Here is a 47,549-nt window from a genome sequence, read left to right on the forward strand (position 1 = left end):
TCAGCTATAACCTGTCTGAATCCCCCAATTTCGAACAGGTAGCCCACATGATAAAAGATGCGTTCAAAAAGATCAACGACGACACTGAGCTGATCCTGCATTCCGATCAGGGATGGCAATACCAGATGAAAGCATATCAGCAGATGCTGAAAAAGAAAGGCATCAGGCAAAGTATGTCCAGAAAGGGCAACTGCCTAGATAATGCCATTATTGAGAACTTCTTCGGTATTATAAAATCTGAACTATTCTATCTTAAAAAGTACCATGACATCGATGAACTTAAACGGGATATAAAGAACTACATTGAATACTATAACAACGATCGAATAAAACTCAATCTAAAAGGAATGAGCCCGATAAAATATCGAGCTCATCACATAGACAATTAATTTTTAACTTTGTCCAACTTTTAGGGTGCACTTCATAAGGAAAGCTCTTTTTTTACTTAGTGGATTTTATAGGGTATTCTTTCATGATGCCGTGAATAAGGTTTGGCAAAGCGTTTATAGCTTTTTCTGGTGCATCGACTTCGGATGTTCCGCGTGCCTGCCAGATTACGGTTTTATTGTTACGGTCTATGGCTTCTAGGATGATATGTCCGTAGCGCACCTTCTGTTTGCCAATGGGAACGGAAGGTCCGTAGTAGGCATAGCCTGCCCAAGGATACCATCCCCACCAAGGTCCTCCCCATCCGAAATAAGTAGGATGACTATAGACTAACCTGCTTTTGTTGTTAACAATGGCTATATATCTAAAAAGTATGTCTGGATTTTCTTTGCTATATGTAAGTCCGCGAGCTTCAATCTCTTTATTTGCCGCAGACATGATGTTGGCTTTTGCAATGTCGTTGTTATAGTAATCTTTAGACAATGAATCGACAGGAGGAAGCCAGCCGTAAGTTTTAAACTTACTGAAGTCTATCTCATACACACGTGTAGTATGAAAACGGTTGGTCGTACATGACGATAATATCCATATCGCCAGACCTATGAATATATATCCAAGATTTTTCATGACCAGGCTATTCTTGTTGTATAGCTTTGGACAGTCATAAATCCCTTTGGTTTAATGCACTAAAAAATATTTTTAGCGACCAAAGGCATTGCCCTTCCGGCGCCAAACGCTTTAGGACTCACTCGTAGAATAGGAGGGGCCTGGAAACGCTTGAATTCGGCTCCGGCTAGCATCTTGGAAATGCGCTGTACTAGTGTTTCTTCAAAACCTAAATTTACGACCTCACTGCCCGATTTTTCTTTCTCTTATAAGCTGATACAAGATAGCATCTAAGATTTCGTATGGAGGTAAGGAGTCAGAGTCTTTCTGGTCAGGACGCAGCTCTGCAGAAGGTGCTTTGGTTATTGTGTTAAGCGGTATAATTTCTTCATTGCGATTAATGTAGTGGGCGAGCTCGTAGGCTTGGGTCTTATAAATATCGCCTATAACACTTAATGCTCCAGCCATATCGCCGTACAGTGTGCCATATCCCACCGCGGCTTCACTCTTGTTGGAGGTGTTAAGCAGGATGTATCCAAACTTATTGGATACGGCCATAAGCAGCGTTCCACGTGTACGTGCCTGTATGTTTTCTTCCGTAGTGTCCGGCTTTAGGCCAGCAAAAGCTTCTGAGAGGGTATTTTCAAAAGCTTGGGCAATATCTTTAATTGGTAAGATCAGATGCTTACAGCCTGTGTTTTCTACCAAAGCTAAGGCATCACTGATGGAGTGATCCGAGGAATAGATGGAAGGCATGAGTACGGCAAGTACATTCTCTCTGCCTAAGGCTTCGACGGCTAAGGCCGCCACTACGGCAGAGTCCAGTCCTCCTGAAAGTCCTAACACTGCTTTTTGGAATCCTGACTTGCTGAAGAAGTCTCTCAAGCCTAGAATTAGGGCATCATGAATCAGTGCTATTTCCGATTTTTCTTCCGTCACGGGTGGCTGTTCTGCTTTTAGTTCTTTACCCTGAAGTTCCACAAACTGCATATCTTCTTCGAAAGCTTTCAGCTCAGCAAGGACCTGTCCTTTGGAGTCGAGAGCCAAAGAGCGTCCGTCGAAGATGAGGTCTGTATGTGCTCCCACCTGGTTTACATACAAGAGGGGGGTCTGTGCCTTTTCAATATTGGAACGCAAGACTTCCAGACGTTTGTGGTAATGAACGTAAGAAAATGGCGATGCAGCGAGGTTAATGATGATATCCGGATTCTGCTTGCTGAGTTCCAGCATCAGATCTCCCTTGTACGAGTTGTCGAAATCGTTGTCCCAGAGGTCTTCACAAATGGTTAAAGCAATCTTGGTGTCCTTCAGCGTGATACATTCGTACACGTCGTTGGGCTCAAAATAGCGGTATTCGTCGAAGACGTCATAGTCAGGCAAGAGGGATTTGTGTACTGTGCAGGCTATTTCTCCTTTCGAAAGGACGACAGCAGCATTTACTAGGCTTTGCCCTCGCCTTTAGGGTTTTTTAGTGGTACCCCGATGATACAGTCAATATCTGTACAGTGAGTGGCAATGTTTTCAAGAGATTTTCTACATCTTTCAATGAAAACAGCATTGCGAAGTAGGTCTTTGGCCGGATATCCTCCGACGGCCAGCTCGGCAAAGAGAATCAGATCTGCCTGCTGTTCTTTAGCTCGTTGGATGGCTTGAATAATTTTCTCTTCATTCGATTCAAAATTGCCGATATGATAGTTCAGTTGCGCTAATGCTATTTTCATTGTAGATGTATAAGAATATTATGTTAGAAGAATAAAGCCAAGTTAAGAGCTACGTATGATGTTTTTGGTTTTCCAGAATTGTTGATGGCACGTGTAAAGCCGTTGTTGAACGACAAGCCGGTCATGAAATTCATGTTGTCAGACAATTTCCATTCTTTTCCCCCACCGAGTTGCAAGCCTAGACGGAAAAGGTCATCTTTAGGGATGCTTGTCTTTTTGGTCTCTCCTTCAAGCCTTTGTCTTCCTGATACTTTAAATCCCGCAGTAAAACCGAATTGTCCGTAGAATCTGCCTGTTTCATTTTCTTCTGATTTCAATTTGATAGTCAACGGGATATCAACATATTGAAGACGTTGCAAATCGTATTTTACATCTGCATATTCTGCCTTCGAGGAAATAGTATTAATCAAAAGACCTGTAGAGAAATAATTAATTTTTTGCAAAGCCTAAATCCGCGATTAGACCGTACGAGAATCCCACCTTAGCACCAGCATTGTTTTCGTCATCCGCAAATCTGAACCAGCCGATGTTAGGGTTTACAGAAAGTGCCAAACGAATATTCTTCTCGTCGTCGAAGCCTTTTGCTCTCGACTTAGTATAATAATCCTGAGCTTTTGCTGTGAATGCCATACATAATAAGGCGATGGCTCCTAGGGTCTTAACAGCAGTTTTGGTAAATTTTGACATACTTTTAATTTTAATGTTAAATTTGAGGTTTTAAAAATCGTGTTTTACATGAGAATTGTATCACTACAAAAGTATTTCTTTTTTTTAATACTTGCCATAACTTCCTGTCGCGAATCCTCTACAATTCAGAGACCTGATGTGTCGGACATCGCCGTTGAGGTAAAAATAGAACGTTTTGATCAAGAATTGGGAAATTTACAGCCAGGGGACATTCTAAACAAAAATAGGAAATGGCAGCAGCAGTACGACGAGTTTTATACAGACTTCATGGTACAGATGCTCAAGATTGGCAGCCCCAAAGATTCTGTCAATGTGCAGAAACAGTTGCAATATATTCTGCAGCAGAAAGAGTTTAACGACCTGAGTGCTGCTGTACAAAAGAAATATCCTTCTATGAGCCAGTATGAAAAGGAAATATCTCAGGCCTTACGCTATATCAAGTATTATTTCCCCGAGTATAAGATTCCGCGTTTTATCACGTATTTCAGTGGTTTTGAATATCAAACACCGATTGGTGAAGACTATGTCGGAATAGGATTGGATATGTTTTTGGGTGCCGATTCATGAGTTTTATCCGGCACTTATACATTCCATACCTTTATATATTTCCCGTCGTTTTGCTCCTGAATATATTACGCCAAGGGTGATAGAAGTCATACTGCGGGAGGACCTTTGTCCTATGGGAGAAGAGGTACAAAACACATTGCAACACATGATATATAATGGGAAAATTCTATATGCGATGGATGTCTTGTTAGAGGATGTCAGCGATGAGATTAAAATAGGATATACATCGGATCAGATGGCTTGGGTCCGCAAATACCAGTCCGATATCTGGTCGTGGTTTATTCAGGAAAATCTGCTTTATAGCACAGATTGGAATCGAATACAGAAATATTTTTCGGAAGCGCCTTTTACGCCGGAGCTGGGAGAGAGGAACGAATCCGCCCCTAAGTTGGGGTCCTATATGGGTTGGATGATTGTCCGCCGCTATATGGAAAAACATCCGCAAGAGACCTTGAAAACGCTGTTTGCCAAAACTGATGCACAGCAGATCATGGAAGCCTCCAAGTTTAAGGGCAAATAAAAAAGCAAACCTGAAAGGTTTGCTTTTTTATTATTGGTTTCTACATTCGGATAAGTCAGTTCTTTATTGGATGTCCAATACCTCAAATTCATATACCAAAGGTGAATTTGCCGGTACTTTGCCAGAAAGACCTGTGCTTCCATACGCATAAATCGATGGCACCACTAGCTTGATTTTGCTTCCCTTTTTCAAACCTTTCTCGGTAAGCCCCACGTAAGGGATGAACGAACCGTTAAGGGAGTAACGCGCAGGGAAGAAAGCTACAAGCCAAGCATAAGTGAAAATGTTATTGTTGTCATTGGATGTCAATGAATATGTGGATCCTTCTGTATCCGAAAAGACAGGAGTATCACTGGTCAGTAGTTTTACCGAGTATTTTAACTTCCAAGTTGGATACACTACGTTTGTCTGAGTAGCGTTCAATTTATATTCGTATGAGTCGTCTGTAGGTTGGGATAATATTTCATACCAGATACCTCTTTTTACTTTGTTTGTTTAAAACTTCGAAAGGATATTTTGTGGTATCTTCAACAGCATTAATCAAATTAGCTTGAACGTACGCTTCGATTTTAGGTTTTTCAACACTTAAAATAGAATCCGCATACTGATCGTTTCTCAATCTTATTTCATTGATGTCCGGGCCATCGGTGTCGTTGCAGGATGTAAATGCTGCAGTGGATAAGGATACGACAAAAAGAAAGCGAATTAGTTTTTTCATAAATGGTATTTGGTGTTAATTAATGATGAAAAATATAGTTTTAAGTTTATAACGTTAAGATTTATACTTTTGCTACAGGGTGGCTGTCATTTTTTATTTTGTTGGACAAATGTTTTCTCCATGGCTGTCAACAGCTCGTCCAACTGTAAAACATTTAACAGTCCCTTTTGTTTGAAAACTTGTTGGTAACCGGGAGATAACAGAATCCAAGTGGGATAAGCCGCCTTGTCATTGTCGTTTAAGTGCTGCGTCAGTTCGTGGCTACCTACATTCACTCCTGATGGTCGGTAGAAATATTCTTTGCCTTGATAGATGACCCTTTCTCTGCTTTCACCGTTGAATTCCACGAAGTAAAAATGGGGGGATAGCTGATGAAACCTTTTATGTTTGCGGAGGATGTCTTTCTGGGATGCACAAATGGAACACCAGTCTGTAGAAAGCAAAATAAGCACCGGTTTTGGGGCATGGAGCATAAGGCTGTCCAGTTGATTAATATGTACTGAAAAAGCCTGTGCATGACTGTATTGCCATGCACAGAGGCTTATAATGAAAGCTATTAAGGTTGTTCTGCTCATAATTTTTAGAGTAGATTGTATCGTAAACCTAAAAATCCACGAGCTCCTTGATTAGGACCGTATACGTAGCTAGTGTCGAAAGGCAAGAGATTAGGATCGTCAATCTTTTCGAAAGGATCATGTGAACGGGAAATGATCTCGATACCTCCTTTTGTCGGTGTCCAGTTGAGGAAGTTCTTTACCCCACCGAAAATTTCCCATCCGTTATTGAATTGCTTAGTCACCTGAATGTTTTGGATGCTCCATGCTTTCGATTTGTCAGGACGAGGATCGTTTTCTCCTAGTGTCGGCAGTTTCATTGGTCCTATCAGGTTTCCCGTGTAGTCGAACGAGATTTTATGGCGTCTTAGGTTGTATCCTATAGTCCAGGTGCCCATCACTTTTTCTGTCAGCATCTGCTGCTGTCTGATTCCTTCTTCTACGCTATACACATCCATCAGTGTGGACCCTATCATTGCTTTAAGGCCACTGCTATGTGCCCAGTCAATATTTAGGGATACTCCTTTGGAGACAGCATGTCCTTCCAAGTTGCCATATATGATTTGATTTACATTGGTTTCGTAGTCCGGAATAATTTTGTTATCGAAATAGGTGTAAAAGGCGCTGGCATCCACAGAGAATACCGAACCGCCCGGCATGTAGAATTTTTTGATATAGTTTATATTTCCATTCCAAGAAGTTTCAGGTTTCAGGTTGTCGACAAACACCACCTGGCGGGCACCTGTAAGGGCTGCATGGTCTTCGGTGAAGATATTAGCCACACGGTAGCCGTTTCCTACGCCTATGCGTAGTACCTGAGTTCTGTCCTCCGAATTCCATTTATAGTTGATACGTGGAGAGAGGATACTTCCATGGATGGAGTTATAGTCATATCGTGCTCCCAATAGCAACTTGTGTTGAGGATGTATTGTGATCTCATCCTGAACAAAAAATCCCGGCAAATGTGTCTTGGAAGCTTCTGTGGTGGCTACGGTATTATCGTCATAATAGGTATAACGATAGGCTGCTCCCATCAATAGGTCATGCTTGCCGAATTCTTTACGCCAGGTCAGCTGTCCATAGGCAATTTTCTGATTGGCAATGTAGAAAGTGTTGCCGTAGGCACTGTTTTGGTCATGGCCGTTTAAGCTGAAGGTGAAAGTAAAATTTTCCGTAGTAGGCAAATCATAAGCCCCCATCAGTTCCCATCGTTTGGTATAGATACTTTCACCATACACTTCATCTCCACCGCGGAATTTGCGGGACCAGTTCATCTCACCTCCCCATCGGTCTTCATAAACATACCGAGCAGCGACGCTGAACAGTTTGTTATCTGCACGATCGATATTCCATTTGTTGAAGATGGATATTCTATTTTGGAGGGTTACGTCCGTAAAGTTATCTCCATTTTTATCTTCAGGGTTCCCGTATTTGAAGTAGTTGGCCCCCAGAAGAGATTGCGCTTTGCCGAGTTTAAATTTTCCTCCCACGTCAAGGTTGTATTCCTGCCATGAGGTACCGAAGCTTTCTACATTAAATCTTGGTGCCGAGGTTGGTGTTTTAGTGATGATATTGATAAGTCCTCCCACCGCTTCACTACCATATAGGGTAGAGGCGGGCCCTTTTACCACTTCTACACGTTCCACCAATGCCTGAGGGATTCCGTTCAGACCGTATACGGTAGATAGTCCCGAAACAATAGGCATGCCATCAATCATGACCATGGTGTAGGGCCCCTCTAGTCCATTGATGTGGATGTCACCGGTGTTGCAGATGCTGCAGTTTATCTGTGGGCGTATTCCATTAATATTTTGTAGGGATTCGAAAATTGTAGGAGCAGGGTTAGTTTGAAAGAACTTAGCGGTAAATACCTCCACGGGTATGGGGCTGTCCAGCTTAGAAACTTGCTTAAGGGAGCCAGACACCACGACCTCTTCGAGTTTATAGTCGTCTTTTTCTAAGATTATCTCTATCTCGTTCTTAAAGTCGGAGCTGATGGTTTTTTGTGTCAAGGCGTAGCCTAATGCTCTTACGGTAATTTTGGTTTTGCCTGCCGGAATTTGTAGGGTAAATTTTCCGTTAGCGTCTGTAGAGGTGGCAGTTTTTGTGCCATCTACGGTTACAGTACCTTTTCGATAGGCGTGTTATCTGTGGTTTTTACGATACCTTGTAAGATCTGTTGTGCCTGAGCAAAGAAAGTAAATCCTACGAAAGCGAGCATTAATATAATGTACTTGCAATATTGTTTCATATTGGTTTATAGCTTGTTTTACGATTAATATGGGTTATAGCATAAGCTGTATACAGCATTACAGTCAAGTTTCGGTCCTGGTCCTTGACTACGCATACAGGTACAGCACTGCCTAAAAGATTAGACAATAATCTTGCAAGGCATGATTATCATACCTTGAAAATTTTTATGTCAATCAAACAAGCGTCGGTGGGCCTCGTAGGTACGAATGGAAAATCGTTACAGCAGGGATAAAGCAGCTGTAAACGACATTTTTCTCAATAGGGAATTCAGGAAAGAAAGGAACTTCAAAGACCTGAATGTCTGTTTGTATGAAAGTTCCCTGATAGAGGACGTCCAAGAAGCGTATTTCGGCGTCGCTCTTGTGTTTGTGTTTCTTGGTAAAATCATAAGGGTGGACGTGAATGACGATTTCACCCTTAGATGTTACCTCCTTGTGCATAAAGACTATTCCGCTAATCACAATCACACTCATCCACGCTGCTAACAGCGAGGCTATGAGTCGGCGATATGTCGAAATAGTGTGTACCATCTGATGATACAAATTTATTTAATCAGTCTATTATTTTCATCCGGGAAAACTACTTTCGGTTTATAGGATTTCGCTTCTTCCTTGTCCATGAGAGCGTAAGAGATAATAATGACGATATCTCCTACCTGCACCAGACGGGCTGCAGCACCGTTGAGACAGATTGTGCCGGAACCTCTTTCGCCCGGGATGACGTAAGTTTCTAATCTTGCGCCATTATTGTTGTTTACAATTTGTACCTTTTCGTTAGCAATTATATCTGCTTCGTCCATCAAATCCTCGTCGATGGTAATACTCCCCACATAATTCAACTCGGCTTGTGTAACACGAGCACGGTGAATTTTGGACTTCATTACTTCAATCATCATAATACAAAGTTACGCTTTTTTAAAATAACGCGTTTTAGTCGTTTAACAGCATATTGTCAATTAATCTTACACCTTCAATCCAGGCTACTATATGTGCTACATACTGTTTTCCTGGCTCTATGCTGTCCGCTCTTTCGAGTGTTCGAGTCTCACTTATGGCAAAATATTCCAGATCTACGTCTCTTTCTGCAGCAATCATATTTTCTGCCAGCTGCTGAATTTTGTCCAGCGCTATATTTTCTTGGAAAGCTTGCTTTACGGCTGACAGCGTCCTGTAAAGGATGAGGGCTTTCTTTTTACCTTGTTCAGAAAGGCGCGTGTTTCGGGAGCTGAGTGCCAGTCCTTCCTCGCTACGTATAATGGGACAGATGACCAATTGTATGTTGAGGTTTTTAATCTCTATGAGACGCTGAATTACCATTACCTGCTGGAAATCTTTCTGTCCGAAGCACGCTATATCCGGGTTTACGAGCGTGAAGAGCTTGTAGACAATCTGCGTGACACCCTGAAAATGTCCAGGTCTTTGAGCTCCTTCCCATATTTGGTCAAGACGTCCTAGGTCAATATGCCATTGTTCCTCCGGGTCGGGATACATCTCTTCGACAGTGGGCAGAAAAAGGACGTCACATCCTTGCTTTTGTAACAAATCTATATCTTGTTCTATAGGTCTGGGATACTTTTCCAGATCTTTCGGATCGTTGAATTGCGTAGGGTTTACAAAGATGCTGCAAACAACAATATCTGCGCGTTGCTGGGCTTGTTGGATGAGGGACAGATGTCCTTCGTGCAAAGCGCCCATAGTAGGCACTAACGCTATTTTTTTGTGCTCCGCACGTGGCTTTTCAAGGTAGTTGCGAAGCTCTTTTTGGGTTTTGAAAATTTCCATATCTATATGGGTAAAATAGGGGTCAAAATTGCATAATAAATTTGTAATTAGAAAGGTATAAATCCCAAAGAATTGTAAAAATTGTTTATTATTCGTATCTTTGTGGACCGATTTTACTGTTCATATAAAAAAACACAATTGGAGATGGCAAAAACGAAAATATTGTTTATTACCCACGAAATGTCGCCTTTCCTTGAAATAAGTAAAATTTCTGAAATCACACGCCAGTTACCTCAAGCGATGCAAGAAAAAGGATTTGAAATCCGTATTCTTATGCCTCGTTTCGGTAATATCAATGAGCGCAGAAATCGTCTTCACGAGGTAATAAGGTTGTCGGGAATGAATATTGTGGTGGATAATAACGATAATCCATTGATTATTAAAGTAGCCTCATTGCCAGCAGCACGCATGCAGGTGTATTTCTTGGATAATGAGGAGTACTTCCAAAGAAAGAAAGTATTCAGAGATGAAAACGGATCATTCTTTGAAGATAATAACGAGCGTTCTTTATTTTTCTGTAAAGGAGCGTTAGAAACAGTTAAGAAGTTAGGCTGGTCGCCGGATGTGGTACATTGCCATGGATGGTTTTCTGCTATGGTACCTATGTACTTGAAGAGGGTTTTCCATGACGACCCTACCTTCAAAGATGTGAAAGTGATATATTCTTTGTTCAACGAAGATGCTGACTTTGGTCAAGATACGTTGACTTCTAAATATGCCGAGATGGCTGCTCAGGAAGATGTAAGTGCGGATGATGCTGCGGTGTACGGCTCAGGAAGTTATGTAGATATTTACAAGGGAGCTTTAAGCTATACGGATGTTGTGGTGAAAGCTGATGACAACCTTAATGCGGAAGTGTTGAAGTTCGTGGATGACAATAATATTCGTGTCGTTACTCCTGAGTCTTCTGATGATTATGAGAGCTATGCTGCACTTTACGAAGAGTTCTCTTCGGTAGAGGTGGAAGCATAAATTAACATACAACATACATTAAAAGGCTTTCCTGTCAAGGAAAGCCTTTTTGTTTTATAGCATAATTACCTTCTCAATGAGGGAGACTTTCTTATAATAGTCTATTACTTCGTCTGCTGTGGTGACGTACGTTTTTACGGTCAGTGAGTTGTATTTTCCTGTTTTAGAGTCTTTGGAAGAAATCTGTGTGCTAGGATGAGCAAATATTTGTGCTATGTCCTCTGCTTTTGTTTTCTCCCGCCGGTACGATAAATTTAAACGTATAGATGGAAGGAAACTGTTCTATATCCATCAGCTTTCTTCTGAAGCCTTCGTAAAAATCAGCGCCAATTGTTATCGTTGATATCGTTGACGCTGATGTTGTTGAACTTAGTCATTAAAAATCCTTTCTTATAAATATTTTCTTTGATAGGCAATTTATGTGCCGATGAAATATTGTCAGCTTTTAGGGACGAAATGTCTTGTCGGCGGCAAACTTTTTATTGGGTTTTGCCGACATCTCAAATTCCAGTTCTCCTCCCTGCATGATCAGTTGGTGTGTTATATAGCTATAAGGATAGTTTTTGCCGTTGAGTTTTACTTTGTTGATGTATATGTTTTTTGGTCCGTTATTTTTTGTTTTTATGCTAAATGTTTTTCCGTTAGGGAGATTGAAGGTGGCTTGCTGCATAAGCGGGCTACCAAAGACATATTTACCATCCATAGGATTAGCAGGATAAATTCCAACGGCTGAGAATACATACCATGCACTCATCTGTCCCACATCGTCATTGCCACAGAGTCCTGCAGGGTCGTTTGTGAAATATTTGGTCATGGTTTTATGCACTAGCTCAGCACCTTTCCATGGTGCTCCTGCATAGGCGTAAAGGTATGGTACGTGGTGGTTAGGCTCATTACCTTGAGCATACTGGCCTATCATCCCCGAGATGTCGGGAGAGGCGTTGTCGAGTTGTTCGGGTAGGTTAATAAACTCGTCGAGCTTTTCGACAAATTTTCTATCTCCTCCCATTAGGTCAATCAATCCTTGTACGTCCTGTGGCACCAGCCAAGTATATTGCCAAGCATTGCCTTCGCAGTAATCATTGTTTCTATGTTCGGCGTAAAAAGGGTCGAAAGGTCTTCTGAATGTTCCATTGGCATGTCTTCCGACGAAATGACCTACTTCAGCGTCGTAATAATGCTTGTATAGTTTGTATCGTTTTTCGAAGTATGCGGCGTCCTCCTGTTTGTTTAGGAATTTGGCGGCTTGGTAAGCTCCGAAATCGGCGATAGCATATTCCAATGCCCACGCTACAGATTCATTCGACATATTTTCAATAGGAATATACGTAAGTTTAGTCACGAAATCCAGGCCGTGCTCATACCCCATGGCGGTCGTTTTTATGGCTTCGTAGGCCAGTTCAAGGTCTTGTTTATCTATTAAGCCCTTAAGCATGGCGTCCGCTACTACTGGGATAGCTGGTAGTCCTACCATAGTGTTCGTTTCATTGGCCCACAGATGCCATACTGGCAGTTTGCCCTGTTGTTGATAGATATTCAACATAGACTTTACGAAGTCTTTGCTCTTTTGCTCTTCCAAGATTGTCATGAGGGGATGCAACGCACGATAGGTGTCCCAAAGTGAAAACACCGTATACTGTTGATGTGTTTTGTCGTTGTACACCTGTTTGTCCGTGCCCATATAGTCTCCGTTGACATCACTGAAAAGGGTAGGAGCGAAATAGCTGTGATATAAGGCTGTATAGAAGATAGTTTTAGTGTTATCGTCTGCCTGAAAGTCTATTTTTTTGAGCACATCATTCCATTTTTTCTGGGCCTTCTGTGTTGCTTTGGCGAAATCCCAATCCGGAATTTCAGCTTCTATGTTTTGCAAAGCATTCGTAGTACTTACAGGCGAAAGACCTACCTTCAGCTCCACAGGTTTAGCAGGGTTGAGGGTAACAATGGCTTTGATACTTTTACCTTGGGCTACGCGGTAACCTTTTACTGCTGTAGAGTCGTTGTAGAAATCGATATTGTCGAATTTAGTGTTCGATTTGATAGCGAAATAGACTTTCTGGTCGTTTGCCCATCCTTTAGAGAAGCGGTAGCCGATGATGGTATGATCATCTACCCATTTGAGGTAGGTGTCTGTGGGGGTATCCCAGTTCATACGAAAGCCTAAGTCTATAAGCAAGTGGGGGTTGTCTTTCTTGTTGAAAGTGTATTTGTGGTAGCCTACCCTTTCTGAAGCCGTTAATTCGGCAAGGATGTCGTAATCTTCCAGAAGCACTTTGTAGTATCCGGCTTCCACCTTTTCATTGGCTTTGCTGATTTTCGAACCATATCCCTTATCCATTTGGTTGAAAGGAGCTGGATGAAGGTGTGGAGAGCCATTAGCCGGTAAGATCAAGATGTCATTCAGGTCACCGATACCTGTTCCGCTGAGATGTGTATGGGTAAAGCCTAATATTTCTTCGCTGATGTAGTTGTATCCGCTACACCAATCCCAACCGTTAAAGCGGTCCCAGGTCTGGGCAATCTGGCTAGGTCCCAGCTGTACCAATCCGTTAGGGACGTTAGCGCCGACGAAGACATGGCCATGGTCTGCCGAACCTATATAAGGATTGACATATTGAATATAACTGGGTTCCTGAGCTTTAGCAGCAGAAGAAGCGATAATACTGAAAGCGATAGTTATCGTAGTCCTGAATATCCATTTCATGGTGAACTATAATTTAATGTTTATAATTTTCTGTTAAATTAAAACCTTTTAGCAAAATACCCTAATTTTATATTGCAAAATTTTCCTTTTTTGTTGTTATAGGGCTGTTTTAAAGAGAAATTTGTCTTTTTTTGTGGTTATTGGCTTTATTTATTAAATTTTATCTACTTTTATTAGAAATTAAAAAGATATATTGAATTTGTCCTAAATCATATTCAATAGGTTCCTTCAAAAGCATTTGCGTATATGAAAAAACGGCTTTCAATTAGTGATATAGCTAATGATTTGGGTATTTCGGTGACGACGGTATCTTTTATTTTGAATGGAAAGGCAAGAGAGAAAAGGATAAGCGAATCCTTGACTAAACGGGTGCAGGAGTATGTCAAAAAGGTAGGATACAAACCTAATCAGCTGGCTAAGAGCTTACGTACTGGCAAGACTAAAAGCATTGTTTTGCTGGTAGAAGATATTTCCAATCCTTTTTTTGCGAATATTGCCGACCATATCGAGCAGCAGGCTTACGAGCATGGTTATCACATTATATATTGTAGTGTGAAGAATGATGAGCAACGGGCTAAAGAGTTGATTAATCTATTTTATGACAGGCAGATTGACGGCTTTATCATAGCACCTACAGAAGGTCTTAGCGATGTGATAAACGTGTTGTTGAAGCGGGGTGTGCCTGTGGTGCTGTTTGACCGTCCTTTGGTAGATGTGGATGCCCATACAGTAATTACGGAAAACGAAAAAGGAGCTTTTGATGGAACGATGTTTCTCCTACAGGAGAAGAAAGCCAAGCGTATAGGTTTCGTCACTATTACGAGCAGCCAGTCGCAGATGAAGGGAAGGCTTGAGGGATATATGAAAGCCGTGGATAGCGTAGGGATGGACTTGCTCGTAAAGAAAATCAATCCTTCGCAGAAAGATGAGGAGGTGGTAGATCAGTTGCGGGATTTTATTCAGGATAACAAGTTGGATGCTATATTTTTTGCCACCAACTATTTAGCAATAAATGGGCTACGCGCTATAAAAAAATACAAATTAGATATAGAGAAGCTGGTTTCCTTTGATGAGAATGCCGCTTTCGAGTTGGTAGTACCACCAGTGTCGGCTATTTCACAGAATATTCCGGAAATAGCCAAACAGGTAGTTCGTATTTTACTGAGTCAAATCAACGGTAAGCTGGAAAGCGTGGAGAAGGTAGTCGTTCCTTGCAAGTTGATAGCCCGTTAGGCTATTTTTCTGCAGGAACAAACTTCATGGAGATAGAGTTGACGCAATGTCTCACGTTTTTCGGGGTGAATCCTTCACCTTCGAATACATGGCCTAGGTGTGCACCGCATTTGTTACAAAGGATTTCTATTCTACGTCCATCAGCATCCATCTCTCTGCGGATGGCTCCCGGAATTTCGTCATCAAAGCTAGGCCATCCACAATGGGACTCAAATTTGTCTTCCGAACGATAGAGAGGAGCATCACATCTTTTACAGATATAGGTTCCCTTTTCTTTATTGTTTAACAATTCACCCGTAAAAGGCATTTCTGTGCCTTTATGAATAATAACATACTCTTCTTCTGGCGTAAGTTTATTATATTTATTGCTGTCCATAGTCGTTAAGGTTTTATGTCTATTGTTGTATTGACAACTTATTAATGATATGACAATTATTATACCTATAATATAGTGATATTTTTTTGTGCGCATCATACAAAGTTAACATATATAAAGCAATAAAGTTTGATCCGGATAGAGAAGTATTTTATTTGAGTTAAATTGGCTTAAATGGCTAATTGAATAATATTTATAGAATAAAACAGGAGGGGTGGAGTCGAAATTGTTGACGCGTTAATTTTGCTTATTTAGAATGATTTTAAATTGATAATTTGAGTCATTAAATTGTCAGGGATTGCTTATAAAGTTATACTTTTGTGCATTGTTTGGTGGGTGAAGACCATTCAGGCAGTGCAAAGTAATTTTTATATTCATAAATAAATAGTATAAAGTGCTAAATATGAGAAATATCTCATCCGTTTTGGGAAGATTTGCGAAGTCAATATCAGTTAGCTTGGTATTGTTATTTGCTGTTACGATGTCGTCGAATGCGCAGGATGCTAAGGAAGGAGCAGCGTTGTTTAAGGCGAACTGTACCGCTTGTCACAAGGTGGACAGAAAATTGACAGGTCCTGCTTTGGCGGGGATGACTGAGCGTCACTCTGAAGAATGGTTGATTAAATGGATCAGAAACTCACAAGCGTTGATCGCTTCAGGAGATCCTGTAGCTAACCAGATTTTTGAAGAGTACAACAAGGTTGCGATGCCTGCGTTCTCGCAATTTAGTGATGACCAAATCAAAAGTATCATTGCTTATGTAAAGGAAGAGGAAGCAAAAGCAAATGATCCTAACAAGGGAGGTGCTGCTGGTGCAGCTGCAGCTAGTTCGGATGTAAACAACTTGATGATCGTAGGTATTGCTGCGATTTTGTTGTTGGCTATCGGTGTGATTGTGATCTTAAGTCGTGTTATCAAGACTTTAGAGAAAGTTATTGCCAACAATGCTGCTGCTATTGAAGCTGCTAAAGCACGCAACGAGGCTTACGAAGAATCTCGTAAAGTAAAATTTGCTCAAAAATTCCTAAAAAACAAAAAGCTTGTCGGCTTCACTGCTTTGATGGTTGTGGCTTTACTAGCTGTGTTGGGCTGGAAAACAATGTGGAACGTAGGTGTTCATACGGGTTACAAGCCTGTGCAACCTATTAAGTTCTCTCACCAAATCCATGCTGGTGTAAACCAAATCGAGTGTCAATACTGTCACGGCGGAGCTTACAAGTCTAAGAATGCCTCTATTCCATCGGCTAATATCTGTATGAACTGTCACAACACCATTACTGCGGCAGATCACTATGATGGAGAAATTTCACCAGAAATCTTGAAACTATACCGCGCCGTGGATTGGGATCCTGATACACGTACTTACGGTAACAATCCTCGTCCTATCGAGTGGGTTAGAATCCATAATCTTCCAGATTTTGCGTATTTTAATCACTCTCAGCACGTTAGTGTAGCTGGTGTGGCTTGTCAAACTTGTCACGGTCCTATAGAAACAATGGAGGAAGTTTATCAATACTCTCCATTAACAATGAAATGGTGTGTGGATTGTCACAGAAATACAGAAGTTAATGCTGACAATAAATACTACGATCAGTTGATCGAAGCACACGAGAAGTTGAAAAAGGAAGAGAAGATGACTGCCGCAATGATTGGTGGATTAGAGTGTGGTAAGTGTCACTATTAATAATTTAATTAGGGAAACGCAATCTTATATACAGCTTAAATGGATAGCAATAAAAAATATTGGAAAGGTTTAGAAGAGTTAAATCAAACTCCTGCTTTCGTAGAAAAAAGCAAGGGTGAATTTGCTGAGCCTATTCCTGTAGAAGATGTATTAAACGAAGCAGGCTTAAGTACAAGAACACCTCGTCGTGATTTCTTGAAGGCTTTAGGTTTTGGTTTGGGAGCTGTTACGTTGGCGGCTTGTAACCGTACTCCGGTGCACAAGGCTGTTCCTTACGTTATCAAGCCAGAAGAGGTAACTCCTGGTATTCCAAACTATTACGCTTCATCATTCAGAGGACAAAGTATTTTAGTAAAAACGCGTGAGGGTCGTCCTATCTTCATCGAGCCTAACCCTAACGCTGTCGGATTGAACCAAGGTACTGATGCTACAACTACTGCGTCGGTATTGGATCTTTACGACATGTCTAAACTACAGAATCCTCAGTTGGACGGAAAAGATGTAGAATGGTCGAAATTGGATAGCACCGTAGTCGCAGCGTTAAATAAAGCTGCACAGGCGGGCAAACAGATTGCTATCGTTTCTACGACAATCAATTCGCCATCTACGTTGGCTTCAATCGCTAAGTTGACCGCCAAATATCCTACTACCACTTTGGTACAAGTAGATCCTGTATCGTATAGCGGTATCATTGAGGCTAACAAAAATTCATTTGGCAAAGCTGTAATTCCGTCATACAATTTTGGTAAAGCACAAGTGGTGGTTTCTGTTGCTGCTGACTTCTTAGGCACATGGTTGGCAGGAGAGGAACACACACAAGACTATATCAAAAATCGTGACTACAAATCATTGAAGAATGGTAAGATGTCACGTCATATCCAGTTCGAGTCGGGCTTATCTATGACAGGTTCGAATGCGGATGTGCGTATCGCTATCAAGCCATCCGAGGAGGGTGCCGTGTTGATTTCGTTATACAACGAGATTACAGGTCAATCTTTAGCAGGTGGTACTACAAATAAAAAAGCACAGACAGCGATCAAGTTGGTGGCTAAAGAGTTGGTAAATGCTAAAGGTGCTGCTGTTGTAGTGGCAGGTGCTAACGATGTGAACATCCAATCATTGGTAAATGCTATCAACACTCAGTTAGGCGCTTACGGTACTATCATCGATTTAGACAACTACTCTAAGCAATATCAAGGTTCGGACGCTGCATTCCAACAATTCTTGGCTGCTGCTAAAGCAGGACAAGTAGGGGTAGCAATGTTCTTGAATAGCAACCCAGTGTACAATTACTTCAATGCTGAAGAGGTTAAGGAAGCTCTATCAAAAGTCGACTTTACCTTGTCTTTCTCTGACCGTAAAGACGAAACAGCTTCATTGACTAAAGCTATTGCTCCTGTTCCTACATTCTTGGAATCATGGGGTGATGAGTCAGCCAAAGAAGGTTTATACACTATCGTTCAGCCTACTATAAATCCAATTTTCAATACACGTCAAGCAGAGCAAAGTTTCTTAGTATGGTCTGGTGACAATACCAGCATCTATGACTTTGTAAGACAAAATTGGGAAGCTAACATTTTAGCCGGAACAGGCAAATCGTGGAAGGAGATTTTACAGGCAGGTTACTTATACAAAGGTTCTGCTTCCGGATCCGCTTACTCGGCAAATGTAGATGTGGCTGCTGTTGCTGCCGCTATTGTTGCTGATGCGAAGAAGATTGCCGGTGATGTAGAATTGAAATTATACGAATCTCCGGTAATGCGCGATGGTCGCTATGCGAACAACGCATATCTGCAAGAGTTGCCTGATCCAGTATCGAAAGTTACTTGGGACAACTTCGCTGCTATCAACCCTAAATTTGCTGAGCAGTTAGGTTTGAAAGAAAATGGTAAAGTGAAGGTAGAAGCTAACGGTAAATCTATCGAATTACCGGTATTGTTTCAGCCAGGTCAAGCTATCGGTACCGTATCTATCGCTGTAGGTTACGGACGTACAGCCGTAGGTAAAGCTGGTGACAATGTAGGTAAAAACGCCTATCCTTTGGCTTCTCTAATCAACGGTACAGTTCAGTTTGTTGCTAAAGCTACTGTTTCTAAGGCTTCTGGCACTTACGAATTGGCACAAACACAAACACACCACACAATCGAAGGTCGTAACATCATCCGTGAAACTACTTTCGCTAAATATCTGAAAGATCCTAACTCAGAAGCAGGTCGTTTCACAGATACACACAAAACATATGACTTGTGGAACAAGTATGAAGCGCCAGGTCACAAATGGGTAATGGCTATAGACTTGAACGCTTGTACAGGTTGTGGTGCATGTATTGTAGCATGTAATGTAGAGAACAACATTCCTGTGGTAGGTCGTGACGAGGTACGTCGCCGTCGTGAAATGCATTGGTTACGTATCGACCGTTACTATACTATCTCTGACGAGGAATCAAATAAATACACTAAAGAAAAAGAAATCAACAAAGCTGATGCTTTAGATTTCGAAAATGTGTCAGTAGTTTACCAACCGATGTTGTGTCAGCACTGTGACCATGCACCTTGTGAAACAGTATGTCCTGTGTTAGCGACAGTTCACTCTTCAGAAGGTCTTAACCACATGGCTTACAACAGATGTTTCGGTACACGTTACTGTGCTAACAACTGTCCATACAAAGTACGTCGTTTCAACTGGTTCAACTACTGGAATGATTCACGCTTTGATAACTATTTGAATAACGAGTTTACACAATTAGTATTGAACCCAGATGTGACAACACGTTCGCGTGGGGTTATGGAAAAATGTTCAATGTGTATTCAACGTATTCAAGCTGGTAAGTTGAAAGCCAAAATGGAGAACCGCAAGTTGGTAGACGGAGATGTTAAGATGGCTTGTCAGGCTGCATGTTCGGCAAACGCTATCATCTTCGGTGATGCTAACGATCCTAATTCGGAAGTATCGAAAGCATTACGCAACGAGCGTGTTTACTATGTGTTAGAAGAGATCAATGTTCAACCGAATATCGGTTACATGACTAAAGTTAGAAACACATTTGAAGCATAATTTTATTCTTTATTTGAAATAAAACAACTATGTCATCGCATAACGAATCAATATTAAGAGAACCATTGGTGACCGGTAAGGACATCACGTATGCACAAATTACGGATGATATCTTGCTACCGGTTGAGAATAAGCCCAACAAAGCTTGGTGGATAGGTTTTATCGTAGCCGCATGTGGAGCTATGTTATGGGTTATAAGCGTTGGATACACGTTCTGGACAGGTATCGGTGCTTGGGGACTAAACAAAACAGTAGGTTGGGCGTGGGATATTACCGACTTCGTATGGTGGGTAGGTATCGGTCACGCGGGTACGCTGATTTCTGCCGTGCTCTTGTTGTTCCGTCAAAACTGGCGTAACTCGATCAACCGTTCAGCGGAAGCGATGACGATTTTCGCCGTTATCTGTGCCGCAACATACGTAGTAGCGCACATGGGTCGTCCATGGTTAGCGTACTGGATTTTCCCTTTGCCAAACCAATTTGGTTCATTGTGGGTTAACTTCAACTCACCATTGGTATGGGACGCCTTTGCGATCTCAACATATTTCACAGTATCGTTAGTATTCTGGTATTGTGGTTTGTTGCCAGATATCGCTTCTGTGCGTGACCGTGCTACAGGATTAAGAAGAAGAATCTATTCTATATTATCTTTCGGGTGGAATGGTTCGGTGAAGACATGGCAACGTTTTGAAATCGTATCCTTGATCTTGGCCGGTATTTCTACACCGTTGGTACTTTCGGTACACACTATCGTATCCTTCGACTTTGCTACTTCCGTAATTCCGGGATGGCATACGACGATCTTCCCTCCATATTTCGTGGCGGGTGCGATCTTCTCGGGATTTGCGATGGTACAAACCTTATTGTTGATCCTTCGTAAAGTATTAAACTTCGAGCACTACATTACGATGTTCCACATCGAGTCGATGAACAAGATCATCATGGTGACAGGTTCTATCGTAGGTATTGCTTATTTAACTGAGTTGTTTATCGCTTGGTATTCAGGTTCAGAATACGAAATGTATGCCTTTGCAAACCGTGTTGCGGGTCCTTATGCTTGGGCGTACTGGTCGATGATGACTTGTAACGTAATCTCTCCGCAGTTGTTCTGGTTCAAGAAGATTCGTACAAGTATTCCTATCTCATGGGTATTGTCTATCGTGGTAAACATCGGTATGTGGTTTGAGCGTTTCGTGATTATCGTTACCTCACTACACCGTGACTATTTGCCATCATCGTGGGCAATGTTCTACCCTACATGGACTGACGTAGGTATCTTCGTAGGATCTATCGGCTTATTCTTCGTATTGTTCTTATTGTTCTTACGTTTCTTGCCAGGTATTGCGATTGCAGAGGTTAAATTGTTGTTGAAGAGCGCAAGTTTACAACATAAAACTAAGCTGGTTCAAGAAGGTGCATTCCCTGAAGAACAAGTGGAATTCTTTAGAGAATCATTGGATAAATACGATTCGGTTACACAAGAGGATATTAACGCTTTACGTAAAAAATAACAGCAATGAGCAATACAAAATATATAATTGGTAGTTTTGCCGATCCTGATGATTTGATGCACGGGATTGAAAAATTGCAAGCAAACAACATAAGCATATATGATTGTTATACGCCTATGCCTATCCACGGGATAGAAGCTAAGTTGGGCGTAAGACCATCACGCTTGCCGATAGCAGCTTTCTGCTTTGGTGCCTTAGGTGCGACATTAGGTTTTAGCTTACTCTACTATACAATGGCTTATGATTGGCCTATGAATATCGGTGGTAAGCCATCATTGCCATTACCAAACTTTGTACCTGTGACATTCGAGTGTACTATTTTATTATGTGCATTGGGTATGGTTGCAACTTTCTTTTTCCGCAACCACCTGTTCCCGGGCCGTGCACCTCGAGTGATGGATTTGAGAGCTACAGACGATCGTTTTATTTTAGCAGTTGACGCTCGTGAAAATACAGATCATGCTTTGGTTGACAGATTATTAAAAGAAGCTGGAGCAGTAGAAGTTAAGTACAATGAAAGAAAATATGTTAGTTATGAATAAGAAGAATTTTCTTGGCGCTGTATGTATGGCTGTAGCTTTCGCAGCAGTAACTACTGCTTGTGGGGATGGTACTACGCGTAGTACTGGTTGGGAATTTTCGCGCAACATGTACGATCCTATAGCATACAATCCTGATCAGCCAAACAATAATTTTAAAAATAAACAAACAGCTCAAACTCCTCCAGCAGGTACCTTGCCACAGGGATTTGAAAAGTTTGGTGAAGAATACGCTAATACACCTGAGGACTATGAAAGAGCGGGACGTGAGTTGACAAACCCACTTCCTGTGAATGAGAAAAACCTGGCAGAGGGTGAGCACCTATATTTGGTGAACTGTGCTGTATGTCATGGTAAAGAAGGTAAGGGTGATGGTTCGATTACAAAGGATCGTACGGTGACCGATTCAAGAGGTACTCGTCAATTGGAGAACTTCCCGAATCCTCCAGCGTACACCAGATCTAGTGGAGCCAACTCGTCAAGAGGTGGATTAATGGCAGATTTGACTGCCGGAAAGATTTATCATACTATTTACTACGGTTTGAATGCAATGGGATCGCACGCATCTCAATTGAATCCTGAAGAGCGTTGGAAAGTAGTTATGTATGATTCAAGAATTACAAAAGAAATAATCTAACATCAATTTAATAAATGGGAACTCACAATCATCATCACGATTATAATTTCAGCGAGCAATATACATTTGCTGGTACAGCGAAGGTTGTTAGCTTAGTTGCTGTTGTATTAGGTGTTGCTACCATTGCATATGGTCTTTCTACCGGTGATACAACGCGCACTTTCGCAAACCTACTATTGATGGGATATTATTTTGCTTGTGTATGTGCTGCTGGTGCCTTCTTTATAGCGCTTCAGATGGTTACTCAATCTGGATGGTCAGTAGGTATGCTGCGCATTCCTCAAGCTATGGCAAGTGTTTTACCTATCGCCGCAATAGTATTGTTTGTTATTGCTGCTGCTGGATTAAACACACATACGTTGTATCATCACTGGGCAGATCCAGAGCTATTGGATACTAACAGCCCTAAGTATGATCCAATCATTGCTGGTAAGTCGGCTTTCTTGAATGTTCCTGCATTCTTGATCCGTCAGATCTTATTCATGGGATCTTACAGCATCTTTGCATTCATCATCGCTAAATTATCTTACAAAGAAGATTTAGAAGGTGGTCTTAACTCCTATAAGAGAAGCTTCAAATTATCAGCTATCTTCTTAGTAATCTTTGGTTTCACTACGCCTATATGGTCTTTCGATACTATCATGTCATTGGAGGCACACTGGTTCTCTACAATGTTCGGATGGTACAATTTTGCGGCTATGTGGGTAAGCGGTATCGCTGCTATCGTAGTAATCCTTGTTTTATTGAAGAAAGCAGGCTACATGGCATGGGTTAACGAGAACCACTTGCATGATTTGGGTAAACTTATGTTCGGTTTCTCAATTTTCTGGACATATGTATGGTTTGCTCAGTTCATGTTGATTTGGTACTCAAACATTCCGGAAGAGACTGTTTACTTCTACAAACGTTGGGAGCCTGAGTACAAACCTTGGTTCTGGCTAAGCATTGTTATCAACTTCTTGGCGCCATTGCTAATCTTAGTTGATAGAGACGCTAAACGTAAACAAAACATCATGTTGTTCGTAGCGATCTTATTGTTGTGCGGACATTGGTTAGATTATTATATTATGGTTATGCCTGGTACTGTTGAGGCTGACAGACACTTCGGATTGATTGAAATAGGTACTGCTATTGGTTTCGCCGGTCTGTTTACTTTCTTGGTAATGAACAAGATCAGTAAGCATGCCTTGGTTCCTAAGCATCATCCATTCCTTGATGAAAGCTTAAACCATCAGATATAATTATAATATAGATTGAAGCATTTACGTTCAAACGTTTATATAAGAAATGAATTTAAAAAGTAATATCGGGTTAAAATCCATAGCGGGTTTACTACTATTAATCAGCATGTTTTTTGCATCGCCGGTATCGGCAGTGCAAAGTGATTCTACAGTAGTTGACACAACAGCAGTAGCTGCTGCTCCTGCTACGACGGTAGATAGCGCTGCTGCAACGACAGATTCAGCTGCTACGTCTGCGGTGGAAGCATCATCAAGTGATGCTAGCGCTGCCGCTACTACTACAACAACTACAGAAGAGGTGAAGAAAATTGACCCTCAGGTTTACAAAAACTTCTTCTACTATGTGTTGTTATTCTTGGTAGTATGTACAATTATTGCCATAATCGGTAAGATTCATTCGATTTATGTGCTGACAAGAAAAATGAACGGTAAACACAACGAGTATGCTAACAACAACTTGCAAGCTGGTTTGTTTATCGCGTTCCTAGTTGTTTTCTTAGGCGGTGTTTACTATACATACGATGTTTGGGGTAGCTGGGCTTGGAGAGATGCTGTTACGGAGCATGGTAAGGATATCGACCGTATGTTTATCATCACATTGGCGATTACCACGACAGTATTGGTGTTGACACACATCGTTCTATTGTCTTTCACTTACATTTATAGAGCTCGTGCTAAACGTAAAGCTTACTACTACCCACATAATGATGCTATCGAAAGATTGTGGACTATCGTTCCGGCAATCGTTTTGACTGTGTTAGTGTTGTTCGGTTTCTTTACTTGGAGATCTATCACCAACATTCCTGAGGAATTGCAGAAAGAAGCTATCCAAATTGAAGTATTAGCTGAGCAATTCAAATGGAACATCCGATACCCAGGTGTTGACGGTCAGATTGGTAAGCGCAACTATAAGTTGACTACACCATCAAACCCTTACGGTATCGACTTCAATGATAAAGCGGCGTGGGACGATTTACAGACTGATGATATCGTTATCCCTGTAAATAAATCAGTTCGTTTCCATGTTCTTTCAAAAGACATTATCCACTCATTCTATATTCCAGATTTCCGTGTGCAGATCAACGCGGTACCAGGTATGACCAACTATTTCCAATTTACGCCAACTGTAACTACAGAAGAGATGCGTGATAAGTTGAACGATCCGAATTACGACTTTATCATGTTGTGTAACAAAATCTGTGGTTCTGGTCACTACAATATGGGTAAAAAGGTAATTGTTGTTACCGAAGCTGAATATAAGGAGTGGTTAGCAAAACAAGGGAAATACTTCACTGAAGATTTGCAGAAAGAATTTGCTGCTAATAACGTTGAATTGGAAGGTGCTAAAACAGCTTCAGTAAATTAATTATAGAGGATTTTTTATAAAGTAATATGTCAAGTACAGTTATATCACACGACGCAGCTCATCACGATGGACATGGACATCACCATGAGACGTTCCTAACTAAATATGTATTTAGTCAGGACCACAAGATGATTGCGAAGCAATTCTTGATCACTGGTATCATTATGGCGCTTTTCGCCATGGCTTTATCACTTTTGTTCCGTATCCAATTGGCGTGGCCAGACAAAGAATTCCCTATTTTAGAGGTGTTCTTAGGAAAATGGGCAGAAGGTGGTCGTATCAAACCTGATTTCTTTTTGTCATTAGTTACTATTCACGGTACTATGATGGTATTCTTCGTATTGACTGCGGGGCTATCAGGTACTTTCAGTAACTTGTTGATTCCATATCAAATAGGTGCCCGTGATATGGCGTCTCCTTTGATGAACATGTTGTCCTACTGGTTCTTCTTGGTGGCGTGTGTTATCATGGTAGCGTCTTTCTTTGTAGAAAGTGGTCCTGCTTCAGCGGGATGGACTATCTATCCTCCTTTGTCCGCCGTTCCTACTGCAATTGCAGGTTCGGGATTGGGTATGACCTTATGGTTGGCTAGTATGGTATTGTTTATCGCTTCTCAGGTATTGGGTGGTGTAAACTATATCTCTACTATATTGAACATGCGTACCAAAGGTATGGACCTTTGGAAAATGCCTTTGACTATCTGGGCGTTCTTCCTTACGGCTATCGTAGGTTTGTTATCGTTCCCAGTATTGGTGTCGGCAGCGGTATTGTTAATTTTCGACCGTTCTGTTGGTACGTCGTTCTACTTGTCAGACTTAGTTGTTCAAGGACAGATCTTACCTAATGAAGGTGGTTCTCCTATCTTGTTCCAGCACTTATTCTGGTTCTTAGGTCACCCTGAGGTATATATCGTAGTAATGCCTGCGTTAGGTTTGACGTCAGAAGTTATTTCTACAAACGCTCGTAAGCCTATCTTCGGTTACCATGCCATGGTTTACTCTTTAGTAGGTATTACAGTGTTGTCATTCATCGTATGGGGTCACCACATGTTCGTAACAGGTATGAACCATTCTTGGGTGGTGTATTTATGATCACTACCTTGATTATCGCTGTTCCTTCTGCGGTGAAATCGTTCAATTATATGGCTACATTGTGGAGAGGTAACATTCGTTTCACTCCGGCGATGATGTTTGCCATCGGTATGGTGTCGTTTTTCATCTCAGGAGGTTTGACAGGTCTATTCTTAGGTAACGCTACGTTGGATATCAACCTTCACGATACATACTTTGTAGTAGCTCACTTCCACTTAGTGATGGGTTCAGCTTCTATCTTCGGTATGTTGTGTGGGGTTTATCACTGGTATCCTAAGATGTTTGGTAGAATGATGAACGAGAAGTTAGGATATTTCCACTTCTGGTTGACATTCATCGGTGCTTACCTGGTGTTCTTCCCAATGCACTTTATGGGTGTGGATGGTGTTCCTCGTCGTTACTATGCTTTTACAGAGTTTGCCTTCATGGAAAAATGGGTATCAGTAAACGTATTGGTAACATGGGCGGCTATCATTGCGGGTCTAGGACAGATAGCTTTCTTGATTAACTTCTTCGGTTCTATCTGGAAAGGTAAGAAAGCTACTCAAAACCCTTGGAATTCGAACACATTGGAATGGACTACTCCTGTAGAGCATATCCACGGTAACTGGCCTGGAGAAATTCCTACAGTATATCGTTGGCCTTATGACTACAGTAAACCAGGTCACCACGAAGATTTCATTCCTCAGACTGTTCCTTTCTCTGAGACTATGAGTTCGAATATGTATCACGACTTCGAAGGAGATGAAGAAGCGATCCGTATTCAGGAGCAGTGGAACAAAGAAAATAATAGAGTAGTAGAAGGTTAGGTCTTGGGCCTATCCTTCTATTACAAAATATTTTGAATTGACATAAAGAGAGAGTAATGTATCCAGCAGGTGAAAAAAGATTTATAAATGCTAATAGATTCACTATTATCGTCTTATTTCTTGTCATCATTGCTGGAGGTGTGGTGAGAAGTACTGGCTCAGGAATGGGATGCCCCGACTGGCCGAAATGTTTCAACCGCATTGTGCCGCCTACCGACATAAGCCAGCTGCCCGAAGGTTATGAGCAGCATTATGTGGAAGGAAGGATAAAGAAGAACGAACGTTTTGCCAAGCTGATAGAACGTTTGGGCTTCGCGGAAATGGCAGATAAGATTCGACATGATGAATCCATCAAGCAGCATGAGGACTTTAATGTTGCGAAAACATGGACAGAATATATCAACCGTTTGGTTGGTGTCGTTTCAGGTTTTGCTTTACTTTTCACAGCCTTTTATTCCTTCATTTATGTCAAGTCAAAACCATCTATTGTAGTTTGGAGCGTTCTTAATGTATTGTTTGTAGTTCTTCAAGCTTGGTTGGGATCTATTGTTGTATCTACCAACTTGATGCCTTGGATTATTACAGTACATATGTTGTTAGCATTGTTAATAGTAGGAGTGAGTATTTATACATTCTATCTTGCTACGACAATGCGCAATAAAAAGATTTTGGTCAATTATCCTTCTACCGGACTGAAGGTTCTGGCTATCATATCCTTGATTATTACGATTGTTCAAGTGGTATATGGCACCGAAGTGCGGGAGATTATTGACCAGCTGAATGTGAAAGGACTTCCTCGCGAGCAATGGATAGAATCGATAGGTGTCAATTATGACATCCACAGAATGCTTGCGTATGTTACTCTTTTGATTACTGTGTTATTTTTCTTCTTGGTGAAAAATAGATTCAGTAAATCGTCACTACAGAGTAAATATGCATGGGTAATATTGATATTGGTAGGAATACAAATGTTGTCTGGAATAATATTAGTTAGATTTGCAGTTCCAGCTTTTGTTCAGACAACACATCTAGTAATTGCAAGTTTGTTTTTCGGAGCTCAGTATTATTTGATGCTGTTGATGACGAAGCTGAAAAGGTAGATAATGGTAATTGTCGCCGGAGGATAAGGAGTAAGGAAGTCAAATGAAAACTTTTATTTCAGATTTTAACAAGCTTGTCAAATTACGATTGACGTTAACTGTTGTTTTTTCTGCTTCCATATCGTTTTTGATGGGAGCGAAGCAGCAGGGTGAAATAATGTGGATCAACTGGTTGATGCTGACGATAGGCGGTTTCTTGGTGACGGGAGCGGCAAACGGCTTCAACGAGATTATAGAGAAAGACATAGATAAGCTGATGAAGCGCACTATGGACCGTCCTTTGCCGGCGGAGCGTATGACTACAGGTCAGGCGCTAGTACTAAGTGTTCTTATGGGCATTTTAGGTACTATGGTGTTGGTGAAGCTTAACTTTGTGGCGGGCTTGCTTTCTGTGTTCTCTATCTTTTTGTATGCTTTTGCCTATACACCGTTGAAACCAAAGTCGCGGATTGCCGTATTGGTGGGTGCTATTCCGGGAGCTTTGCCTCCGCTGATAGGATATTTTGCAGCTTTTGAATCTTTAGGATTCGGATTAGCCTATACGGAAGTCAATGAATATGCTATCGTCGTGACGCCGTTCATATTGTTCTTGATCCAGTTTTTCTGGCAATATCCTCATTATTGGGCTATTGCTTGGGTTGCGGATGAGGACTACAAGCGGGCGGGCATCAGGCTGTTACCATCACTGGAGAAGGATAAAGTTTCTGCTTGGTTTATCTTTATCTCTTCGTTGCTGATGATTCCGGTAGGTTTTCTGCCTATGTATTTCGGCTTCGGAGGATGGGTATTTACAGCAGTAGCGTTACTAGGGGGGCTGGCCTTCACTTGGTATGGTTACAAGCATCTGGTGGAACGCACCGACATGTCGGCGAAGAAAGTGATGTATATATCGTTTCTTTATCTGCCTTTGATTCAATTAATATTATTATTTGATTTTATTCCTTTCAAATAACGTAAATGGAAGTGAACGACATAAAATTGGAAGAACTACGTAAACAGCGTAAGGCCAAGAAATTCAACCTTTGGTTGGGTATGATTGGTATGTTTATGATGTTTGCAGCTCTTTCAAGTGGATTTATTGTGTATACGGCGAGTGGGGTAGACAAAGGAATTAAAACTATTTTGCCTCAGACATTTGTTTACAGTACAATAGTTATTATCCTTAGTAGCGTTACTTTGCATATGGCTTTTAAGGCTGCGAAGGTTAACAATTTGGCTAAGCAAAAACTATTGTTGTTAGCAACGATTGTTTTAGGCATTGTGTTCTTTGTATTGCAAGTACAGGCTTGGGGGATATTGACAAGTCAGGGGGTGTATTTTATCAATAATAATGCATCATCAGTCTTTTATCTATATTTTTACGGGCTTGCACTTAGCGCACATTATTGCAGGAATATTGGTGCTGTTGCGTGCCTATGTAGGTGCGGCGAAGCCTATTCCACAAGACAATAATGTGTTTAGAATGGATCTAGCGACAATTTTTTGGCATTTTCTTAGATCTTTTATGGATTTATATATATGTTTTCTTACTTTTGAATCAATAATAGTAAACAATGAGTACAACAACTGTATCGCACTTGGATAAGGTTAAAGACGGGCCATGGTCAGGTGGTAAGTCGCCTTGGAATTTAGAGTATGGAAAGATCATGATGTGGTTTTTCCTAATTTCAGATGCTTTTACATTTTCAGCATTCTTAATTTATTATGGTGCTCAAAAATTTGCGCAACCTACATGGATTGATGCGGACAAAATTTTCCAATCTGTTCCGGGGATTGCTGATTCAGGGCAACCATTGGTGTTCGTAGGTATTATGACATTCATTTTGATTATGTCATCGGTAACTATGGTGTTGGCTGTAGAAGCGGGACACAGAAATTCTAAACAAGAGGTCGTGAAATGGATGTTGTGGACCATCTTAGGCGGTTTATGTTTCATAGGCTGTCAGGCTATTGAGTGGTCACACTTGCACCACCAAGGATTCTGGTTCGGAAGAAACCCTGCTACAGGTTTGACTGATCCGGATGCTATTGCAGCTGCCTTGCAACCATACTTCACTAAAGAGATTTCGTACACAGCAGCATTGCAATTCTCTAACTTATTCTTCACTATTACTGGTTTCCACGGCTTCCACGTATCCATAGGGATATTGTTGAACATCATCGTGCTTTTCATGACTTTAAACAACACTTTCGAAAGAAGAGGTACTTACCTAATGATTGAGAAAGTAGGTTTATACTGGCACTTCGTGGATTTAGTGTGGGTATTCGTATTTACATTCTTCTACTTAATCTAATTTGTGGACTTATAATTTTTATAAATAGAAAATGGCACATCACGATCATATAGCAGCACATGATGCTCACGAGCACGGTGAAGGCATGGACAAAAAACGCATTTGGAGTGTATTCTTTGTGTTGTTAGCATTGACAGCATTGGAATTCTTAATTGCGTTGGGATTTGTTCATCACTGGGGTATCTTACAAAAAGGTGCTTTGGTTAATACTATCTATATTGCATTGACGTTGTTGAAAGCTTACTACATTGTAGCATTCTTCATGCACTTGAAATTCGAGAAATCTAGTTTCATCGTCATCTGTAGTATAGTCTTTATTTTCATTGTTTACTTCATCGCTTTATTGTTGATTGAAGGCGGTTATTTGTTGCATCATTTCAATGAACATCCGCTTTATCCTAACAAGTAATAATGACTAAAATCTCAAACAAGAGAAATATATCAAAGCTTATAATCCTGGCAATGGTTTTACTGGTGCCAGGATTTTTGTATATAGCCATTAATAAAATCGCTTCGAATCAATATCTGAAGCTGCCTATATATGGTGAGAAAACCTTGTCTGGTAAGATGAACCGTAAGATGGGACGTGAAATTCCTGACACGGTATATCATCAGATCAGGCCGGTAGCGTTATACGACAGCGAAGGGAAAGCTTCAAAATTTTTGCAGGAAGATACGGTGATTACCGTGGTACATCTATTTGTTGCTAAGGACGACGGTTTATCCAAAACCTTGTTGACCAGCGTGCAGCCTGTGGTGGAGCGCTTCAGAAATATTCATAAAGTGAAATTTTATTCTATCTCATTGAATCCTGAAGAATCCCGAGAGGATCTTGCATATATCCAAAAATCATATGCGCGTCAATATCCAGATACCTGGTTTATTGTAAGGCCGGATTCTGCTATCTTTGACTATGTGCAGGATAACTTTTTGATCGATGCGCATCAAAATGCTGATGGAAGCTATATTTTTAGCAACAATTATATTTTGATAGACACACAACGACGTATTAGAGGTTTTTACGACATCAACCAATACAAGGAGATGGAACGCTTGGAGGATGAGATTAAGGTTCAGTTGGTTGAAGAGGCGCGAAACAGACCTCTTAAAATAGAACAAAAATAATCATGGGAATGACAGAAGCAGAAAAAAAGTATAAGAACATTATCTGGATATTATCGATATTGATTCCTTTGGCTGTGGCAGCCCTATTTGTCATCAACCTTAGAAAGATGGGGTATGATGTGCAGCCTTTATCATTCTTGCCTCCTATCTATGCTTCCATCAATGGACTGACGGCGGTATTGCTTGTGTGGGCGGTATCGGCGGTAAAGAAGGGTAATACATCGTTGCATGAGACCTTGATCAAGGTGTGTATGGCATGTTCTAGTTTATTCTTATTGATGTACGTGGCATACCATATGACTTCGGATTCTACACCTTACGGAGGCGAAGGTTTCATCCGTTATGTATACTACTTCATATTGTTCACGCATATTGTGCTATCTATAGCCATTATTCCTTTCGTGTTGTTCACTTTCGTGAGAGGAATAGCTGGGGCTTATGAAAGACATAAGAAGCTGGCGAGGATAACCTATCCTATGTGGTTGTATGTAGCTGTGACAGGCGTGATCGTCTATCTTATGATTTCTCCTTATTATAATCATTAAGCGTATGAGCAGAGTGTGGATATATCAGGCTGACAGATTTCTTGAAGAATCTGAAGTTAAGGAAATAGAAAAGCTGTCGGCAGAATTTGTTGCTTCTTGGACGGCGCATGGTACGCCTCTGGCAGGAAAGATCACTGTCGTTGACAAACTTTTCCTTGTGGTGGAGGTGGATGAGGCCGTAGCTTTGGTGACAGGATGTTCTATAGATAAGTCAGTGCATTTTATAAAAGGACTGGGAGAGAAGTTCGGAGTGGACTTCTTCGACAGACTATGGGTGGCGTATATCGATGAAGAGGGTAAGACAGCTCTAGTGCGAAGAGAAGAATTCGAGGAAATGGTAAATAGCGGTAAAGTGCAGGAAGACACCTTGGTATATAACCATCTGATCCAAAACTCTGAGGAGCTGGCTTCCAAGTGGAAAATCCCTTTTTCACAAAGCTGGCATTATAGGGTGTTTAAATAAAATCGAAAGTGTAAGAACTATCAAATCTCCTTGAGACTATAAAACGAGAGAGGATGAATTGAGAGAAGGGAAGGAAAAAGCGGTGATTTTCACCGCTTTTTTATTATAGTGTAGTTTTTGGTGCTGCAGAAAGGATTTCTTCGTTGGCGTGCTGTTCGTACTGTTTGAAGTTGTTGACAAAGAGTTTTGCCAGCTCTATGGCCTGCTTATCATATTCTTCTTTGTCGTCCCAAGTGTTGCGAGGGTTCAGCACTTCGGCAGGCACACCGGGACAAGACTGCGGTTTCAGTACGCCAAAGACCTCGTGGGCCACATATTCCACGTTGTCCAAATCACCACGCATGGCTGCATTAATCATTGCCCTTGTATATTTGAGGTTCATGCGCTTACCCACACCATACTTACCGCCGGTCCATCCCGTATTTACCAACCACACGTTTACGTCCGGATGCTTTTCGAGCTTTTCCCCCAATAGTTCGGCATACTGCGTAGGGTGAAGCGGCAAGAATACGCGACCAAAACAAGCTGAGAAGGTTGTCTGAGGCTCCGTAACACCTACTTCTGTTCCCGCCACCTTGGCAGTATATCCTGAGATGAAGTGGTACATAGCCTGTGCTTTGGTAAGCTTGGCGATAGGAGGAAGGATGCCAAAGGCATCGCAGGTCAGGAAGAAAATGTTTTTAGGATTTCCTCCCAAGGATGGCACCTTAGCGTTGGGGATATAGTCTATGGGATATGCTACACGAGTTATTTTCGGTGATGGAGGTATTGGAAAAGTCAACCACGTTGCTGTTTTCGAAGAATACCACGTTTTCTAGCAGGGCTCCGGGACGTATAGCCCCATAGATTTCGGGTTCTTTTTCGGCGCTGAGGTCTACGACTTTGGCGTAACAACCTCCTTCGAAATTAAATACCGACCTTCTGCCCATCCGTGTTCATCATCTCCGATAAGGCTTCTGTTGGCATCGGCCGACAAGGTGGTCTTTCCTGTACCACTCAATCCGAAGAAAAGTGAAACGTCGCCATCTTTACCTTCGTTGGCCGAGCAGTGCATCGGCAGAATGTTGTATTGATGAGGCAGGATGAAGTTCAGTACCGAGAAGATACCTTTTTTCATCTCACCGGTATAGGCGGAGCCCCCGATGAGGATGACTTTCTCCGTGAAATTTAATATGGTGAAGTTCCCTGATCTTGTTCCATCCACAGCAGGGTCGGCAAGGAATTCAGGAACTTGAAGTATAATCCATTCTTTTTCAAAAGAAGAGAGTTCTTCTTCCGATGGAGAGATGAAAAGATTATTGCAGAAAAGGTTAGCCCATGGGGTGGTGTTGATTACTGTAACATTGATTCTGTAATTTTTGTCTGCTCCGGCAAAGCAATGTCTCACCCAGATGTCTTTCCCTTGCAAGAAAGCTTTCATCTTAGTATATAGGTTATGAAACACCTCCTCCGATATGGGAAGGTTGACGTCTCCCCAGTCTATGGTATGTGCCGTAATACTGTCTTTAACGATAAACTTGTCTTTAGGCGAACGGCCAGTGAACTTTCCTGTAGTGACGCATAGGGCCCCTAGGTCGTTCAGCTTTCCCTGACCCAAATCCAATGTCTGTTGGGTTAACGTTTGATTATCAAGATTGAAGTAAACTTTTCGGGCGATAATGCCCATTTCTGTTAAGTCGATTAAATCGCTCTTTGAGCCAGCATCTAATCTCTCCATGATCATAAAGTGTTTAATTTTAAGGCTAAGGTATAGAGTTATGCCAGCTGTAACTTAACTTCTTTTATTTTTATGATTTTTTTTGCGATGTCTGGATTTCGTTGGATTTTTCTTCTGTAATCAAAACGATTATTAAAAATCGTTTTTTAATTCAAAGCCAGAATTAATAATAATTTAATTCCGGCTCCAAAATCTTTTAATCCAAATTCATAAAAAAGACAAAATATGTTTATTTTTTGTCAATAGCATAAGACCCTGCTCCCGTGATAACCAACGCTATGAGAACGAGCATGAGTTCCAAGGGGTGGGAAGCGGCTGCTAGCGAATCTCCTTTGCTAAGATGGCTGATGAATGCGATGAGCATGGTAAATGCCAACACGGCTGCCGAAGGTCTCAAAAATAAACCTAAAATGACAAAAAGTGCTCCCACGGTTTCGGCCATGGTGGCGGCAAAACCCCAAAAGGGGGTAAAAAAATGTATACCTATATTGCTCATTGCTGCCCCAATTTTTTCCCAGACTTCGGGCCCTTTCATAAGTTTGGGTATCCCGTGAAAGGCTAGCATGCTGCCTCCCACGGTCACACGTATAAGCAATAAGCCTATGTCGATTTGTTTTCTGCGTGATGAACGGCTCATGATTTATATTGTATGTTTACGTTTGACTCATCGACTGTCAGGACAATTTCTTTGCCAAAGGTCAGAGCTCTATTGTCTTCGATATGTCCTGCCGGACAGCCGAAAGCTACGGGATAATCGTATTCTTTGACCTTGTCGAAGATAATCTCCTGGAAGCTTTGCCCAAAGGGAGGGTCGTAGTCTTTCAGTTCGGTGAAGCCTCCGACGATAAGCCCTTTAAGTTTTTGCAGGCGGCCGGCTCTTTTCAAGGTCCACAGCATACGGTCTATGTTGTAGAGCGATTCTCCGACATCTTCGATAAAGAGAATCTTGCCTTCATAATCTACTTCGGATGGTGAGCCTATGATGCTGTGTAGCAATGCCAGATTTCCTCCGGTGAGGATAGCTTCCGCCGTTCCCTGGCGATGAGGAAACTCAGAAAAAGTATAGCTGATGTGGTTCGGCAGGCCGAAAAGAGCATTTTTCAGACTTTCCAGCGATTCTTTGGTGGCATCGAGGAAAGTTTTCACCATCTGGCCATGAATTACGGGAACGCCGAACTGCTGCTGTATATGGCTCAATATCACGGTCACATCGCTGAAGCCCACCATCCACTTCGGATTTTTACGGAAGGCGGAGAAGTCTATGCTATCGATGATACGTATACATCCATAGCCACCACGCCCTGCAATGACGGCCTTAATTTCGGGATTGTCGAGAGCTTCCTGCAGGTCTTTGGTACGAAGTTCATCTTCCCCGGCAAACTGGTAATGCTGTGCCAATACCGAATCATAAATGACCGGTTGTAGTCCCCAACTTTTCAATATGTCGTAAGCCGGCGTAAGGTCCGCCTCAATATAACTGGCGGGACATAGTACGGCAACTTTATCTCCTTCTTTTAGATATGGAGGAATGTTCATATTCAATTTGTTAGTGCTTTTTAATACGAAATTGTTTCTTTCGCAATTTACACATTATTATTTTGAGTCAGGCGTATTAATATAAACTCAAATTGAATTATCTTTGTACTCTGAATTTTGAGAGTTTCACCATTAAAAATACAATATATTGAGCAGTCTGACTAAAAAACGTTATACGATCACTTCAGCACTTCCGTATGCAAATGGACCGTTGCATATAGGACATTTGGCTGGAGCATACATTCCGGGAGATATTTTCGTTCGATTTTTGCGTCTTAATAACAAAGACGTAGTGTATGTGTGCGGTTCGGATGAGCATGGCGCTGCCATCACCATCCGTGCTAAGAAAGAGGGAATCACGCCGAAGGAAGTTATAGACAAATACAACAAGCAGATTAAAGAATCTTTCGAAAATTTCGGCATCTCTTTCGACATTTATCACCGTACGTCGGAGGCTATACATCATGAACTGTCGCAAGAGTTTTTCTTGAACCTCTACAACAAAGGAGAATTTATCGAGAAATATTCCGAGCAGTATTATGACGAAAAGTTCGATCAGTTCCTAGCAGACAGATACATCACGGGAACGTGTCCACACTGTCAGAGCGAAGGAGCTTACGGTGACCAATGTGAGAAATGTGGTACTTCACTGAATCCTACCGACCTTATCAATCCAAAATCTACTTTAAGTGGTGACACGCCTATCTTGAAAGAAACGAAGCACTGGTACCTGCCATTGGACAAGTATCAGCCTTGGCTGGAGAAATGGTTGATAGAGGGTAAGAAGGATGTGTTGAAGTCCAACGTGTTCGGCCAATGTTCGTCATGGCTTAAGTCGGGATTACAGCCTCGTTCGATGACACGCGATCTGGACTGGGGTGTTGATGTACCATTGGAGGAGGCTAAAGGCAAGAAGCTGTATGTCTGGTTGGACGCTCCTATAGGATATATTTCAGCGACCAAGCAGTGGGCTTTGGACAACGGCAAAAATTGGGAGGATTACTGGAAGACGCACGACAATCCGGAAGACGATTCTACGTTGATTCACTTCATCGGTAAAGACAATATCGTATTCCACTGCATTATTTTTCCAGCAATCTTGCATGCCCATGGAGGTTACATCTTGCCGGAAAATGTTCCAGCAAACGAATTCCTCAACCTCGAAGGTGACAAACTTTCAACCTCACGTAACCATGCGGTGTGGTTGCACGAATATCTGGAAGAGTTCCCGGGCAAGCAAGATGAACTACGCTATGTGTTGACGTCAATCTTGCCTGAGACATCGGATAGTGAATTCACATGGAAAGATTTCCAGGCACGCGTCAATAATGAGCTTGTCGCTATCTTGGGTAACTTCGTAAACCGTGTGATGGTTCTTTCTCACAAATATTTTGGAGGCAAGGTGTTGTTGGGTTCGGCGTTTAATGATACCGATAAAGCTGTATTTGACGAATTAAGCAAATATCCGGAGCTTATTGCCCAGTCCATTGGCAACTATCGTTTCCGTGAAGCTTTAGCACATTTCATGAATGCTGCCCGCCTAGGCAACAAATACTTGGCTGATGAAGAGCCATGGAAGGTCATTAAGACAGACGAAGAGCGCGTGAAAACTGTCCTCAATGTAGCGGTGCAGATTGTAGCCAACCTAGCTATTATGGGACAGCCGTTCTTGCCTAAGACGACTGAGAAGCTGTTTCAAATGCTTAACATAAACCCTCAAAGCTGGGATAAGGCCGGTAAGGCGGACATCCTTCCGGTGGATGCTCAGCTAGGAGAAGTACAGATGCTATTTGAAAAGATTACCGATGAACAGGTGGAAGCTCAGTTGGCAAAATTGGCGGCAGCAAAAGCAGCAAACGCTAAGGCTGCAGCTCCCGTGACGCCGGCAAAAGCCAATATCTCGTTCGATGACTTCATGAAATTAGATATTCGCGTAGGAACAATCCTAGAAGCGGAAAAGGTCGCCAAAACCAAAAAGCTATTGAAGCTTAAAATAGATACCGGTATCGACCGGCGTACGGTAGTTTCCGGTATTGCAGAATATTTCAAGCCGGAAGAAATTATTGGTAGACAGGTTTCTATTCTTGTTAACTTAGAACCAAGAGAAATCAAGGGAATACAATCACAGGGTATGATTCTGATGGCAGAAGATGCAGACGGAAGATTGGACTTCGTCAGTCCGCACACGGCTATCAAACCGGGAAGTACCGTGCGATAAGTTTAGAAGGCTGAAGAAAAATAGGGCTAAGAATTTCTTAGCCCTATTTTTATTGCTTTTTCAGTTTATCGAAAGCTAATCCTATCAGAAAACCAAGGATAGATGGAACTACCCAAGCTAGATCTAAGTCGGATAGTGGTAATTGGCTGAAGAAAGGAACCTGCTCTTGATTCAGCAGGTTTAGCATGATTCCTACGTTGAAAGCAGCAACCACTGTTGTCGCTATCAAAGCTCCCACATAAGGAGCTTTACTTTTAATGAAGTTTCCGAAAATAAGAATGTAGAGCACCAAGGTAATGGCGATAGGATATACAAACGCTAATGGAGGGTAGGCAAACTGAATGATTTTATCCACTCCGGAAATAGACAGCACACCGGAAAATATAGTACATAGGGTTACCAACAGTTTATAGCTTAACTTGTTGTTTGTAAGCTTTGAGAAGAAGGTGCCTACAGCCGTAGTGAGAGCGATAGACGTAGTAAGACATGCTAACGCAATACATAAACCTATGGCTATCATTCCCAAATCGCCTAAGGTGCTGCGCGCTATATGTATCAATAATGCTGATCGGCCTATTTCTTTGTCTTCAATACCGGAGGTGGCTCCTAGGTAGACGAGCCCTCCATATATGCACACGAGACAAAGAGAAGATATGGCTCCGGCAGATGTTACTACTTGAACTTTTCTGATGAATTTCTTTATATCCTTTGGCCTGTGCTGCCGCGATGATGATGCCAGCAAATACCAGAGAGGCTAACATATCTACTGTCTGATATCCTTCGGTAAAACCGAACTTGAAAGACTGTGTAGGGGTCAATCCGGAAGAAGCAAAAGGCCCGATAGGATGCAACAGACCTACCACAATCAGGATAAACAAAAGCACCAAAAGAAGAGGTGTAAGAATATTTCCTATGATATCCACCACCTTAGAGGGTGAAATACTCAAGATCCATGTGAGACTAAAGAAAATAATAGAGGATATAATAGGATTGAAGTTGGGAAAGTTAGGTAATATTCCTACTTCGAATGTGGTAGCTCCCGTACGTGGGATAGCTATTAAAGGTCCTATGCAGAGCATAATGATTGTTCCGAGAATGGGAGCAAGATATGGATTCACCCGATTTCCTAAGTCGTAGATGGTATCTCCAGATTTAACGATGGATAGGATTCCCAAAAAAGGAAGGAGAATACCTGTCAGCCCGAAGGCTAAGATGGTTATGAGGGTGTGTTCGCCGACCTGAAGTCCTATAAAAGGTGGCAAGAGTAGGTTGCCTGCTCCAAAAAACATGGCAAACAGTGCAAAACCTATCGTCAGGATGTCTTTTCTTTTCTTCATACTGTGATTAGAATAATAATTGAGTTAGTTGTTTTGCCTCTTTAACATCGTGTACACGCAAGATCTGTACCCCACGTTCCAACAGTAAAGTATTGAGTGCTGTCGTACCGTTTAGGGCTTCCTGCGGACTGATGTTCAGTTTCTTGTATATCATCGACTTACGGGAAATGCCTCCCAGGATAGGTAAACCGTGATAATGAAGTTCGTCCACACGGAATAGCAGCTCGTAGTTTTGTTCTATAGTTTTCGCGAACCCATATCCGGGATCTACGATAATATCTCTTACCCCTAATTCCCGAAGCTTGGAAATTTTGCTACCTAGGTCTACGGCAACATCATTTACCACGTCGTCGTAATCGGTCAGCTGCTGCATGGTTTCCGGTGTACCACGCATATGCATTAGCACATAAGGCACTTGAAGCTTAGCCACGGTATTGAACATGTCGTCATCCAACAGTCCTCCCGAAATGTCGTTGACGATATGAGCTCCGGCGAGAATAGCAGCCTTTGCGACATCCGCACGAAAGGTATCTATTGAAAGCGGAACCTCAGGAAATTGTCTACTTAGCGCTTCGATGACAGGCAGAGCTCTGTCCATCTCTTCCTGAGAAGAAATCAGTGGTGCTCCCGGTCTGGATGAATAGGCTCCTATATCGATGATATCTACTTCATGGGCTATCATCTGTTCGGCATGGATAAGAGCCTTTTCTAGAGATTGATGTTTACCACCATCAAAAAAAGAGTCGGGTGTAACGTTCAGTATCCCCATAATCTTGGGTTTCTCGAAAGTCATGAGCCGACCTCTTAGGTTAATAGATTGACAAGGATGAGTCGTTAGCTTATTCATTATACTGTAAAAATAAAAAAAAAGGCTGTAATAAACTACTACAGCCTTTCTTTGATTCGATGTTAATATTTATTTAACGACTAACACACCGTCCGCAACAATGTTGATATCTGTTTTTGGAGAGGTGATTTTTGCTATTTCTTCAGCGCTTTTGCCTGCATCTTCTGCATTGTGTTTCAGCTGCTTCACGGAGAGCTCTTTGACTTTGGCTTTCCCTTCAATCACAACCTTTTTACCTACAATGTCGGTAGGGACGAAGTAGCCGTAGTCTTTGAAACGAACCATGATAGGCTCTTCTTGTCCTTCTCTTTTTAATGTGAGAAAACAACCTTTTTTCTTTGCAAACTCCTACAACTTCGCCTTCAATCTTTCCTGTGTATTCTTTTTTCTCTTTCAAGGACTGCTCCAACTTTTTCACAGAGATAGCATTTTTGGCAGTAATAGTCTTACCGTAGTTAACCCCTGGTTTTGCCGGTTGAATGCTTTGTTGTGCAAAGACAGTAACGGTCATTGCTAAGACGAAAGCGAACAAACTAACTAACTTTTTCATATCAAATTGATTATTTACGTATAAATTCAAACTTTCCCGAAGGGTCCAGCTTCATGATAATGGAAGGTTTTCCCTTCGTAGTATCTTGTTGGCCATATTGCACGATGTAGTCTACTCCTTGTTTTATTTCTTCGGCGATTTCATCGAAGGCAGCAGCAGAAGGCTGGCCACTGATGTTTGCTGAGGTGGACACGATAGGCTTTCTGAAGCGTTGTAATAGCTGCTGGCAGAAAGGATGATTTACTATGCGTATGCCGACACTTCCGTCTTCTGCTATCACATTGGATGCCAGATTTTTGGCGTTGGAGTAGATGATGGTCATCGGGCGGTCAGCCACTTCAATAAGCTGGTATGCCACTTCCGGCACGTCGTTGACGTAGCCGGCAAGCTGATTGTCGTTATGGAGAAGGACAATCATACTTTTGCTTTTGTCACGGCCTTTCAGTGCGAAAACTTTCTCCACAGCCTCAGGATTTGTCGCATCGCAACCTATACCCCATATAGTGTCGGTGGGATACAATATTATTCCTCCATTTTTCAGTGTTTCTAAGGCCTTATTTAAGTCCTCTTTATCTACTAAGGTGCGAGCCATGGTTGTGCTAATGTTATACTGCTACATTATGTTCACGTAAAGCATCGTTCAAAGACGTTTTCTTGTCTGTAGATTCTTTACGCTTGCCGATGATAAGAGCACAAGGCACTTGATATTCTCCGGCAGGGAATTTTTTGGTGTATGAGCCCGGAATTACCACCGAACGGGCAGGCACATAGCCTTTGTACTCTACCGGCTCATCACCTGTCACGTCAATAATTTTGGTGGACGCGGTAAGTACTACGTTAGCTCCCAACACGGCTTCTTTTTCCACACGTACCCCTTCTACCACGATGGCACGAGAACCTACAAAAACATTGTCCTCAATAATTACCGGAGAAGCTTGTACTGGCTCCAACACACCACCTATGCCTACACCTCCAGAAAGATGGACGTTTTTACCGATCTGGGCACAAGAACCTACCGTAGCCCAAGTATCTACCATAGTACCTTCATCTACGTAGGCACCGATATTCACATAGGAAGGCATCATGATAACCCCTTTGCCAAGGAAGGCCCCATAACGTGCCGACGCTCCCGGTACTACGCGTACGCCTAACTCTTTATATGTTGGTTTTTAACTTCATCTTGTCGTGATAGACGAAAGGTGTGTTTTCGATAACCTTCATATCACGTATTGGGAAATATAAAATTACGGCCTTTTTGATCCAGTCGTTGACATGCCATAGCGATCCCATAGGTTCCGCTACACGCAACTCGCCGTTGTCCAACTTCATGATCACGGCTTGGATAGCCTCGAAATATTCTTTATTACCTAATAATTGTCTGTCCTCCCAAGCTTCTTCTACTAGTTTTTGAAGTTTTAGAATTTCCATTTTTTTGATTTAGTATTCGTTATTATTAACTACAAATATGATTATTTTTCTTTAAAACCTTGGTGTGTAGAAAGTAATATTTTAAGAGAATAATGGTATTTTTGGATATGGCAAACGAGTCTGAAAAATTACGTATCGATAAATATTTGTGGGCTATCCGCATCTTCAAGACGCGCAGCTTAGCGACGGAAGCCTGTAAGGCCGGACGTGTCAAGCTGAGCGGACAGAATGTGAAGGCCTCGTATGTCGTGAAGGTGGGGGATACTTTCACCATACAGAAAGGAATAGAGAAGAAGGTGGTGAAAGTCACCGGGCTGCTGGAGAGGAGGGTAGACGCCAAGACGGCCGTACAATATTATGAAGATCTGACGCCGGTAGAGGAAACTTACGGCTTTAAATCCATGTTTCATGCCCCTATATTGAAGAGGGATCGCGGTACGGGACGTCCTACCAAACGCGACCGCCGCGAGATCGATGAGCTGCAGAGCAGTGACTGGTGGGATATAGATGATGAAGATGACGATTAATCATTAATAAATAAAAAAGGCAGGAATATCCTGCCTTTTTTATGAAAATGAAAGTAATGATTATCTGTTTTCGATGTCTACATATTCACGGTCTACTTCACCAATATATACTTGTCTTGGACGACCGATAGGCTCTTTGTTGTCGCGCATTTCTTTCCATTGGGCAATCCATCCAGGAAGACGGCCTAAGGCAAAAAGCACAGTAAACATTTCTGAGCTGAAGCCCAATGCACGGTAGATAATGCCAGAGTAGAAATCTACGTTTGGATATAGTTTTCTTTGGATGAAGTACTCGTCCGAAAGGGCGGCTTCTTCCAGTTTCTTTGCAATATCCAATACAGGATCTTTAACACCTAATTTAGCCAACACATCGTCACACGCTTTTTTGATGATTCTAGCACGTGGGTCGAAGTTTTTGTAAACACGGTGTCCGAAGCCCATAAGGCGGAACGGATCGTTTTTATCTTTTGCTTTGGCAATGTATTTCTGAACGTCGCCACCATCGTTTTTGATAGCTTCCAACATCTCGATAACGGCTTGGTTGGCACCTCCGTGTAGAGGACCCCACAAGGCGTTGATACCTGCAGAAATAGAAGCATATAGGTTGGCATTTGAAGAACCTACGATACGTACGGTAGAAGTAGAACAGTTTTGTTCGTGGTCAGCGTGTAAAATCAACAACACACGCATAGCGTCCAACACCACTTCGTCGAAGATCTTATCACAGTTTACTTCGCCGAAGATCATATTCATGAAATTGTCGATATATCCGAAATCTTTCTTAGGATATACTACTGGATGACCTAACGATTTCTTGTGAATCCAAGAAACGATGGTAGGCATTTTTCCTAAAAGGTTTACGATAGTACGGTACTCTTCGTCTTCGTTTTGATTAGGATTTAAAGATTCTGGATAGAACGCTGATAAAGCACCTACCAAACACGAAAGCTGACCCATAGGGTGAGATTTTGATGGGAATCCCGCGAAGAAATTTTTCATGTCTTCGTGAACCATCATTTGGGATTTGATATCCGACCTTGAATTTTTCCAACACTTCTTTAGTTGGCAATTCTCCGTATATCAAAAGGTAAGCTACTTCCAAGAAGGTAGATTTTTCGGCTAAGTCTTCGATCTTATAGCCGCGATTAATTTTAAAAGTACCTTTTTCACCATCCAAAAAAGTAATGGCACTTTTGGTAGCACCTGTGTTTTTGAATCCTGGGTCTAAAGTTATATATCCTGTTTGTTGTCTTAATTGTGAAATATCAATAGCTTTCTCGTTCTCTGTTCCTGTGATAACAGGCAGCTCTAAAGTCTTGCCATTTAAAGTAATAGATGCTGTTTCCGACATAATCAATTTTCTTGTATTATACAAAAGTATAAAATTCAATAAGAAATTCTAAACTTATAGGGACTTAAAATGCCATTTATCGGTCATATTAATAGTAAGACACAATACTGTTTAACTCCCTGATTATCTATTTCTGCCTAAAATTTGGTTAGAATGATAACTTTCCGAAATGGGTTACCCTTTGCTTATCGCGTAGACAATATAAGAAAAATTAAAAACATATACACAGTTAATTCCCTAGGGGGGCTTAATGACCCCGAAACGGTCTTTTTTTATGATTTAACTGTGGATAGCCCCGAAAAACCAAATGTAAAATCGTTCCATTTTCTACCATCCAGATACCATTATTAAAGAATTATTTCATCATTTAGACCGACGTGGCTCTTGTCGAGCTTTTCGTTTCATAGGAGCTCTTAGCTTCATTAGCGACAATTTCAGAAAGACTTTGTCTAAAATCTTTCACTTTTGACATTAGGTTATTGAAGAAGATGCCAATTCTTTGGTTCATACTTGTTTATATTAAAAGGTTAGGTTATTTGTACTACAGGGATGTCATCCTTATGGTATGACAACCCACGCAAAGGAGATTGATTTGTCAATCTCCTTTGTTTTTATAAGGATTTTGCAATGTCAATATTTTGTCCTTATGTCTGAATTCAATAATATCTAAATAACGTCTAATATTGAACGCCCCTTTGGCTTTATTAATTAAGTATTGGTCACCGGGATAATCTTCAATCATTAGTGAAATTATAATGTTATTTGCTCGGTTTGTCCCCTCTTTGATTGCATCAGAAATTGTGTTCTTACTCAGCACATATACACCTTCTTCTTTCCATAACATTTTATTAATGGGTAAGTTGGAACGTTTCATCAACACATGAGGCACGTCTTGATTTACCAAGCCAACAAAATAAATGTGTTAATGTGCTGAAAACCAGCTATTGTGAAAAAGTGTTAAAATTTTACGAAAAAATTGTACATCTACGAAAAGTTCGTAATTTAGCCTTTGAAATAAAATATTACGTGTGTTATGGAGAAATTGACTATTCAGGAAGAAGAAGCTATGCGATCGATTTGGGAGCTGAACGGTGGATTTGTGAAGGAAATTTTGGAAAACATGAAGCCGGAGGAGAGGGTTCCTTATACGACACTGGCTTCTACCATAAAGAATCTAGAGCGTAAGGGGTATGTGAAAGCCGTAAAATATGCCAATGCGAAAAGATACGAGCCTTTGATTTCCCTTGAAGACTATAGAGCTAAGTTTGTGACCTCTTTTGTGGGCGATTATTTCAAGAATTCCTACAAGGAGATGGTTTCTTTCTTTGTGAAAGAGGAAAAGCTTAGCCCGCAAGAATTGGAAGAAATATTGGAGATGATAAAGAACAATAAATCCTAAAATTATGGAAAGTCTACTAACCTATATTATACAAGTCAACCTGCTGTTGGCCTTGTTGTACCTAGGATACTATTTCTTATTGAGAGGACTTACATTCTACCAGATGAACCGGCTGTATCTACTGCTGGGCAGTATGTACGCTTTTGTATATCCTTTTTGGGATGTAAAAAGCTGGTTCATGCGCTATGAGGTTATTCCGGCGCAACAGCTTCCTGATATTTTGTCGTTACTGGCGTCGTTGTCTAGTGAGGAGGTCAAAGAGGCGGCTTTCACCTTGACGGACAGCATAATTGCAGTGATGGAAATTGTCGCGGCAGTTTTCTTTTTTCGTTCTTCTTATCCAGCTGTTGAGCTTAAGACGCATCCATCGCAATTCGGAGCTTCCACATGGAATTCTTACAGCTTCCGTAATGTGCTGTTTCCGGTAGTTCCTTTTTCGTTCTTCGACAAGATATACGTACATAGGCCTCAGCATAAAGAGAAGGAATTATATGACATTTTTGCACATGAAAGCGTACATGTAAGGGGGATTCATACACTAGACATTCTTACTTTTGAGATCATCCTCATATTGTGTTGGTACAATCCCTTTGTATGGCTTATACGTAAGGCTGTGCGTCAGAATTTGGAATTTTTGACGGACCAGCAAGTGTTGAACAAAGGTGTAGACAAACAGAAATATCAATATTCGTTGTTGCATGTGACACAAAATGGCTTGTCTGTGGATGTGAGCACGCGCTTCAACTTTAAGATCCTAAAAAAACGTATTATGATGATGAATAAAAAACGTTCTTCGAAAGTGCATTTAGGAAAGTATGCCTTTCTGCTTCCTATTCTGTTGATGGCGGGTGCTTCATTTTCCGTAGAGAAGGCAGATCAAGTTATTACAGATATCGTACGTTTTACGGGAGAAATACCTTTGGTAGCTGTAGAAGTTCCCGAAGACACCATAATCATAAAGTCAAAAGGCACCGTTAAACAGATTATTACGCCAGACACAGGCATTCTTGTAGATTTTAAGACACTGAGCGTACCTGAACCACCGGTAATAAAGATTGACGGGAGGGATTCCCTTATTTCGGCGCTCACCATAATGAGAAATGACAATATTAAAGCGTTGACAAAAAGCTTTGATGCCAAAAGGTTGGTTGATAGTGTCAAAGGGGCCGTATCTTTTGTTATCGGGGACTCTGCTTTTCACAAGAAAATCTACCTTGGAGCTACAGCTTTTCCTTCTTATGATGCGGAAGCGGTAAAGAAACTGACAGATAGCATTAGCAAATCCATGGCCTTTACTTTCTGGGGCAATGGAGAAAAATTCTTCATCAACGATAAGCAAATAAACCTCCAAGAGCTGAAGAGCCTCAGAGACCAGAGTTTGAAGATAGCTATGGGGGCGCTAGCGAATGCCGATTCGGCTATAGCTGTGACAGGTTTCCGACTCAGAGGAAATAAAAACCCGCGTGGCAACGATCTGCTCTATGTGGTAGATGAGAATGTCATGAAGGATAATTTTGAGTTGTCGGATCTTGCTCCCGAAGAAATCTCCTCTATCACTATTCATAAAAGGGGATAAAGCAAAAAAATATTTGGGCAATAGCAACAAGAAGGCGGTCATTAAGATTAAGACCAAAAAGGCTAACTCCTAATCTTTATTTGCACTTTTCCATCACTAAAAATAAATCAAAAAGCACTCGAAATTTCGAGTGCTTTTTTTCTATTTGTAGGCGAAAACTTCACCCAAGTCGCTATTGTTGGTGAAGGTATTACCTGTATCTATCAACTCTCCTGTGGCAATGTTAATGACCATACCATGGACGGCAAGATCGTCTCTTTCTTTCCATGCATTCTGGACGATGGAAGTAGTACATAGGTTGAACACCTGCTCTTTGACGTTCAGCTCTACCAGACGGTCTGCTTTTTTCTCCATATCTGCTATAGCGTCAATCTCTTTGGCGTGGATGCGGTACACATCTTTAATGTGGCATAGCCAGTTGTCGATGATGCCAAACTGTCGGCGGCTGAGGGCTGCTGCCACCCCTCCACAACCGTAATGTCCACGCTGACKATGAATATGTTGTCGGTACTACGACTATCGCCG

The 47,549-nt window shown here is 41.5% G+C and carries 49 protein-coding genes and 5 pseudogenes; 25 read left to right on the forward strand and 29 right to left on the reverse strand.

The window, feature by feature from the left end:
- Positions 1–389 (forward strand): IS3 family transposase (locus SD31_RS04260; protein ID WP_039053223.1); only part of this gene is annotated, 389 nt, incomplete at its 5' end.
- Positions 390–441: 52 nt separating this feature from the next.
- On the opposite strand, the gene SD31_RS04265 is transcribed toward SD31_RS04260, so the two are convergent.
- The 5 genes from SD31_RS04265 to SD31_RS14915 all read right to left on the reverse strand — a co-directional run bounded on the left by SD31_RS04265 (position 442) and on the right by SD31_RS14915 (position 3,401).
- A complete protein-coding gene (locus SD31_RS04265; RefSeq protein WP_039053224.1) occupies positions 442–1,014 on the reverse strand; it encodes a DUF4136 domain-containing protein in 573 nt (190 codons plus the stop codon).
- A gap of 222 nt (positions 1,015–1,236) precedes the next feature.
- Positions 1,237–2,400 (reverse strand): NAD+ synthase, encoded by a 1,164-nt coding sequence (locus SD31_RS04270; RefSeq protein WP_316929758.1) that lies wholly within the window; start codon positions 2,398–2,400, stop codon positions 1,237–1,239.
- A gap of 32 nt (positions 2,401–2,432) precedes the next feature.
- Positions 2,433–2,714: a nitrilase-related carbon-nitrogen hydrolase gene (locus tag SD31_RS20625; protein ID WP_316929757.1), complete on the reverse strand. Its 282-nt coding sequence runs from the start codon at positions 2,712–2,714 to the stop codon at positions 2,433–2,435.
- 23 nt (positions 2,715–2,737) lie between these two features.
- Positions 2,738–3,157: an outer membrane beta-barrel protein gene (locus SD31_RS04275; RefSeq protein WP_052258647.1), complete on the reverse strand. Its 420-nt coding sequence runs from the start codon at positions 3,155–3,157 to the stop codon at positions 2,738–2,740.
- Positions 3,144–3,401, reverse strand: coding sequence for a hypothetical protein (locus SD31_RS14915; protein WP_052258648.1), 258 nt, complete (start codon positions 3,399–3,401; stop codon positions 3,144–3,146). Before SD31_RS14915 ends, SD31_RS04275 begins: the two co-directional genes overlap by 14 nt.
- Before the next feature lie 48 nt (positions 3,402–3,449).
- On the opposite strand from SD31_RS14915, the gene SD31_RS18355 reads away from it, so the two are divergent.
- Both SD31_RS18355 and SD31_RS18360 read left to right on the forward strand, forming a co-directional pair.
- Complete coding sequence (locus SD31_RS18355; protein ID WP_231561158.1) at positions 3,450–3,968, forward strand: hypothetical protein; 519 nt, start codon at positions 3,450–3,452, stop codon at positions 3,966–3,968.
- A gap of 112 nt (positions 3,969–4,080) precedes the next feature.
- A complete protein-coding gene (locus tag SD31_RS18360; RefSeq protein ID WP_231561159.1) occupies positions 4,081–4,488 on the forward strand; it encodes a hypothetical protein in 408 nt (135 codons plus the stop codon).
- A 63-nt stretch (positions 4,489–4,551) separates the two neighbouring features.
- On the opposite strand, the gene SD31_RS04285 is transcribed toward SD31_RS18360, so the two are convergent.
- From SD31_RS04285 to panC, 8 genes and pseudogenes are all read right to left on the reverse strand, one after another.
- Positions 4,552–4,911, reverse strand: coding sequence for an FKBP-type peptidyl-prolyl cis-trans isomerase (locus tag SD31_RS04285; RefSeq protein ID WP_039053225.1), 360 nt, complete (start codon positions 4,909–4,911; stop codon positions 4,552–4,554).
- A 40-nt stretch (positions 4,912–4,951) separates the two neighbouring features.
- Positions 4,952–5,206: a hypothetical protein gene (locus SD31_RS04290; protein ID WP_039053226.1), complete on the reverse strand. Its 255-nt coding sequence runs from the start codon at positions 5,204–5,206 to the stop codon at positions 4,952–4,954.
- Between the two features lie 86 nt (positions 5,207–5,292).
- Positions 5,293–5,781, reverse strand: a complete 489-nt coding sequence (locus SD31_RS04295) for a thioredoxin family protein (RefSeq protein ID WP_039053227.1) — start codon at positions 5,779–5,781, stop codon at positions 5,293–5,295.
- Between the two features lie 5 nt (positions 5,782–5,786).
- Positions 5,787–7,688: a TonB-dependent receptor plug domain-containing protein gene (locus SD31_RS04300; RefSeq protein WP_316929759.1), complete on the reverse strand. Its 1,902-nt coding sequence runs from the start codon at positions 7,686–7,688 to the stop codon at positions 5,787–5,789.
- Positions 7,689–7,742: 54 nt separating this feature from the next.
- Positions 7,743–7,826 (reverse strand): annotated as a pseudogene (locus SD31_RS18365) (hypothetical protein); the annotation flags it as partial.
- Between the two features lie 360 nt (positions 7,827–8,186).
- Positions 8,187–8,543, reverse strand: a complete 357-nt coding sequence (locus SD31_RS18370) for a hypothetical protein (RefSeq protein WP_052258649.1) — start codon at positions 8,541–8,543, stop codon at positions 8,187–8,189.
- A 14-nt stretch (positions 8,544–8,557) separates the two neighbouring features.
- Entirely contained in the window at positions 8,558–8,908 is a 351-nt protein-coding gene (panD, locus tag SD31_RS04310) for an aspartate 1-decarboxylase (RefSeq protein WP_039053228.1), read from the reverse strand.
- Positions 8,909–8,942: 34 nt separating this feature from the next.
- Positions 8,943–9,794 (reverse strand): pantoate--beta-alanine ligase, encoded by an 852-nt coding sequence (panC, locus tag SD31_RS04315; RefSeq protein ID WP_039053229.1) that lies wholly within the window; start codon positions 9,792–9,794, stop codon positions 8,943–8,945.
- Between the two features lie 144 nt (positions 9,795–9,938).
- Between panC and SD31_RS04320 the strand changes: the two genes are divergently transcribed.
- Positions 9,939–10,766 carry a glycogen/starch synthase gene (locus SD31_RS04320; protein WP_039053257.1) on the forward strand — a complete coding sequence of 276 codons (828 nt, stop codon included), beginning with the start codon at positions 9,939–9,941 and terminating at the stop codon, positions 10,764–10,766.
- A gap of 54 nt (positions 10,767–10,820) precedes the next feature.
- Here SD31_RS04320 and SD31_RS21165 read toward each other — a convergent pair whose 3' ends face one another.
- Together SD31_RS21165 and SD31_RS04325 are read right to left on the reverse strand one after the other, a co-directional pair.
- Positions 10,821–11,030 carry a DUF493 family protein gene (locus SD31_RS21165; protein ID WP_082021814.1) on the reverse strand — a complete coding sequence of 70 codons (210 nt, stop codon included), beginning with the start codon at positions 11,028–11,030 and terminating at the stop codon, positions 10,821–10,823.
- Positions 11,031–11,211: 181 nt separating this feature from the next.
- The gene (locus SD31_RS04325; RefSeq protein ID WP_039053230.1) at positions 11,212–13,470 is read right to left on the reverse strand and encodes a GH92 family glycosyl hydrolase; all 2,259 of its coding nucleotides are present in this window, start codon (positions 13,468–13,470) and stop codon (positions 11,212–11,214) included.
- Positions 13,471–13,716: 246 nt separating this feature from the next.
- Here SD31_RS04325 and SD31_RS04330 point away from each other — a divergent pair, with 246 nt between their 5' ends.
- Positions 13,717–14,703 (forward strand): LacI family DNA-binding transcriptional regulator, encoded by a 987-nt coding sequence (locus tag SD31_RS04330; RefSeq protein WP_039053231.1) that lies wholly within the window; start codon positions 13,717–13,719, stop codon positions 14,701–14,703.
- 1 nt (position 14,704) lies between these two features.
- On the opposite strand, the gene SD31_RS04335 is transcribed toward SD31_RS04330, so the two are convergent.
- Positions 14,705–15,175, reverse strand: a complete 471-nt coding sequence (locus SD31_RS04335; RefSeq protein ID WP_082021812.1) for a methionine-R-sulfoxide reductase — start codon at positions 15,173–15,175, stop codon at positions 14,705–14,707.
- Between the two features lie 307 nt (positions 15,176–15,482).
- Here SD31_RS04335 and SD31_RS04340 point away from each other — a divergent pair, with 307 nt between their 5' ends.
- From SD31_RS04340 to SD31_RS04415, 16 genes and pseudogenes are all read left to right on the forward strand, one after another.
- Positions 15,483–16,763, forward strand: a complete 1,281-nt coding sequence (locus SD31_RS04340) for a cytochrome c3 family protein (protein WP_039053233.1) — start codon at positions 15,483–15,485, stop codon at positions 16,761–16,763.
- A gap of 39 nt (positions 16,764–16,802) precedes the next feature.
- The gene (locus SD31_RS04345; protein WP_039053234.1) at positions 16,803–19,817 is read left to right on the forward strand and encodes a TAT-variant-translocated molybdopterin oxidoreductase; all 3,015 of its coding nucleotides are present in this window, start codon (positions 16,803–16,805) and stop codon (positions 19,815–19,817) included.
- 29 nt (positions 19,818–19,846) lie between these two features.
- Complete coding sequence (nrfD, locus tag SD31_RS04350) at positions 19,847–21,328, forward strand: NrfD/PsrC family molybdoenzyme membrane anchor subunit (RefSeq protein ID WP_039053235.1); 1,482 nt, start codon at positions 19,847–19,849, stop codon at positions 21,326–21,328.
- Between the two features lie 5 nt (positions 21,329–21,333).
- Complete coding sequence (locus tag SD31_RS04355; protein ID WP_039053236.1) at positions 21,334–21,870, forward strand: DUF3341 domain-containing protein; 537 nt, start codon at positions 21,334–21,336, stop codon at positions 21,868–21,870.
- Positions 21,863–22,504, forward strand: coding sequence for a cytochrome c (locus tag SD31_RS04360; protein ID WP_410528231.1), 642 nt, complete (start codon positions 21,863–21,865; stop codon positions 22,502–22,504). Before SD31_RS04355 ends, SD31_RS04360 begins: the two co-directional genes overlap by 8 nt.
- Positions 22,505–22,518: 14 nt before the next feature.
- Complete coding sequence (locus tag SD31_RS04365; protein ID WP_039053238.1) at positions 22,519–23,745, forward strand: hypothetical protein; 1,227 nt, start codon at positions 22,519–22,521, stop codon at positions 23,743–23,745.
- A 46-nt stretch (positions 23,746–23,791) separates the two neighbouring features.
- Complete coding sequence (locus SD31_RS04370; RefSeq protein WP_052258650.1) at positions 23,792–25,111, forward strand: cytochrome c oxidase subunit II; 1,320 nt, start codon at positions 23,792–23,794, stop codon at positions 25,109–25,111.
- A 128-nt stretch (positions 25,112–25,239) separates the two neighbouring features.
- A pseudogene (locus SD31_RS04375) lies at positions 25,240–27,011 on the forward strand (cbb3-type cytochrome c oxidase subunit I).
- Positions 27,012–27,067: 56 nt separating this feature from the next.
- Positions 27,068–28,111: a COX15/CtaA family protein gene (locus SD31_RS04380; protein ID WP_039053240.1), complete on the forward strand. Its 1,044-nt coding sequence runs from the start codon at positions 27,068–27,070 to the stop codon at positions 28,109–28,111.
- A 43-nt stretch (positions 28,112–28,154) separates the two neighbouring features.
- Positions 28,155–29,063 (forward strand): heme o synthase, encoded by a 909-nt coding sequence (gene cyoE / locus SD31_RS04385; RefSeq protein WP_039053241.1) that lies wholly within the window; start codon positions 28,155–28,157, stop codon positions 29,061–29,063.
- Positions 29,064–29,068: 5 nt separating this feature from the next.
- Positions 29,069–29,563, forward strand: coding sequence for a heme-copper oxidase subunit III (locus tag SD31_RS04390; protein WP_231561160.1), 495 nt, complete (start codon positions 29,069–29,071; stop codon positions 29,561–29,563).
- Between the two features lie 101 nt (positions 29,564–29,664).
- Positions 29,665–30,405, forward strand: a complete 741-nt coding sequence (locus tag SD31_RS04395; RefSeq protein WP_039053242.1) for a cytochrome c oxidase subunit 3 — start codon at positions 29,665–29,667, stop codon at positions 30,403–30,405.
- A 31-nt stretch (positions 30,406–30,436) separates the two neighbouring features.
- Positions 30,437–30,814 carry a cytochrome C oxidase subunit IV family protein gene (locus SD31_RS04400; RefSeq protein WP_039053243.1) on the forward strand — a complete coding sequence of 126 codons (378 nt, stop codon included), beginning with the start codon at positions 30,437–30,439 and terminating at the stop codon, positions 30,812–30,814.
- Between the two features lie 53 nt (positions 30,815–30,867).
- Complete coding sequence (locus SD31_RS04405; RefSeq protein WP_156138197.1) at positions 30,868–31,530, forward strand: photosynthetic protein synthase I; 663 nt, start codon at positions 30,868–30,870, stop codon at positions 31,528–31,530.
- 8 nt (positions 31,531–31,538) lie between these two features.
- A complete protein-coding gene (locus tag SD31_RS04410; protein ID WP_231561161.1) occupies positions 31,539–32,075 on the forward strand; it encodes a DUF420 domain-containing protein in 537 nt (178 codons plus the stop codon).
- Between the two features lie 4 nt (positions 32,076–32,079).
- Positions 32,080–32,538: a hypothetical protein gene (locus tag SD31_RS04415; RefSeq protein WP_039053246.1), complete on the forward strand. Its 459-nt coding sequence runs from the start codon at positions 32,080–32,082 to the stop codon at positions 32,536–32,538.
- A 103-nt stretch (positions 32,539–32,641) separates the two neighbouring features.
- Here SD31_RS04415 and SD31_RS18375 read toward each other — a convergent pair whose 3' ends face one another.
- From SD31_RS18375 to SD31_RS04430, 4 genes and pseudogenes are all read right to left on the reverse strand, one after another.
- Positions 32,642–33,319, reverse strand: coding sequence for a phosphoenolpyruvate carboxykinase (ATP) (locus tag SD31_RS18375; protein ID WP_231561162.1), 678 nt, complete (start codon positions 33,317–33,319; stop codon positions 32,642–32,644).
- Positions 33,246–34,261: pseudogene (locus tag SD31_RS18385) on the reverse strand (phosphoenolpyruvate carboxykinase (ATP)). The gene SD31_RS18375 and the pseudogene SD31_RS18385 overlap by 74 nt, the downstream one beginning before the upstream one ends.
- 223 nt (positions 34,262–34,484) lie before the next feature.
- Positions 34,485–34,892: a DoxX family protein gene (locus tag SD31_RS04425; protein WP_039053247.1), complete on the reverse strand. Its 408-nt coding sequence runs from the start codon at positions 34,890–34,892 to the stop codon at positions 34,485–34,487.
- Positions 34,889–35,791: an LD-carboxypeptidase gene (locus SD31_RS04430; protein WP_039053248.1), complete on the reverse strand. Its 903-nt coding sequence runs from the start codon at positions 35,789–35,791 to the stop codon at positions 34,889–34,891. The genes SD31_RS04425 and SD31_RS04430 overlap by 4 nt, the downstream gene beginning before the upstream one ends.
- A 148-nt stretch (positions 35,792–35,939) precedes the next feature.
- On the opposite strand from SD31_RS04430, the gene metG reads away from it, so the two are divergent.
- Positions 35,940–38,009, forward strand: coding sequence for a methionine--tRNA ligase (metG, locus tag SD31_RS04435; RefSeq protein ID WP_039053249.1), 2,070 nt, complete (start codon positions 35,940–35,942; stop codon positions 38,007–38,009).
- 49 nt (positions 38,010–38,058) lie between these two features.
- Here metG and SD31_RS18390 read toward each other — a convergent pair whose 3' ends face one another.
- The 6 genes and pseudogenes from SD31_RS18390 to SD31_RS04460 form a co-directional block, all read right to left on the reverse strand.
- Positions 38,059–38,646 (reverse strand): branched-chain amino acid transport system II carrier protein, encoded by a 588-nt coding sequence (locus tag SD31_RS18390; protein ID WP_231561165.1) that lies wholly within the window; start codon positions 38,644–38,646, stop codon positions 38,059–38,061.
- A complete protein-coding gene (locus tag SD31_RS18395; RefSeq protein ID WP_231561166.1) occupies positions 38,597–39,346 on the reverse strand; it encodes a branched-chain amino acid transport system II carrier protein in 750 nt (249 codons plus the stop codon). The genes SD31_RS18390 and SD31_RS18395 overlap by 50 nt, the downstream gene beginning before the upstream one ends.
- A gap of 7 nt (positions 39,347–39,353) precedes the next feature.
- Positions 39,354–40,139, reverse strand: a complete 786-nt coding sequence (gene folP / locus SD31_RS04445; protein ID WP_410528232.1) for a dihydropteroate synthase — start codon at positions 40,137–40,139, stop codon at positions 39,354–39,356.
- Positions 40,140–40,262: 123 nt separating this feature from the next.
- Complete coding sequence (locus SD31_RS18400; protein WP_231561167.1) at positions 40,263–40,478, reverse strand: DUF4920 domain-containing protein; 216 nt, start codon at positions 40,476–40,478, stop codon at positions 40,263–40,265.
- Positions 40,479–40,753: 275 nt separating this feature from the next.
- Positions 40,754–41,335, reverse strand: a complete 582-nt coding sequence (locus tag SD31_RS04455) for an L-threonylcarbamoyladenylate synthase (protein WP_039053251.1) — start codon at positions 41,333–41,335, stop codon at positions 40,754–40,756.
- A 13-nt stretch (positions 41,336–41,348) separates the two neighbouring features.
- Positions 41,349–42,171: pseudogene (locus SD31_RS04460) on the reverse strand (2,3,4,5-tetrahydropyridine-2,6-dicarboxylate N-succinyltransferase).
- 107 nt (positions 42,172–42,278) lie between these two features.
- On the opposite strand from SD31_RS04460, the gene SD31_RS04465 reads away from it, so the two are divergent.
- Positions 42,279–42,698: an RNA-binding S4 domain-containing protein gene (locus SD31_RS04465; RefSeq protein ID WP_039053258.1), complete on the forward strand. Its 420-nt coding sequence runs from the start codon at positions 42,279–42,281 to the stop codon at positions 42,696–42,698.
- 60 nt (positions 42,699–42,758) lie between these two features.
- On the opposite strand, the pseudogene SD31_RS04470 reads toward SD31_RS04465, so the two are convergent.
- Positions 42,759–44,049 (reverse strand): annotated as a pseudogene (locus SD31_RS04470) (citrate synthase).
- Positions 44,050–44,644: 595 nt separating this feature from the next.
- The gene (locus SD31_RS04475) at positions 44,645–44,953 is read right to left on the reverse strand and encodes a hypothetical protein (RefSeq protein ID WP_039053252.1); all 309 of its coding nucleotides are present in this window, start codon (positions 44,951–44,953) and stop codon (positions 44,645–44,647) included.
- A 129-nt stretch (positions 44,954–45,082) separates the two neighbouring features.
- Between SD31_RS04475 and SD31_RS04480 the strand changes: the two genes are divergently transcribed.
- Together SD31_RS04480 and SD31_RS04485 are read left to right on the forward strand one after the other, a co-directional pair.
- Entirely contained in the window at positions 45,083–45,448 is a 366-nt protein-coding gene (locus SD31_RS04480) for a BlaI/MecI/CopY family transcriptional regulator (RefSeq protein WP_039053253.1), read from the forward strand.
- A gap of 4 nt (positions 45,449–45,452) precedes the next feature.
- Positions 45,453–47,024: a M56 family metallopeptidase gene (locus SD31_RS04485; RefSeq protein WP_039053254.1), complete on the forward strand. Its 1,572-nt coding sequence runs from the start codon at positions 45,453–45,455 to the stop codon at positions 47,022–47,024.
- A 141-nt stretch (positions 47,025–47,165) separates the two neighbouring features.
- On the opposite strand, the gene SD31_RS04490 is transcribed toward SD31_RS04485, so the two are convergent.
- The gene (locus SD31_RS04490) at positions 47,166–47,522 is read right to left on the reverse strand and encodes a carbonic anhydrase (protein WP_262506530.1); all 357 of its coding nucleotides are present in this window, start codon (positions 47,520–47,522) and stop codon (positions 47,166–47,168) included.
- Between the last annotated feature and the right edge of the window lie 27 nt (positions 47,523–47,549).

It is taken from the genome of Sphingobacterium sp. T2, assembly GCF_000814685.1.
Classification (GTDB): Bacteria; Bacteroidota; Bacteroidia; order Sphingobacteriales; family Sphingobacteriaceae; genus Sphingobacterium; species Sphingobacterium thermophilum.

Excerpts from the sequence above, each read along its gene's own strand:
- SD31_RS04265 (WP_039053224.1), bottom strand. The coding sequence starts at position 1,014 with ATGAAAAATCTTGGATATATATTCATAGGTCTGGCGATATGGATATTA.
- SD31_RS20625 (WP_316929757.1), bottom strand. The coding sequence starts at position 2,714 with ATGAAAATAGCATTAGCGCAACTGAACTATCATATCGGCAATTTTGAA.
- SD31_RS14915 (WP_052258648.1), bottom strand. The coding sequence starts at position 3,401 with ATGTCAAAATTTACCAAAACTGCTGTTAAGACCCTAGGAGCCATCGCC.
- SD31_RS18355 (WP_231561158.1), top strand. The coding sequence starts at position 3,450 with ATGAGAATTGTATCACTACAAAAGTATTTCTTTTTTTTAATACTTGCC.
- SD31_RS18360 (WP_231561159.1), top strand. The coding sequence starts at position 4,081 with ATGGGAGAAGAGGTACAAAACACATTGCAACACATGATATATAATGGG.
- SD31_RS04290 (WP_039053226.1), bottom strand. The coding sequence starts at position 5,206 with ATGAAAAAACTAATTCGCTTTCTTTTTGTCGTATCCTTATCCACTGCA.
- SD31_RS04295 (WP_039053227.1), bottom strand. The coding sequence starts at position 5,781 with ATGAGCAGAACAACCTTAATAGCTTTCATTATAAGCCTCTGTGCATGG.
- SD31_RS18370 (WP_052258649.1), bottom strand. The coding sequence starts at position 8,543 with ATGGTACACACTATTTCGACATATCGCCGACTCATAGCCTCGCTGTTA.
- panD (WP_039053228.1), bottom strand. The coding sequence starts at position 8,908 with ATGATGATTGAAGTAATGAAGTCCAAAATTCACCGTGCTCGTGTTACA.
- panC (WP_039053229.1), bottom strand. The coding sequence starts at position 9,794 with ATGGAAATTTTCAAAACCCAAAAAGAGCTTCGCAACTACCTTGAAAAG.
- SD31_RS04320 (WP_039053257.1), top strand. The coding sequence starts at position 9,939 with ATGGCAAAAACGAAAATATTGTTTATTACCCACGAAATGTCGCCTTTC.
- SD31_RS04325 (WP_039053230.1), bottom strand. The coding sequence starts at position 13,470 with ATGAAATGGATATTCAGGACTACGATAACTATCGCTTTCAGTATTATC.
- SD31_RS04330 (WP_039053231.1), top strand. The coding sequence starts at position 13,717 with ATGAAAAAACGGCTTTCAATTAGTGATATAGCTAATGATTTGGGTATT.
- SD31_RS04335 (WP_082021812.1), bottom strand. The coding sequence starts at position 15,175 with ATGCGCACAAAAAAATATCACTATATTATAGGTATAATAATTGTCATA.
- SD31_RS04340 (WP_039053233.1), top strand. The coding sequence starts at position 15,483 with ATGAGAAATATCTCATCCGTTTTGGGAAGATTTGCGAAGTCAATATCA.
- SD31_RS04345 (WP_039053234.1), top strand. The coding sequence starts at position 16,803 with ATGGATAGCAATAAAAAATATTGGAAAGGTTTAGAAGAGTTAAATCAA.
- nrfD (WP_039053235.1), top strand. The coding sequence starts at position 19,847 with ATGTCATCGCATAACGAATCAATATTAAGAGAACCATTGGTGACCGGT.
- SD31_RS04355 (WP_039053236.1), top strand. The coding sequence starts at position 21,334 with ATGAGCAATACAAAATATATAATTGGTAGTTTTGCCGATCCTGATGAT.
- SD31_RS04360 (WP_410528231.1), top strand. The coding sequence starts at position 21,863 with ATGAATAAGAAGAATTTTCTTGGCGCTGTATGTATGGCTGTAGCTTTC.
- SD31_RS04365 (WP_039053238.1), top strand. The coding sequence starts at position 22,519 with ATGGGAACTCACAATCATCATCACGATTATAATTTCAGCGAGCAATAT.
- SD31_RS04370 (WP_052258650.1), top strand. The coding sequence starts at position 23,792 with ATGAATTTAAAAAGTAATATCGGGTTAAAATCCATAGCGGGTTTACTA.
- SD31_RS04380 (WP_039053240.1), top strand. The coding sequence starts at position 27,068 with ATGTATCCAGCAGGTGAAAAAAGATTTATAAATGCTAATAGATTCACT.
- cyoE (WP_039053241.1), top strand. The coding sequence starts at position 28,155 with ATGAAAACTTTTATTTCAGATTTTAACAAGCTTGTCAAATTACGATTG.
- SD31_RS04390 (WP_231561160.1), top strand. The coding sequence starts at position 29,069 with ATGGAAGTGAACGACATAAAATTGGAAGAACTACGTAAACAGCGTAAG.
- SD31_RS04395 (WP_039053242.1), top strand. The coding sequence starts at position 29,665 with ATGAGTACAACAACTGTATCGCACTTGGATAAGGTTAAAGACGGGCCA.
- SD31_RS04400 (WP_039053243.1), top strand. The coding sequence starts at position 30,437 with ATGGCACATCACGATCATATAGCAGCACATGATGCTCACGAGCACGGT.
- SD31_RS04405 (WP_156138197.1), top strand. The coding sequence starts at position 30,868 with ATGGTTTTACTGGTGCCAGGATTTTTGTATATAGCCATTAATAAAATC.
- SD31_RS04410 (WP_231561161.1), top strand. The coding sequence starts at position 31,539 with ATGACAGAAGCAGAAAAAAAGTATAAGAACATTATCTGGATATTATCG.
- SD31_RS04415 (WP_039053246.1), top strand. The coding sequence starts at position 32,080 with ATGAGCAGAGTGTGGATATATCAGGCTGACAGATTTCTTGAAGAATCT.
- SD31_RS04425 (WP_039053247.1), bottom strand. The coding sequence starts at position 34,892 with ATGAGCCGTTCATCACGCAGAAAACAAATCGACATAGGCTTATTGCTT.
- SD31_RS04430 (WP_039053248.1), bottom strand. The coding sequence starts at position 35,791 with ATGAACATTCCTCCATATCTAAAAGAAGGAGATAAAGTTGCCGTACTA.
- SD31_RS18395 (WP_231561166.1), bottom strand. The coding sequence starts at position 39,346 with ATGAAGAAAAGAAAAGACATCCTGACGATAGGTTTTGCACTGTTTGCC.
- folP (WP_410528232.1), bottom strand. The coding sequence starts at position 40,139 with ATGACTTTCGAGAAACCCAAGATTATGGGGATACTGAACGTTACACCC.
- SD31_RS18400 (WP_231561167.1), bottom strand. The coding sequence starts at position 40,478 with ATGGTTCGTTTCAAAGACTACGGCTACTTCGTCCCTACCGACATTGTA.
- SD31_RS04455 (WP_039053251.1), bottom strand. The coding sequence starts at position 41,335 with ATGGCTCGCACCTTAGTAGATAAAGAGGACTTAAATAAGGCCTTAGAA.
- SD31_RS04465 (WP_039053258.1), top strand. The coding sequence starts at position 42,279 with ATGGCAAACGAGTCTGAAAAATTACGTATCGATAAATATTTGTGGGCT.
- SD31_RS04480 (WP_039053253.1), top strand. The coding sequence starts at position 45,083 with ATGGAGAAATTGACTATTCAGGAAGAAGAAGCTATGCGATCGATTTGG.
- SD31_RS04485 (WP_039053254.1), top strand. The coding sequence starts at position 45,453 with ATGGAAAGTCTACTAACCTATATTATACAAGTCAACCTGCTGTTGGCC.